The 57,671-nt window shown below is 43.1% G+C and carries 37 protein-coding genes (2 of these 37 running past the window's edge); 12 read left to right on the forward strand and 25 right to left on the reverse strand.

Going from position 1 to position 57,671, the window contains the following annotated elements; translation table 11 throughout:
* From iscB to ACZ5QV_RS13455, 7 genes are all read left to right on the forward strand, one after another.
* Positions 1 to 1,193: the 3' portion of an RNA-guided endonuclease IscB gene (gene iscB / locus ACZ5QV_RS13425; RefSeq protein ID WP_464600287.1), read on the forward strand. It extends 28 nt beyond the left edge of the window; 1,193 of the gene's 1,221 nt are visible here — the last part of the coding sequence; its start codon lies off the left edge, out of view; it ends in the stop codon at positions 1,191 to 1,193.
* 633 nt (positions 1,194 to 1,826) lie between these two features.
* Positions 1,827 to 2,018: a hypothetical protein gene (locus ACZ5QV_RS13430; RefSeq protein WP_464600288.1), complete on the forward strand. Its 192-nt coding sequence runs from the start codon at positions 1,827 to 1,829 to the stop codon at positions 2,016 to 2,018.
* A 179-nt stretch (positions 2,019 to 2,197) separates the two neighbouring features.
* Positions 2,198 to 5,380, forward strand: coding sequence for a DEAD/DEAH box helicase (locus tag ACZ5QV_RS13435; RefSeq protein WP_464600289.1), 3,183 nt, complete (start codon positions 2,198 to 2,200; stop codon positions 5,378 to 5,380).
* A 120-nt stretch (positions 5,381 to 5,500) separates the two neighbouring features.
* Positions 5,501 to 6,433, forward strand: a complete 933-nt coding sequence (locus ACZ5QV_RS13440) for an SWIM zinc finger family protein (protein ID WP_464600290.1) — start codon at positions 5,501 to 5,503, stop codon at positions 6,431 to 6,433.
* Between the two features lie 640 nt (positions 6,434 to 7,073).
* Positions 7,074 to 11,153: a DUF7286 family protein gene (locus tag ACZ5QV_RS13445; protein ID WP_464600291.1), complete on the forward strand. Its 4,080-nt coding sequence runs from the start codon at positions 7,074 to 7,076 to the stop codon at positions 11,151 to 11,153.
* Positions 11,150 to 11,746: a sarcinarray family MAST domain-containing protein gene (locus tag ACZ5QV_RS13450; RefSeq protein ID WP_464600292.1), complete on the forward strand. Its 597-nt coding sequence runs from the start codon at positions 11,150 to 11,152 to the stop codon at positions 11,744 to 11,746. The genes ACZ5QV_RS13445 and ACZ5QV_RS13450 overlap by 4 nt, the downstream gene beginning before the upstream one ends.
* 43 nt (positions 11,747 to 11,789) lie before the next feature.
* Complete coding sequence (locus ACZ5QV_RS13455; protein WP_464600293.1) at positions 11,790 to 12,842, forward strand: metal-dependent hydrolase; 1,053 nt, start codon at positions 11,790 to 11,792, stop codon at positions 12,840 to 12,842.
* 224 nt (positions 12,843 to 13,066) lie between these two features.
* Here ACZ5QV_RS13455 and ACZ5QV_RS13460 read toward each other — a convergent pair whose 3' ends face one another.
* From ACZ5QV_RS13460 to ACZ5QV_RS13530, 15 genes are all read right to left on the reverse strand, one after another.
* The gene (locus tag ACZ5QV_RS13460) at positions 13,067 to 13,939 is read right to left on the reverse strand and encodes a DUF4435 domain-containing protein (RefSeq protein WP_464600294.1); all 873 of its coding nucleotides are present in this window, start codon (positions 13,937 to 13,939) and stop codon (positions 13,067 to 13,069) included.
* Positions 13,936 to 15,327, reverse strand: a complete 1,392-nt coding sequence (locus ACZ5QV_RS13465; RefSeq protein WP_464600295.1) for an AAA family ATPase — start codon at positions 15,325 to 15,327, stop codon at positions 13,936 to 13,938. Before ACZ5QV_RS13465 ends, ACZ5QV_RS13460 begins: the two co-directional genes overlap by 4 nt.
* A 324-nt stretch (positions 15,328 to 15,651) precedes the next feature.
* A complete protein-coding gene (locus ACZ5QV_RS13470) occupies positions 15,652 to 15,882 on the reverse strand; it encodes a hypothetical protein (protein ID WP_464600296.1) in 231 nt (76 codons plus the stop codon).
* A gap of 628 nt (positions 15,883 to 16,510) precedes the next feature.
* Positions 16,511 to 17,557 (reverse strand): tetratricopeptide repeat protein, encoded by a 1,047-nt coding sequence (locus ACZ5QV_RS13475; RefSeq protein ID WP_464600297.1) that lies wholly within the window; start codon positions 17,555 to 17,557, stop codon positions 16,511 to 16,513.
* Positions 17,558 to 18,320: 763 nt separating this feature from the next.
* Positions 18,321 to 20,906, reverse strand: a complete 2,586-nt coding sequence (gene gyrA / locus ACZ5QV_RS13480; protein ID WP_464600298.1) for a DNA gyrase subunit A — start codon at positions 20,904 to 20,906, stop codon at positions 18,321 to 18,323.
* Positions 20,907 to 20,917: 11 nt separating this feature from the next.
* On the reverse strand, positions 20,918 to 22,825 hold the full coding sequence (gene gyrB, locus ACZ5QV_RS13485; protein ID WP_464600299.1) for a DNA topoisomerase (ATP-hydrolyzing) subunit B: 1,908 nt from the start codon (positions 22,823 to 22,825) through the stop codon (positions 20,918 to 20,920).
* 577 nt (positions 22,826 to 23,402) lie between these two features.
* On the reverse strand, positions 23,403 to 24,095 hold the full coding sequence (locus ACZ5QV_RS13490) for a TIGR00153 family protein (protein ID WP_464600300.1): 693 nt from the start codon (positions 24,093 to 24,095) through the stop codon (positions 23,403 to 23,405).
* Positions 24,096 to 24,443: 348 nt separating this feature from the next.
* A complete protein-coding gene (gene uppS / locus ACZ5QV_RS13495; RefSeq protein WP_464600301.1) occupies positions 24,444 to 25,343 on the reverse strand; it encodes a polyprenyl diphosphate synthase in 900 nt (299 codons plus the stop codon).
* Positions 25,344 to 25,676: 333 nt separating this feature from the next.
* Entirely contained in the window at positions 25,677 to 25,979 is a 303-nt protein-coding gene (locus ACZ5QV_RS13500) for a DUF2551 domain-containing protein (protein ID WP_464602109.1), read from the reverse strand.
* A gap of 503 nt (positions 25,980 to 26,482) precedes the next feature.
* On the reverse strand, positions 26,483 to 27,112 hold the full coding sequence (locus ACZ5QV_RS13505; protein ID WP_464600302.1) for a hypothetical protein: 630 nt from the start codon (positions 27,110 to 27,112) through the stop codon (positions 26,483 to 26,485).
* A 335-nt stretch (positions 27,113 to 27,447) separates the two neighbouring features.
* On the reverse strand, positions 27,448 to 28,827 hold the full coding sequence (locus ACZ5QV_RS13510) for a COG1361 family protein (protein WP_464600303.1): 1,380 nt from the start codon (positions 28,825 to 28,827) through the stop codon (positions 27,448 to 27,450).
* 65 nt (positions 28,828 to 28,892) lie between these two features.
* A complete protein-coding gene (locus ACZ5QV_RS13515; protein WP_464600304.1) occupies positions 28,893 to 29,480 on the reverse strand; it encodes a hypothetical protein in 588 nt (195 codons plus the stop codon).
* 184 nt (positions 29,481 to 29,664) lie between these two features.
* Positions 29,665 to 31,329 (reverse strand): IS1634 family transposase, encoded by a 1,665-nt coding sequence (locus ACZ5QV_RS13520; RefSeq protein ID WP_464599431.1) that lies wholly within the window; start codon positions 31,327 to 31,329, stop codon positions 29,665 to 29,667.
* 908 nt (positions 31,330 to 32,237) lie between these two features.
* Positions 32,238 to 33,293, reverse strand: coding sequence for a DUF8061 domain-containing protein (locus tag ACZ5QV_RS13525; RefSeq protein ID WP_464600305.1), 1,056 nt, complete (start codon positions 33,291 to 33,293; stop codon positions 32,238 to 32,240).
* 254 nt (positions 33,294 to 33,547) lie between these two features.
* Positions 33,548 to 34,780, reverse strand: a complete 1,233-nt coding sequence (locus ACZ5QV_RS13530; RefSeq protein ID WP_464600306.1) for an RNA-guided endonuclease InsQ/TnpB family protein — start codon at positions 34,778 to 34,780, stop codon at positions 33,548 to 33,550.
* Between the two features lie 285 nt (positions 34,781 to 35,065).
* Between ACZ5QV_RS13530 and ACZ5QV_RS13535 the strand changes: the two genes are divergently transcribed.
* Positions 35,066 to 35,770: a cyclase family protein gene (locus ACZ5QV_RS13535; protein WP_464600307.1), complete on the forward strand. Its 705-nt coding sequence runs from the start codon at positions 35,066 to 35,068 to the stop codon at positions 35,768 to 35,770.
* A gap of 15 nt (positions 35,771 to 35,785) precedes the next feature.
* On the opposite strand, the gene ACZ5QV_RS13540 is transcribed toward ACZ5QV_RS13535, so the two are convergent.
* On the reverse strand, positions 35,786 to 36,403 hold the full coding sequence (locus ACZ5QV_RS13540) for a hypothetical protein (RefSeq protein WP_464600308.1): 618 nt from the start codon (positions 36,401 to 36,403) through the stop codon (positions 35,786 to 35,788).
* Between the two features lie 282 nt (positions 36,404 to 36,685).
* On the opposite strand from ACZ5QV_RS13540, the gene ACZ5QV_RS13545 reads away from it, so the two are divergent.
* A complete protein-coding gene (locus ACZ5QV_RS13545; protein ID WP_464600309.1) occupies positions 36,686 to 36,994 on the forward strand; it encodes a hypothetical protein in 309 nt (102 codons plus the stop codon).
* Between the two features lie 146 nt (positions 36,995 to 37,140).
* Here the strand turns inward: ACZ5QV_RS13545 and ACZ5QV_RS13550 are convergent, their stop codons facing one another.
* From ACZ5QV_RS13550 to ACZ5QV_RS13580, 7 genes are all read right to left on the reverse strand, one after another.
* Positions 37,141 to 37,695 (reverse strand): XTP/dITP diphosphatase, encoded by a 555-nt coding sequence (locus tag ACZ5QV_RS13550; RefSeq protein ID WP_464602110.1) that lies wholly within the window; start codon positions 37,693 to 37,695, stop codon positions 37,141 to 37,143.
* Between the two features lie 20 nt (positions 37,696 to 37,715).
* Positions 37,716 to 39,356: a bifunctional N(6)-L-threonylcarbamoyladenine synthase/serine/threonine protein kinase gene (locus ACZ5QV_RS13555; protein WP_464600310.1), complete on the reverse strand. Its 1,641-nt coding sequence runs from the start codon at positions 39,354 to 39,356 to the stop codon at positions 37,716 to 37,718.
* Positions 39,357 to 40,385: 1,029 nt separating this feature from the next.
* Complete coding sequence (locus tag ACZ5QV_RS13560; RefSeq protein ID WP_464600311.1) at positions 40,386 to 41,864, reverse strand: aspartate aminotransferase family protein; 1,479 nt, start codon at positions 41,862 to 41,864, stop codon at positions 40,386 to 40,388.
* Positions 41,861 to 43,369, reverse strand: a complete 1,509-nt coding sequence (locus ACZ5QV_RS13565; RefSeq protein WP_464600312.1) for an aldehyde dehydrogenase family protein — start codon at positions 43,367 to 43,369, stop codon at positions 41,861 to 41,863. Before ACZ5QV_RS13565 ends, ACZ5QV_RS13560 begins: the two co-directional genes overlap by 4 nt.
* A 124-nt stretch (positions 43,370 to 43,493) precedes the next feature.
* On the reverse strand, positions 43,494 to 43,949 hold the full coding sequence (locus tag ACZ5QV_RS13570; protein WP_464600313.1) for a response regulator: 456 nt from the start codon (positions 43,947 to 43,949) through the stop codon (positions 43,494 to 43,496).
* A gap of 526 nt (positions 43,950 to 44,475) precedes the next feature.
* On the reverse strand, positions 44,476 to 46,377 hold the full coding sequence (gene gatE, locus ACZ5QV_RS13575; protein ID WP_464600314.1) for a Glu-tRNA(Gln) amidotransferase subunit GatE: 1,902 nt from the start codon (positions 46,375 to 46,377) through the stop codon (positions 44,476 to 44,478).
* 2,030 nt (positions 46,378 to 48,407) lie between these two features.
* Entirely contained in the window at positions 48,408 to 48,803 is a 396-nt protein-coding gene (locus ACZ5QV_RS13580; RefSeq protein ID WP_464600315.1) for a DUF3024 domain-containing protein, read from the reverse strand.
* Between the two features lie 815 nt (positions 48,804 to 49,618).
* Between ACZ5QV_RS13580 and ACZ5QV_RS13585 the strand changes: the two genes are divergently transcribed.
* Together ACZ5QV_RS13585 and ACZ5QV_RS13590 are read left to right on the forward strand one after the other, a co-directional pair.
* Positions 49,619 to 49,864 carry a hypothetical protein gene (locus tag ACZ5QV_RS13585; protein WP_464600228.1) on the forward strand — a complete coding sequence of 82 codons (246 nt, stop codon included), beginning with the start codon at positions 49,619 to 49,621 and terminating at the stop codon, positions 49,862 to 49,864.
* Between the two features lie 593 nt (positions 49,865 to 50,457).
* Positions 50,458 to 51,273, forward strand: a complete 816-nt coding sequence (locus ACZ5QV_RS13590) for an IS5 family transposase (RefSeq protein WP_464599682.1) — start codon at positions 50,458 to 50,460, stop codon at positions 51,271 to 51,273.
* A 190-nt stretch (positions 51,274 to 51,463) separates the two neighbouring features.
* On the opposite strand, the gene ACZ5QV_RS13595 is transcribed toward ACZ5QV_RS13590, so the two are convergent.
* Both ACZ5QV_RS13595 and ACZ5QV_RS13600 read right to left on the reverse strand, forming a co-directional pair.
* Positions 51,464 to 52,135, reverse strand: coding sequence for an RloB family protein (locus tag ACZ5QV_RS13595; RefSeq protein WP_464600316.1), 672 nt, complete (start codon positions 52,133 to 52,135; stop codon positions 51,464 to 51,466).
* Positions 52,132 to 53,442 (reverse strand): AAA family ATPase, encoded by a 1,311-nt coding sequence (locus tag ACZ5QV_RS13600; protein WP_464600317.1) that lies wholly within the window; start codon positions 53,440 to 53,442, stop codon positions 52,132 to 52,134. The genes ACZ5QV_RS13595 and ACZ5QV_RS13600 overlap by 4 nt, the downstream gene beginning before the upstream one ends.
* Before the next feature lie 776 nt (positions 53,443 to 54,218).
* On the opposite strand from ACZ5QV_RS13600, the gene ACZ5QV_RS13605 reads away from it, so the two are divergent.
* Positions 54,219 to 57,671 carry the 5' portion of a metallophosphoesterase gene (locus ACZ5QV_RS13605; protein ID WP_464600318.1) on the forward strand. 354 nt of this gene lie beyond the right edge of the window, so only the first 3,453 of its 3,807 coding nucleotides appear in the window; it begins with the start codon at positions 54,219 to 54,221; its stop codon lies off the right edge, out of view.

The following is a 57,671-nucleotide window of genomic DNA, read 5'->3' on the forward strand; positions in this document are numbered from 1 at the left end:
AAAAACCACTAATGCCCTGTAAACCTTCAAAGGCCAGAAAGCTTTTGAGGGAAGGCAAGGCCAGGGTTTTGAGAACTACACCATTTACAATTAAAATGATTTTCGGGAGTAGTGGGTACACTCAGCCCGTGATAGCAGGCATAGACTCAGGCTCGAAAGTTGTTGGCTGTACGGCTATTGCTAACGGAAAGGTAGTTTATCAGTCAGAAATTCAATTAAGGCAAGATGTTTCTAAAAAGATGGATCAACGGAGGATGTACCGAAGAAACCGGAGAGGCCGGAAAACAAGGTACAGGCCCGCAAGGTTCAATAATAGGGTAGCTTCAAGGAAAGAAGGAAGGCTGGCCCCTTCAATCAGGAGTAAGCTAGAGTCCCATATCAGAGAAAAGAACTTTGTGGAATCCATCTTACCGGTTACAAAGTGGAAGGTCGAAACGGCTTCCTTTGATATTCACAAAATAACGAATCCGGAAGTTTCAGGTATTGAGTATCAGGAAGGTCCACTGAAGGATTTCTACAACGCCAGGGCTTTCGTACTGGACCGGGACGGGTACACATGCCAGCACTGCAAAGGTAAATCAAAGGATAAGCATTTGCAGTGTCACCACATCATTTTCAGATCAGATGGTGGACCCGATACCCCGGAAAACCTGATTACCTTATGCAAAACCTGTCACCAGGCCCTCCATGCAGGAGAGTTTGAGCTAAAGAAAAAGCAATCAAAAACCAAACATGCAACCCACATGGGCATTATCAAAAGCCAGCTTAAAAAGTCAGACTGGGAGTTTGAAGAAACTTTTGGATATGAGACAAAGTTCAAAAGAGAGCAGTTTTTAAGGCTCCCTAAAACCCACTATAATGATGCTGTTGCCATCTGCTGCGAGGACGGACAAACGGTAAAGCTGGATAATACGGTTTACCATAAAAAACACATCCCTGCAGGCGATTACCAGCAAACAAGGGGTAAGCGATCAGAGAAAAAAATTCCTACTGGAAAAGTGTTTGGCCTTAGGAAGTTCGATCTTGTAATAACAGAAAAAGGGACCGGTTTTATCAGGGGCAAAAGATCAACTGGATATTTCACGTTGTGTGATATTTTCGGTAACATGATAACTACAAGTGTCAATATTAAGAAAAACTGCATCAGATTAAGAGCAAGCAGTACAACTTTAATTCAGGCTGTGAATGTTTGAACGCATTCCTCCCCCACCTGCCAGTTCCGCCAAAGCCGGAACTGTCGAGGATGGGGACCCCCCTGCTGCCTGAGCTGAAATTGTGGGGTTTTGCATTCTTTTTTTGGTTTATATAATAATGAATTTCCTGTTAACTTATCTAATGCAGGTCAAAAAGTTTATTTGGTTTTATCACTTCTTATCTATAATAGTATATTTCTGCTAAAATCACTTATAATTTTCATCAATAGTATGGCAAACTACTGATTATTTAATTACATTGACCAGTATTATCCGGGGGTAGGCCGCCTGACTGAAAAGCAAGAGAAATATGGAAAACAGGGAAGACTGGGAAAAGATAAAAAAAGGGGGATACTGGATATTGATACTGTACACCTGAAGCGGGCGGCCCTAATTATTCTCGCGGCCCTAATTTTCCTTTCACTTAAAATTTACATCTCCCCGGTCACTGAAGAAGCAGCAATAGAAGAGAAAACCATTACAGGAATAAAAGGGGATGAAAAATTTATACTGCTAAGGGAGAGTTATGAGGGAATCGAAGCTGGCCCGGGCTTTGAGAGTTTCTTTCCCTCAGTAATCGAAGGGGGGACCCTTCCCTCTTCCTTTTCCTCCGACTTTCTGGTAAATGAATCCATGGAAGCAAAAATAAAGGCCGTTTATCCTGAAATCGAATACACTGTCCGCACCCACCTCTGCGTGGAAAACGAAATAGTGGTCTATAGGCTTAGCAGGGAAGACTTCAACAGAATGAGGGTCGGAGCCGTGGCGAAATTCGAGGTGGACAGGACCGATCGGACCCTTATTAAAAAAATTAGGGAAATTTGAACTGACCGGGAATTTGAAGCAATTCTCAAAAAATTTCCTGAAAAATCTCTGAAAATCTTCTCCTAACATTCATCTTTTTTTTTGAAATTTCGAAATTTACCTGAAAACCTTTACGGAACCCATGATTTTTATATCTTTTGTGGTGAATTGAATGATATAAAGTAAAAAAGGTAATAATCATGATCATCCTGCACGCGGCCTGGCTTGAAAAGCAGTTATTTGTCTGGGGAGAAAGCCCTCTGGAAGATGAAAGTAAACTCCCTTCCGGAAGAGGCAGAATCCCGGAAATGCCGGAAGCAAAACCCTATCCTTACGACTCCGGGGCCGAAAAGCTGGGCGTGGCTCTGGCTTCCCTGGGTTTGTCGGTGAAGAAAAAAAGCCCGGTAAAGGTCAGTGCCTGGCTTCCTGGCCTGGGCCGCTATCCGCTTCCTTCAAGTTCCATGCTTGCAGAAATGCCGGTTTCAAAGGCCCGGCCTACCCTCCTGCCCTGGACCATATCCGCTTTTCCTCTCGATATGGGGGAAGCTTCCGACCTGCTCTGTTCCGTCATGGGTAAAAAAGTCCTGGCCCCCGGCTTAATTTCCGGAAACGACCTGCTCTGGTGGACTGAGGTTCTGAAGTTTGCCGGAAGCCTGGTCGCAGGACAGGCCTACCTACCCGGAATCCGGCTCGAAGCCGGGGAATTCAGGGCCCGCTGGGAGCCGGTTTATACCGGAACGCACGCTTCGGAACTGGCCGGACACGCAAAAACAATGCCTCCCGCGACCCGGGCCCTTTCCCCCGCGGATGCACACCTGCCTCCGGACACTCCGGCCACGCAGGTCCTGAAAGAGTTCCTTTCCGGGGCCCTGGACTACCTGGTGCGTTTCACAGTTTCAGGGAAGACCGGACCTGAGAAGAGAAAGCGGGGTAAAAAACCTTCTTTTGACAGCGTACACGACGCCTGGGTTTCGGCCCTCCGGGGAGGGCCCTCCTCTCCTGACAGTCTCATTTACGGGAAAAGTAATGAGATACTGCAGCTTTCCGGCCAGCTCATGGAGTGGAAGCGTCCCGTTGTTGTTATGACAACATCTCCTTTCAGGCTCTGTTTTCGCCTGGAAGAACCTGAAGAACTTGAGGGAAAAAATGGGCTGGAAGAAACAGAGGAAGAATATGAAGGTTTCGAAATCCCCAAAAGCATGTGGAATGTCCGCTATCTCCTCCAGGCCCACGATGACCCGAGTCTTCTGATTCCGGTAAAAGACGCCTGGAAACCCGGAAAAACCAGTCCCCTGCAAAAATATGACGTGAAAAACATCCGTCAGTTTCTCCTTTTTTCTCTGGGCCAGGCCGCAGGCATCATGTCCTGGATTGAGTCAAGCCTTGAAAATCCGGACCCTGAAGGCCACCCTCTGGACACAAAGGAAGCTTACGAGTTCCTTACAGAAAAGGCGATTTCCCTGAACCAGGCCGGGTTCGGGGTCATGCTCCCGGCCTGGTGGACCGGGAAGGGCACAAAAGCCAGACTGCAAAGCCGGGCAAAGGTTGAGAGCAAGCAACTGCAGATCGGAAGCGGGCTGGACCTTCAGAAGGTTATCAATTTCGATTGGGAAATGGCTCTCGGGGACAAAAAGCTCACAATCGAGGAACTTGAGGCCCTTGCGGAACTCAAAACCCCGCTTGTGAAAGTTCGGGGGCAGTGGGTCGAGGTAAACGACAGGGAAATCCGGGCCGCAATCGAGTTCTGGAAGCAAAACCCGACAGGCGAAGTCAGTGCCCTGGATATTGTGAAGATGGCCATCGGGGTCGAGGGCTCCGGGAAGGCAAAGGGTCTGGATTTCGAAGGCGTGGAAGCTTCCGGCTGGGTTGAGGACCTCCTTGGCCGCTTAAAGGAAAAAGCCGGGTTTGAAGAACTCCCGGCCCCTGCCACTTTTTCCGGCACGCTTCGGCCCTATCAGGTCCGGGGTTATTCCTGGCTGGCATTTCTCCGACAGTGGGGCCTGGGGGCCTGTCTTGCGGATGATATGGGACTTGGAAAAACCATTCAGACCCTGGCTCTGGTCCAGCAAGACCGGGAAGAGGGGGCAAACCGAAAATCTAAAAAACCCGTGCTCCTGGTCTGTCCGACCTCCGTTATTAACAACTGGAAAAAAGAAGCCGCCCGTTTCACTCCGGAACTGTCGGTTATGGTCCATCACGGAGTCAACCGGAAAAAGGAAAAGGAGTTTAAAGCGGAAGCAAAAAAGCACGCTCTGGTGGTTTCGAGCTACGGGCTGCTCCACCGGGACCTTGCTTTCCTTAAAGGGGTAAAATGGGCGGGTGTGGTCCTCGACGAGGCCCAGAACATCAAGAATTCCGTGACCAAACAGGCGGTGGCGGCCCGGAGCCTGAAAGCTGAATACCGGATTGCCCTTACCGGGACCCCGGTGGAAAACAACGTGGGAGACCTCTGGTCCATCATGGAATTTTTAAACCCGGGTTTCCTGGGGACTCAGGCCGGGTTCAAGCGGAATTTCTTCATCCCGATCCAGGCCGAGCATGACCAGGATGCGGCCCGAAGGTTAAAGGATATCACCGGCCCCTTCATTCTCCGCCGCCTGAAGACCGACAGGTCGATCATCACTGACCTTCCGGAGAAAATGGAAATGAAGACCTACTGCTCCCTCACAAAAGAGCAGGTTTCCCTTTATGCTGCTGTCCTGAAAGATATAGAAAAGGCCATGGAGGACTCCGAGGGTATCCAGAGGCGGGGCCTCATTCTCTCGGCCCTTGCCCGGCTCAAACAGGTCTGCAACCACCCGGCCCAGTTCCTGAAGGATAATTCGAGCATCCCGGAGAGGTCCGGAAAGCTTGCGAGACTTACGGAGATGCTGGAAGTTATTATAGAAAACGGGGAAAAGACTCTTGTTTTCACCCAGTTTGCGGAAATGGGCAAAATCCTCAAAGAGCACCTTCAGGCCACTTTCGGTTGCGAGGTCATTTTCCTGCACGGAGCGGTTTCCAGGAAACAGCGGGACCTCATGATCGAGCGTTTCCAGGCCGAAGAAGAGTTTTTGCCAATCTTTGTCCTCTCCCTCAAAGCCGGGGGAACAGGCCTGAACCTGACCGGGGCAAACCACGTCTTCCACTTTGACCGCTGGTGGAATCCGGCTGTGGAAAACCAGGCGACAGACAGGGTTTTCAGGATTGGACAGGAGAAAAACGTGGAGGTCCACAAGTTCATCTGTGCGGGCACCCTCGAAGAACGGATAGACGAGATTATCGAACGCAAGACGGAAGTTGCCGAAAACATCGTGGGCACAGGCGAGCAGTGGCTAACCGAAATGTCCAATGAGGAACTCAAAGACCTCTTTGCCCTGCGGGAAGAGGCCCTCGGAGAATAATTCAGCCGCAGGCAGGATACAGGCAAACGAACACAGGCAAACGAACACAGGCAAACGAACACAGGCAGACAAACACAGGCAGACAAACACAGGTAGACAAAAAAAGGAGAGAAAAAGACAATGGCAGCTTACTGGGAATACGGCTACGCGCCCTCAAAACCGAAAGCCGTTAAAGGAGGAATCAAGGCAAAATCGAAGCGGGGCAAATTTGGGGAGAACTGGTGGGCCAGGCGCTGGATTGAGGTTCTTGAGAGTTTCAATATCGGAGCCAGACTCACCCGTGGAAAAAGTTATGCCCGCAAGGGCCAGGTCATGTCCATAAAAATCGAGACCGGGCTTGTAAAGTCAAAGGTCCAGGGTTCGAGTTCCAAACCCTATGCCGTGACGATCAAGGTCAGGACCCTGACCGCCTCCGAATGGGACAGGCTTGCCGAAGAACTTGCCAGAAAACCCATATTTGCGGCAAAACTCCTGGCAGGGGAGATGCCCGAGGGCCTTGAGTCCGTTTTCGAGGAGGTCGGACTTTCCCTTTTCCCGAAGAAAATCGATGACCTTGATACTGACTGTTCCTGTCCGGACTGGTCGGTCCCCTGCAAGCACATTGCGGCCGTCTACTACCTGATGGCCGAGGAGTTTGACCGGGATCCTTTCCTGCTCTTCAAATTACGGGGGGTGGACCGGGACGATTTTCTGTCTGCGCTGGGTTCTTCTGCCGGCCCGGGGCCGGGAATGGAAATTGGAATGGGAGAAGAAGCAGGCCCTCTGCCTGTCCTTGAAGAAGAGGATAAGGGGCCTTTCCTTCCTCCCGAAGCACTTTCCCTGGACCCCGGAATTTTCTGGGGCCGGGCATTTGAAAAAACCGGACAGGAAGGAGCTGCGGGTGTTGTCCATATCCCTTCGGTTCCGGCGGCCCTTCCCCGGCGGCTCGGTAAATTCCCCTTCTGGCGCGGAGAAGATGAACTGCTTGAGGTGCTGGAGGGAATTTACGGGAAGGCTTCTCCTGTGGGTATGAAGGTTTTTCTTGGGGAGAATATAAAGACGGGAAAGGAATGAGAGGATAAGCCGGTCCGGTAAACCCGGGTCACGGTTTTTAAGATATAAGATATACTCACTCAGTTTTAAAATTCTGAATTTTTGCATCAAAATGCAAGGCAATACCCCAATATAATTCTGAAAACCAAACTTGTATGAATATACCTGCGTCGTTTGAAGTTCTCTATTCAAAATCAATGGCATGAGAGCTTTCAACCACGGAACACACGGAAAGACACGGAAACCGGCCTGATGGCCGGTGAGTATGCCGGGACTTTAAATACCCGAGTTCCGCTTCGGGATCACAGGAAATCAAAGATTTCCTGGGAGTTGCGATGAAATCGCAACAGCACGGGGTCCTTTTCGGGAGCTATGCTCCCTCAAGAGGACTGAAAAAAACCAGAGCAACCTTAAATGGCGTCTTCCTGCATTCTTTTTCCGTTATTTTCCGTTATTTTCCGTTATTTTCCGTTATTTTCCGTTTTTTTCGGTGTTTTGAGAATGTACACACCAAACGTTTCCATCAACAAAAACATAACCTGTATGAGTATAGAGCAATTTCCGAACTGAAACATACCCCAACAGGCAAAGAGTTAAATATTTTTTACTTCATTGATAAATTAATATTCCATGGTGTTTTGCCGGGGGGCCAGAGTTACAGATGGGGAAGATATCACCAGAAGAGAAGGCATCTTTTTTTCGTAACAGTGACGCCTATATCCCCTATACCGTAATAGGTATCTTCATCCTCCTGACCGCAACTTTCGCCTCGGCCTACCTCCTTAATATGGACTGCGAAATCGCCGAAACCATCTACACCACGGAAAAAAGTGACCCCAGGCAAACGGCCGTCAACCTTGCAGCTGCCGATCTTGCTCGCTGCCTGAACTACGCCGGGATGGAGGCCCTGGAGTGGCAGGGAGAACACCCGGTAATCCAGCCCGAGGGCACGCAGGTAGAAAAAATGGCCGAAGACGGTTTTTCCGTAACTCCCGGAACCCAGTGGCTTGAGAAAGGAGACTCCCTGCAAATCGAAATGAGTCTTCCAACCGACGTCTGGGGCCGGGTTGAAGTCCTCTGGAAAAACAAGGATGTCGTCCTTATTGTAAAAGATCCGGATGGAGTTGAAATAAAGAACATAAACTACGGCCAGGCAACGGGATTCCTGCACAATGTTTCCCTCAAAGAAACGGTCAACATCCCGGAAACCGCAGGAATCGGCTACGCTTCCCTTGAACTTTATTCCGGGGAAGAACTCAAAGCCTCGGACTGGTTTTCAATCGGGTCAAGTCCTATAAAAGACCTTACCGCTGACTGCCTGAACCGTTTACTTTACCAGAACTATCAGGACGAGATGCACACCTTCATGGACTACGCCATAAACGTGGAACCCGACATCAGACCTGAGCAGATCATCATCGAAAATGTAAACGGAAGCCTTGGGAGGGAAATCAACCCGACCGGCAAAACCTACACGATCTACTACGTCTTTAAAATCCCTAACCTGAACTACAGCTTCGTGGACCTGGAAACCGGCGAGACTCAAAACAGGAGCATGACCGTCTCAACTCTAATATGTTCCCGCGAACCTCTTTTGGAATCCCTCGTCAAGGAATATGAAAATGAACTCCAGGAAGGTTCAGGCCCGGATTCTGCTTCAAACATCGTGCTCGGAGCCATGAACCTGAGGACATTCACCTACGGCCCCTGGCAGCGCTATGCAAATGGCCCCCTGAACATTTTCACCAACCCGTCCCTCGCGAGCGCCGTAAACGGGGCCGCGCTTTACACTCAAAAGCGAGTTTTTGATTCCGTGGACCCGCTGGCTCTGACGTACACCACCTACTACAACGGGAAAGTGCTCTACGAGGATGTGGGGGCCGCCCGGGGGAAGGCGAGCAAGGTAAACTCTTCTTCTTTTGAAAGAGAGAATGGGAACATGTCAGTAACCTATGACTCGCTTGCCGCTAACAAGTCCTTTGAATTCGATCCGGAGGAAGGAATCGAGAAATCTCTGGAAGACGCCAATACTTCCCTGGACGACCTCTCTGAAAATTCAAAAATAACGGTTGCAGCCTCCGATTATACCGAAGGAGTACTCGATGACTGGGTCTTCAATAAACGGGCCTGGGACCAGGACTTTCCTGACCTGATTCATGATATTACTTACGATATCTACAGAGCTGACGTGGAGGGGCAGGTTGAGAGGGACGGCTTTAATCCTCCTGATCCTATCAGTAGTTCCATAGGTCAAAGTGTTTCTCCGAGGTCGGTGTCTCATGGAACTGATTCCGTTAGCTGGAGGGCTTCCTATGATACTGCTGGAGAGCATGAAGGGGCTCTTGTGCCGTCCTATTCATGGAGTGATCATCAGGACAATTCTTATTCAAAGACTGTCAGTCCTTCTATTACTCCTCCACAGGGGCGTGTGTACAGATGGTGGGTTTCATCTGCTTCAGTAAGTAGGTTTGATGATGTGGAAATCACCAATGTAAAGGTAACGCCCAGCTATGTATACAGAGGTAATGATCATCTTTTAGAGGATAGCAGGACAGAGGGTTATCTGGACTGGGAAAGACACTGTTTTGATTGGGACATAAAGTACACCATCTCTTACGAAATAAAAACAAAATGGAGAATTAACTATGGGTACGGATACAGGTACAAGTGGACAACTACAAGCGAAGGAGCAGATGGAAATACTACTACAACAGTGCATAGAAGAAGAAGCAGCGGTTCCGATTCGGAAACCACAAGCAAAACAGATAGTGAATCTCTTTCCCACACTGAAACGGAAACCGAAAACCTGACGATTATATACCACAAACGCCCGCCCACGGGAGGATATGCGGGCCTTGATACCTATTCTGACCTCATTGAAAGAGAATACCGGGAAACCAATGTCAGCGTTTCCGGAACCGAAAGATTCGACCCCTGCTGCTCCGACGCCGCCGACAAATACCGTGCCGAGTATGTCAACCTCATGGAAATTGAAATGGAGCACACACTTTTCCCGAATTTACAATCCCTGCACCAGCAAACAGTTCATTGCGACATTCCGCCCTGGCTTCATAAAGTAATGGGAGAAGAGGTTTTGGCGATGCTCGATTCAATTGAGTCAGATGACCCTTCTTTTGATTATTCGCTTCTCGAAAACCCGGGCCGGGATCCAACAGATCTTCAACTTGCCACGGCCGGAAAACTTGCCGCCGACCTCGAACAAAGCCGGGAAGCCTATGTGAATAAAAACATGCATCAAACCCCGGCCGGGAATATTTACACTTCAAATGATGCGGCCCGGTATATCGCAAGGAACGAAGCTTATAATAAACTTCATAATGAAATCCTCAAGAAAAACAGGGAACTGGATGAAGGCCTGGATAAACACGTCCTTGACGCTCTCGATAAAAAGGGAATGGATACTTCCCTGCTGGACAGTGTAACTTCAGGTTCCATGAGCCTTTTTAATAATCCGGCAATCGAGAAAGCTGCCTCGGCCCTCGGCCAGGATATGGGAATCATATCCACAATAACCGTAACCGGCTGGCCTGAGAGCAAATACAACTGGACCGAAAACATGACTCTGATCATCGATCAGAAACCTAATTATCTCTATCACGATCCGGATTTTGATTTGAGGGGAGAATACGAGTTAAAAGATCCCAGAGGAAGGACTATCTATCCTCTGGGTGTCCGGAACACCTGTGTCTTCACAACAGGAATTTCCGAAGAAATCGCAGATGCTCTTGGTTCAGGTACGGAATATGTGAAAACGGAGACTTCACAGCAAATCAGTCAGAGTATCCAGAGCCTGAGTGAAGAAGTGGCCCTGCTTGAGCAGAACCTGAGTGAACAGGGAATTTCGCTGGATACCGGAGAACTCGATCAGGAAGTCAATGATCTGAAGCGGGTTTATGTGGAAGAGATGAAACTCAGGATTACTGAAGAAATTGCATCTGAAGTGAGTGCAAATCCTGTTATTTTGGATTGTATAACGGAGCAAAAAGTTCAGATGCTTGTTTTCAATCATCTGGGCCGGCTTTCCTATGATGAAATTCTAAACAAGTCTTCCAGCAGTGAACTTGCGGAAGAACTTTCCTTTATAATCAAAGAAGAAATCAAGAATTCAAATCCTTCAGTAACCGGGGATGAACTCGATGCTGCATTGAACCGTGTAGACACTGACGTCCGAACAGGAATTTCCAATGGAATTTGTGCTGTCACGGTAAGCAGAGGGGGCATGATCGATGCCTGTTTTGAGCAAATCGATAGTGAACTGAATGGAATGGTAAACGAGAGCGTGGATAGGTTTGGTGAGGAGCTTGGGAATAAAGTTTCCAAAAAATTGCAGAAGACTATGAAAGCAGTTCCCTGTGGCTTGCCTGTACTTCCTCCTCACTGGGTTTTTACCATAAATGTATGGACTTATGAGATTGTTGGAATGTATGATAAGTTTGTTGTTACTGACAACGATAATGAAGTGATTCCCGTTCCTTATTTTGGGCATAAAGGGCAGAGGTATGTGAGGGAAAATTCACAAATAATACATCCATTTAAAAAAGATGAAAATGGAATTGCGTTAAAATTAGGGTATAACGAAGTAATTACTTTTCATCTCGCTGGTTATGCTACCACAATTGTAGGCCCAGGTCCAAAAGGTGTTGGAGATAAAGCGGGAGGTTCTACTGAAAATTCTACTTCATATGAAAATCTTTTATTCGATCTGGGGGAGCAAATATGAAAATAAAAATAATTTTAGTCGGATTATTGCTAATTTTAATGACAAATGTGGTATCTGCGTATAATCCATATGGGGATGTCTACACTTATGATGTCTACTTTAACGATAAACTTTTACCGGGAACAGAAGTGGCAAAACCGATTTTAAAAATAGGGGAACCATTTTATATAAAAATTAATTTAACAGTAAATCAAAAAAGTGATGTTTATGTGTCACTATTCTGCATGGAAAAGAGTTCTTTTGAAATTATAGATGGTCCAACTTCAAAAATCGGTGGCTACTCGAAAGCAAAAATATTAGAGGCGAACTCTACGATAGAGTATGAGTGGCTAGCAAAAACAACTGATAGATGGGCTGGAGGATCATTGCCCTTAGATATATATTATGCAATTTATGACCATGGGAGTCCAGAACCTCTAGTGGAAAGTGGTTTCACAGTTGCCTATTGTACTATTTCCAATGAATACTACGAAGGAAAAGTCCCATCACAAACTACATCACCTTCTTCAAGTTCAATTTCCTCTGAATCCATCCCAGCATTCACACTCCTCGCCGCCTTATTAGCCCTTACTCTCGTTTCATTCCGCCGCTGAAATCTGTCATTATCCGAAAGCCATAAAACCCGGAAAATAATTCATGGTAAACACAATCTCACACCTCGGATTCGGTCTCCTGATTGCCCTCGCTCTGAACCTCAAAGGAAAGCGCCTTAAAACAGTTGCCTTCCTCTCAATCCTTCCGGACCTGGACTTTATTCCCCACATTCTTTTTTTCCTGGTCAGTGACGGCCTGACCCATACAGCTCGAAACCAGCTTTTTTTCATCCTCGGCCACAGGGAGTTCATGCATTCTCTCCTTTTCATCCTCCTGATAACGCTTATTATCTGGCTAAAAACAAAAGACCGCCTTTTTACCATAGCCGGGTTTTCCTCAATTTTTCTTCATTGCTACCTCGATTACTCCACAAGCTGGAAAATGCGTCCCTTTTATCCATTCAGCACCGATTCTTTAATCATGGGATCCGTTTATTTTTTCGACCCCCTGATTAACCTCCTTCCCCTCCTGCCTCTCTTCGTTCTGGGGATAAAAGAACTGAAACGCAGGGGAAAATTAGAGGGCAGGTTCGAGAACTTCTGCACCTTCATGGGCGGAAAGGGAAAAAAAGTCTACACGGTCCTGCTTATTGTGCTCCTCGTCTGGCTTATGGTGGCCCCGTTTTCGAAATTACTGCTGGTCAAAAATGTGGCTGAGGTCGAAGGAGTCGATCTCAATTACTGGCATACCTATCCCGAATCCACCGGTGATTTCCTGAGCGCATATCCGTATAATGCCACTCACTATAAGGTCCTGGAATTCAGCTATTGGACAGGAATTGAGCGGAGCATGTTTATTGAAAAAGTGTCCGTGGTCGGGGACGTGCCGGAAGCTTCAGTTTATACAGCGAGGGCCGGGGAACTTTACAGGACAGGGGTTCCGCAGGAGGTTGATTATCCCGTCTATTCAGTTTATAAAGAAAACGGGGCGGTCAATGTTGTTTTGAGCGATGCAAGGAATGCTTATGTAAAACAGTGGGCCTATTTCCAGACGGTTTACAGGTTCGTTTTTGATGAGGAGAGTGGGGAGTATGAGGTTTATGCAAGTTTTCAGGGGGGAGAAGAGGAGAGGCTGGCAGATAATTGGTTTGAGTAGAAGTTCGTTGAGTTTCTTTCTTGAAATGTGTGTGAGGTTAGAGATTGTTTTTTGATGAGGAGAGTGGGGAGTTTGAGATGTACGCGAATGTGTACGGTGAAGAGGTTGGAGGAAAATTGTTTTGAGAAGGTCTGGGTTTTCACCTTAAATATATATTTATTCGTATACAATGAGTCTAAATATCGAAAAGCGTGTTTATTTAAGAAGTCACTGGATTTGAAATTTCATAAGCTTGGGTTTAATGTAACTTGATTATTTTCTATTTCCCATATTTTTATTGAATTATATAGTTCAGTCTCAATGAAATCTGATAGATCATAACCTTCTATTAATCTCGATTCAATAATATCATGAAGATCTTGTTCATTTAACTTTTTACAGTCACATATGCCAAATATATATTGAAGCCCCAAACTCAATATTTTTACCATGTCATGCCCTCTACAAACTTGCCATTTATCATGTGCTGGATCAGATACTTCTTTTAATTTATTTATCAAAGTTTGTGCATCATATTGACAATTTCCATTTTTGCCTAATATTTCAAAAATAAAGCACTCTAAATTAAACTTTAAGTTCTTATTGTCAATAAATTTTTTAAAATCTAAATCTTTGAAACTTAGTGGAAATCCTTTTTGAGATATCCATAATAAATATCCAATCCAAATAGAACTTTCTAATAATAGTTCTCTAATATTTTTATCATTCTTTTCAAAAAAATCTTTTAATTTTACTTCATTTGCATACTCTTTCACGACATTATCAAGAGCATTAGCCTTAATCATCATAGTTTCAATATCATGAGTGTCTGTAATCAAAATATCTCTATTAATATCTTTATCATCAAGTCGATAAAAATCGGAATCAACAATCCCAAAAATTTTTAAATTAGGTTTCCTTTCTTTAATGATTGGAATTGCTTTAATTACTTTTTGTTTTCCTGTAGCATCTTTTATATAACAACACTTATTCTCTACGAACTTGTTAAAAAGAGATTTGTCTGTGGGACCTTCCACCAAAACAATTGCGCCTTTATGATATTTTTTATTCATACATATTTCATTTGCAATTGCTTCAGCTTTTATTTTATTTCTCATTGACCTTCACCTTCTTCGAGGTCAACTGTTAAATCCCAACGATCATCAATAATTTGAGGTGAGTGTGTAGCGATAATAATGTTTAGTTTACTAAGTTCTGCTATCCTCAGTAAATTTTTGATTATTTCTTCTTGCCATGTTATATGTAATGAGATCTCAGGTTCGTCAATTAGAATTATAGAATTTTGTTCTGTTTTAAACAGTAATTCATAATTTATTACGACTTCGTGTTGCTCACCTGATGATAGTTTGTCTGGAGTTAAAATTTCGCCATTCTTGAGCTTAAAAATAAAACCTTTGCCTTTTTTCACTTCAATTGACTTATTTGAAAATTGTGTATCAATTATCTCTTCCAACAGACTTATTTTTCTTTCTAAGTCATCAAATACAGATAATTTAATGTCTGTGTCTTCAATATAAAGTGTAAGGACTCTTCTTCTTTCATCTGTCATCTTTTCTTGAGGTAAGTCATTGGATTCTCTAGACTCTAAAATACCCAACTCCATCAGATTCTGGTTTTTTACCTCTATCTCTCGAATCCTCTCATATATCGCTTCCTCATCGAGCATCTTGATATTAGATGAACCCACATTTTGGATTAATCTGTGGGGAAATGTACTATCGCGTTTCTGAGATACATTTGCATATTCAGAATTTTTGTCCTCTATAATTTTTGTAAGATCTCTACTATATTTGATAACAGCTGGAATTGGCTCTCTTTTTGCTCGACTAGAACGATATTCCTGAGGATCTTTTTTTTGGGAATCGTATCTCATTAGCCTTTGAACTTCTATCAAATGAATTTTTATATCTTTTAACTCATCTTTTAATTTATAATAATCAGTAAAGTAAGAATATTGAGGAGGAACTAAATATCCATAACTTTTAATCAAATCTGATATATCTAGTATCTTGTCTGTACTCAAATCTTTCCATTTATTGTGCTCTATTCTTTCAATTTCTTCTTGTCTTTCTATTCTTCTTATAGTTTTTCTAAATTCATAATCATTCCTCTCTTCTTCTATATCTCGCATCAGTTGATAATCATTAGAATCTCCGTTGGATTTAGTTATTTTATATACTATTAGTTCAACTGGAATTCTATCATTGCCTTGAATAACTCTTTGCTTTATAACTTTGAGACTACATATTTTTTCGATGTCTTTAGATGAAGTTTCTTTTTCAAATTCAATTTTAAACACGTTAAATGGTATTTTTTGCATATACGATACGTCAACATTGATTGCTGCTTCAATAAGTTTAAATATAGTAGTTTTTCCATAACCATTTGGAGCAATTATTACAGTTACTCTTTCATCTATATTTAAGGGAATTTTGTAATCGTATAAATTAAATAACCCTTCAACTGTAATTTGTTTTAATCTCATGATTCGCCTCTATATTTGTATACACCTTTATAATCTGAATATTTTTAATGAGATGGCGGTAACAACTATATAATTGTGTTTATTTGCCTTTACGTTTTTTGTATGAACTGGACATTTTCATCCATTGATATAAATAATATTTCAGCCGAATACCATCTTGCTGTGCTTATGGACTATTTTTCGAAAATCACCGGAATATTATTTGATATCTGTTCATTATTTTTTGTTCGTGAAGTTCTGCTGAATCTAATAATCAACCCCATCTCTTTTTTTATTGGGTTTAAGCGGTGGTGTAAACATATGCCTATGCTTTCAGTGGGGGCATCACCGCAATTTTGATTTCTTTAAAAGGAGTTCATAAGCAAATTTTTCCTTTTCGGATAATTTGTTCCAATCCGCAGCATGTGGTATTACAACAGTATCATAAATTGTTTTTTCATATTTTTTAGAGGAAATGAAAATACTTTTTCCCTGGTTCTCATACTGCTGGTTTATGATTTCCTTCATCTGTTCATTTTTACTTTCCGGATCTGATTCTGAAATATCTGTTTCCATCTTTTCACCTGTAATTTACGGTTTCATATTTCTTATGAAGCAACTAATTAATAATTTTGCATCATTTGATCTGTATTTTTTAAATTTTGGACTATGCCGCCTGCTTCGTAGACGTGTGATTGCCCCGTTTTTCTTAGAAATCTCAAAAATCAAACCCCACCCCCAAATTCTGAAAAAATCCTTCAAAAAAATCCGGCCCCCAACCTATCCAAAAAATCCAATCAAAAAAAATCCGGCCCCAAAAAAAGTAAACCCCCCGGCCTCCCCAGACCATCCACTTTAAACCCACCCCCGGAAATTTCCCTCAAAAAATCTCAATTCCGGCGGCGAGCCTATGGATTCTTTCAGTTTAGGACTGAGTCAAATATAATATCAAGTATTTTTGTCTACCATTCCTTAACCACCCGAATTCCGCTTCGGGAGCACGGGGTCCGTTTCGCTACGCTCAAGCGGACTAAAAAACAAACGCCAGAACAACCGTAATAGTCGTCTTCCTGCATTCTTTTTTCCGTGTTTTCCGTGTGTTCCGTGGTTTGAATGCACACACCAAACGTCTCCACCAACAAAAACACAAGCTGTATGAGTATAGAGCAATCCCCAAAATAAAATCTGAACTGATATCAATTCCTTAACTATCAACTTCCAGAGCAGACGCCCGCCTGTACATCTCCTCGGATCTTCCCTCAAACCCTTTTTCTTTCAGAAGATAAGCGTAGCCGTGCAGGGCCCTGATATTGTTCGGATCTAAATCGAGGGCTTTTTTGTACTGGACTTCGGCGGCGTGGCGGTGGCCGAAGTTTGTTAGGAGGAGGGCGTAGCCGGTCAGGGTCTCGACGTCTTCGGGGTCGAGGTCGAGGGCGTACAGGAAGTGTTTTCTGGCCCCGTCGATGTGGCCGCAGTCGGAGAGCATCCGGGCGTAGCTGCGGTGGACCGGGAGGTTGTTCGGGTCGAGCATGAGGGCGGTCAGGTAATGGGCCTCGGCGTCGATTGGTTTTCCGGCCCGGTCGAGGAAGAGGGCGTAGCGGTAGTTTGATTCTACGTGCATGTGGTCGAGGTCGAGGGCCCGTTTGTAGTGGTAGAGAGCACCTGTATTCTGGCCGAGTTCGGAGAGGAGGATCCCGTACCGGCAGTGGGTGTTTACGTGCATGGGGTTGAGGACCAGGGTTTTTCGGAAGGTTCTCTCGGCTTCGTTTAAGTGGCCCAGGCGGTGGAGGAGATAGCCGTAATTGCAGAGGGTATCCAGGTGGAAGGGATGCCGAGCAAGGGCTTTTTCAAGGACCTGGATGGCTTCTTCCGGCCGGTTGAGCTCTGTCAGAGTTAAACCGTGTCTGGCAAGGGCCTCGGGGCTTTCGGGGTTCAGGTCAAGTACTGCCAGATAGTCCTGTAAGGCCCGGTCTTTCTGCTTCAGGAAAAAAGCCGTATCACCTGCAAGCAGGTAGGCGTCTTCCCGCAGTTTTCCGTCTGAGCTATCGGCGCAGGCCCTGGCAAAAACATACTTTTCCCGGAACATTTCCTCCTTTTCACAGATTGGAGTAAGCTCAAACAGGATTTTCGGGGAAATTGAATGCCTGGCCGCAAAATCAACGGCGAAATCAATTGCACTGTCGGCGTCATCATTTGATGCAACGCACGCGATGAGGGTTGGTATAAATGAATCAATCGATTTGATTTCCATTCGCGAAACATCTCCGGAAATTTGTTTATCGATTCCAAAGCCGAGTTGCCCTTCCCGAGTTGCGATTTGAGAGCCCGATTTTCGTTTCAGCACCCGAGTTGCGATTCGGGAGCCCGCGGTCCGTTTCGCTCGCTGCGCTCACTCAAGCGGACTAAAAACCTGAAACTGGACTAAAAAACCCGAAACTGGACTAAAAACCCGAAACCGGACTAAGAACTCGAAACCGAACTAAAAACCCGAAACCAGACTAAAAACACCAGAGCAACCTTAAATGGCGTATCCCCATCGTTCTTTTTTCCGTGTCTTCCGTGGTTTAAATTTTCTTTTGAGATTAGTTTGAGGTTAATTCGAGGTTAATTCGAGGTTAATTCGAGGTTAGTTCGAGGTTAGTTCGAGAATTTTGGAATCTGACTATAATGGGTATTTTTTGATTAATGGGTGGATCTCAAAAAGTCTGGGTTTTTGAATGTAACTTGGAATCGAAGAATTGTTACGAATAATTCATTTTCCGGTTTTCTATATATATTTGCTTATATACTCTCAAAAAATCAGCATTTTCCTGAATATATTCCGGATTTTGGCTGGCAAATCCTCTCTGAAAAAAACCCTCTAAAAATGGCATCCCGTAATAATATTCAGGAAGCTGTATGGGAAAAACGCAGTTATTTCTAAAAATAAAAAAAGCTGCCACCGCCGGCTTCTGGTTTCAGAATCCTTATTCATTTCATGCCGGTGGTGGCTAGTAATTTTCTGAATGTTTTATTTATTCTTCTTCTTCAGTCACGGGTTGTTCTGCCCCGGCTTCTTCTGCTTCTTCTGTCGCTTCTTCTGTCGCTTCTTCTGTTGCTTCTCCGGCTTCGATCCTGGCCATGCTTACGACTTTGTCCCCGGAGTTCAGGTTCATGACCCGGACGCCCTGGGTGTTTCGGCCCTGGACCGAGATGCCGGTTGCAGGGATGCGGATGATGATTCCCTCGGCGCTTGTGAGTATGAGTTCGTCGCCATCGGCAACGGCCTTGACGTTGGCCACGTGGCCGTTTCTGAGGCTTGTGATGATGGTTATCACGCCTTTGCCGCCTCTGTGCCGGACCGGGTACTGGTCAAACTTCGTGCGTTTGCCGTAGCCGTTTTCGGTGACGGTGAGAAGGGTTGTGTTTTCATCCACCAGGTCCACGCTGACTACCTCGTCATCGGGGCCTTCAAGGGTCATGCCCCGGACGCCTCTTGCATTGCGGCCCATGGAGCGAATGGCGGTTTCGGAGAAACGGATGGCTTTTCCTTTCTTCGAGACCATCAGCACTTCCTTTGTGCCGTCGGTCAGGAGGACTTTCACAAGCTCGTCCCCCTCGTCCAGGCCCACGGCAATAATGCCGCCTTTCCTCGGGTTCTTGAAGTCCGAAAGCGGGGTCTTCTTGACTGTTCCCGCCTTTGTGGCCATGAGGAGGTAGCGGTCTTCAGAAAACTCCTTTACCGGAATCATGGCGTTGACCATTTCCCCGTCCTGGAGTTCCAGGAGGTTCACAATGGCCTTTCCTTTCGACTGGCGGCTGCTTTCGGGAATCCCGTAGACCTTCTGCCAGTGGAGCCTGCCCCGGTCCGTGAAGAAGAGGATGTAATTATGCGTGGACGAAATGAAAAGGTTCTCGACAACGTCTTCATCTTTCGTATCCATGCCGATAATGCCCTTTCCTCCCCGGTGCTGTTTGCTATAGGTATCCAAAGGAATCCGCTTGATATAGCCGCTGTCCGTGATGGTCACGACCACTTCCTCCTCCGGGATCAGGTCTTCATCCATAACATCTCCGGTTGCAGGCACGATTCTGGACCTTCTCGCGTCTCCGTACTTTTCCCGGATTTCCAGGAGTTCATCCCTGATAATCGTGTATTTCCGCTCGTCGCTGACAACGATTTCCATAAGGTCGATAATCAGCCCGGCGAGAGTTTCGAGTTCATCCAGGATCTTCTGCGTCTCAAGGCCCGTCAGGCGCTGCAAACGCATGTCCAGAATGGCTTTGGCCTGAAGCTCGTCAAATCCGAAGTTTGAGATAAGACCCTCTTTAGCCACATCCCCGGTTTTGGAACCGCGGATCAGTTTTACGACCTCATCCACATTGTCCAGGGCAGTCTTTAACCCCCGCAGGATATGGGCTCGTTCCTCGCTTTTCCGGAGGTCAAAAAGTGTCCTTTTCTGGACAACTTCCATCCTGTAATCCAGATAGATAGTCAGGAGCTGTTTAAGGTCCAGGACTCTCGGCTGCCCGTCCACAAGGGCCAGGTTGATTATCCCGAAACTGGTCTGGAGCTGGGTGTGCTTGTGGAGCTGGTTCAGGACAACGCCTGCGTTTACGCCCCTGGAAAATTCGATTACTACCCTGATCCCATCCCGGTCGGACTCATCTCTTAAATCGGAGATCCCGACAACGGTCTTTTCCCGGACGAGCTGAGCGATGTTCTCGATCAGTCTGGCCTTGTTCACCTGATAGGGAAGTTCCGTGACAATAATCCTGGCCCTGTCCTTCTTGAACTCATCAATCTCGGAAACCGCCTGAATTCTCACCGGCCCCCGGCCTGTGGTATAGGCTGACTTGATCCCGGCTGTTCCCAGGATATGGGCCCCTGTCGGAAAGTCCGGGCCTTTGATAACGGTCATCAGGTCGGAGATTTCCGTCTCCGGGTTATCTATCAGCATGAGGGCCCCGTCAATGATTTCCCTAAGGTTGTGCGGGGGCATGTTCGTTGCCATCCCGACGGCGATTCCCGTGGACCCGTTGATCAGGAGGTTCGGAAGTTTTGCCGGCAGGACCACGGGCTCTTCCATGGACCCGTCGTAGTTGGGCCTGAAAGGCACGGTCTCCTTATCAATATCGGCCAACATCTCCTGAGAGATTTTGTCCATACGGACCTCAGTGTAACGCATGGCCGCAGCGGAATCCCCATCAATGGACCCGAAGTTTCCCTGCCCGTCGATAAGCGGGTAGCGGAGAGCAAAGTCTTGGACCATGCGCACGATGGAATCGTACACGGCAGTGTCCCCGTGGGGGTGGTACTTACCGAGCACATCTCCGACCACACGGGCGGACTTTTTGTAAGCTTTCTCATGAGTGATCCCGGCCTCTTTCATGGCGAAGAGGATTCTCCGGTGGACTGGCTTCAAGCCGTCTCTCGCATCAGGAAGAGCTCTGCCCGCAATCACGCTCATGGCGTAGTTGATGTAGGACTTCTTCATCTCGTCGTCGATCAGGACCCGCACGATTCCTTTTACTTCAGGCCTGTCTCCTTCTTCCGCAGCGTCGGGGGTCCGGGTTGCAGGGTCCTGGTATTCAGCATTTTCTTCTTCGTATTCTGCCATTTTTTCACCCCTCAAATATCCAGTTCCTCAACCTCTTTAGCGTGCTTTTCAATGAAATTCCGGCGTGGTTCGACCTCGTCGCCCATCAGGATCCGGAAGATCTCATCGGCCCGGAGAGCGTCTTCCAGAGTTACCTGGAGAAGTGTCCGGGAATCAGGGTTCATGGTGGTCCCCCAGAGCTGGTCCGGGTTCATTTCTCCAAGCCCCTTGTAGCGCTGGACCGTGACACCTTTTTCTCCGATCTCCTCGATGATCCTGTCTTTTTCCCTGTCCGTATACACGTAGTGTTCTTCCTTCTTGCCTTTCTTTATGCGATAAAGGGGCGGCTGGGCGATGTAAATATAACCGGCATCGATCAGAGGTCTCATGTAGCGGAAGAAAAAGGTCAGTATGAGGGTCCTTATGTGAGCCCCGTCAACATCGGCATCCGTCATGATTATGACCTTGTGGTAGCGGGCGCTTTCAAGGGTAAAGTCCTCACTGATCCCTGTCCCGAGGGCGGTTACCAGGGAAACGATCTCGTTGTTTTTGATGATCTTTGCAAACCTGGCTTTCTCCACGTTCAGGATTTTCCCCCTGAAAGGCAGTATGGCCTGAAAAGCCCTGTCTCGTCCCTGTTTGGCCGATCCGCCTGCGGAATCTCCTTCTACCAGGTAGATCTCACAGCGCGTAGGGTCCTTTTCCGAACAGTCCGCAAGTTTGCCCGGAAGCGTACTGACCTCAAGGGCGTTCTTTCTCCGGGTAAGTTCCCTTGCATTTTTCGCAGCGTCCCTGGCCTTTTTCGCAAGCAGGGCTTTTTCAATGATAATGCTCGCGACCTTCGGGTTTTCTTCAAAATACTCGGAAAGCCCGTCCGTTACCATGGAGTCCACAATTCCCTTGACATCGCTGTTTCCCAGTTTGGTCTTGGTCTGCCCCTCGAATTGAGGTTCCATGAGTTTCACGCTGATAATGGCGGCGAGCCCTTCCCTTATATCGTCTCCCGAAAGTTTCGTGTCATCCTTTGTAAGTTTGTTGGTTTTTATGTAGTCGTTTGCCACACGGGTAAGGGCAGTTTTGAACCCGATGATATGGGTCCCGCCTTCGTGGGTGTTGATGTTGTTTGCAAAGGAGTAGACGTTTTCCGCATAACCGCCTGTGTACTGCATCGCTATTTCCACGGTCATTTCATCCTTTTGCCGCTCGAAATAAATCGGTTTCTCATGCAGGACAGGCTTTTTGTTATTAAGGTACTCCACAAAGGCAACGATTCCGCCATCGTAGGATAAGATATTTTCCTGACCTTCGGGCCCCCTCAGGTCTTTAAAGTGAATCGTGATTCCCCGGTTCAGGAAAGCAAGTTCCCGGAGCCGGCTCAGGAGAAGATCGTACTCAAACTCCGTGGTCTCGAAAATCGTCGCGTCAGGCATGAAAGTGGTCTTTGTCCCGGCTTCATCCGAGATTCCGATTTCCTTTACCGGCTCCGTAGGCTTCCCCCTGCCATAGCGCTGGAAATAAAGTTTACCATCTCTTCTGACTTCTACTTCAAGCCATTCCGAAAGCCCGTTTACCACGGAAACTCCCACTCCGTGCAGCCCTCCGGATACTTTGTAAGAATCCTTGTCGAACTTTCCCCCTGCATGTAAAACAGTCATCACGATTTCCAGAGCGGATTTTTTGTGCACCGGGTGTGAATCCACGGGAATTCCTCTCCCGTTATCCAGGACCGTAATGCTCCCGTTGGGGTTAAGCGTGACGTCTATCCTGGTACAGAAGCCCGCAAGGGCCTCGTCAATACTGTTATCAACAACTTCATAGACCAGGTGGTGCAATCCCCGGCTGTCCGTGCTCCCTATGTACATACTGGGCCGCTTTCTGACAGCCTCCAAGCCTTCAAGCACCTGAATGCGTGTAGCGTCATAAACCTGTTTATCACTCATCTGGGTTTATTCTCCATCAAAATTATATTGTTAATGTGTACTATCGGGCAGCTTTTAACTTATTATTATATTTTTCAAAATTCGCCAGAAAACTCTGCCCAAAATAAGCTTCCAAAAAAACCCTTCAATTCGGTAAGTCCTCGATTTAATACGGCGATTTTTATATTAATAATTTTCATCTCTGCCTGAAGTCAAATTCAATATGCGTTCATCATATTAAGCCTTTAGCTTATCCTAGTTTTAAGCCTCAATTAGCCCTGAAATATCTCCCCTCAATAAGGGTATTTTTGCGTAAAATTACCCTGATTTCCACATACTCCCTATGTTTCCATGAATTCAATATTATGTTCAAGAAGATTTGTGTCAAAAAACATGCAATGTTTTCAAAACTTCCCACTCCGGGCCCTGAGAATAGACAAATTCAGATCCTCGAACCCGGGCGGTTTTTCTGGATTAGCAAAAAAGGAAGGGGAGCCTGCCAGTCTGGCATCAGCAACGTTTTTCTACATTCCATAATTCCATATCCGGTTAATCAGTCGATTTTCAAAAGTCCGGGGTTCGGAATGTTGAACTCAATTCACCTTCTGAGGAGCATTGTCCTCAGGCTGTCTGCGGCAATTGCGGCCCTGTCGGCAACATCACCGATTTTTTCCACAAGGTCGGTGAGGTGGCAGACCCCGGCTCCTCCAAAAATCTTTTCGTTTGCAAAGATCTTTTTCAAAAGTTCGCTTTCAATGATGTCCACTTCATGTTCCAGTTTTTCGACCTGAGGGACGAGAGCGAGGGTCTGTCTGAGATTCTCTTTTACCCAGGGAGCTTCAAGGAATTCATAAAAACCGGAGACGAGGGTTAAATACACCTTCACGGTTTCAAGGGTTGTTGCTGCAAGTCTCAGAAAGCCTCGTTTAATATCTTCCGGAAGGGGGCCAGGACGCAGGGTCATCCAGTAAGCCGCACTCTGGGCGACATTGTGGATTGAGTCCTGCTGATTTAAGAAAAACAGAATATCCTTTGCATCAACAGGGAGAAGAAGAGAAGAGGGCAGGTTTTTTCGAATATCCTGCTTAATAGCGTCAGCTTCGGTTTCAAGCAAATCGACTTCAGTACTCCGGAGTTCCACCATTTTCATGTCATCCGCACAGTAAGCTTCCACAGCTTCCTGTAGCTTTCCTGCTGCAAGTACCCCTTTTTCCGCATGTTCCCTGAAAGGAAGATGCGGAAAGCTGAAAAAAGGTCTCAGTAGGAAACTAACAAAAATTCTGAACCTCATACCCTCCGGCCCCCCGGTTCCTGAAGATGAAAATTAGCAAATACAGCAGTAAATTAAATTACGGGCCTGAAGGATATTAACGTTCTCTTTTTCCGAAAATATGCGCAACACAGGAAATTAAGGAATAGTGAAAATATAACTTCAGATTTTCAGTTAGGGAATTGCTCTATACTCACACAGATTGTGTTTTTGTGTGAGGAGGTGTTTGGTATGGGCATTCAAACCACGGAACACACGGAACACACGGAAAAAAAGATAGGAGTTAAGGTTTATAGTCCGCTTGAGCGGAGCGAAACGGGGGTCCCCGTGCTGTTGCACTTGCAGTGCAACTCCCAGTAAATCTTTGATTTACTGCGATCCCGAAGCGGAACTCGGGTGTCTGAGCATATAAGTGACCTTTGCAAAGCGGTTCAGATGGTCCTGTCTCTTTTCGGCTCTCCGGGCCTGATAAACCCTGACAGAGCGCAGGAGGTCGATTTTCCTGAACTCGGGCCAGTAAGGGGCACAGAAATAGGTTGCACATTCACTTCCATTTGCCTGCCAGGGCAGGAAGTTGGAGACCCGCTCATCTCCGCCTGTTCGTATAATCAGGTCAACGTTGGGAACCGCGAGGTCCGGAGAAGGATAAAGGTGCTTTGAGATCAGGCCCTCACTCACGTCTTCGAGGGCCAGCTCTTCCCGCTCGACCCGGACCGCAATTTCACGTACGGCCTGGATGATATCCTGTCTTCCCCCGTAAGCGATTGCCACGTTAAGGATGAATTTCTCATAGTGTCCGGTCACCTCTTCGAGCCGTTCGATGGACTCCAGCAGGTAGGCTGGCAGACTGGACCTGTCCCCTATAACCCGGACTCGCATCCTCTTTTCATGGGTCCTCGGGTCTTTCTCGATTTTATGGAACTTTCTGTTTATGAGCTCAAAGAGCCCGTCCACTTCTTCCTTGGAACGCTGGAAGTTTTCCGTGGAAAATGCATAGAGTGTAAGCTGCTTGACTCCGATTTCATGGCACCACTCAATTACTTTTTCCGTGGTCTCAGCTCCCATGGAATGCCCGAAACTTCTCGCCTTCCCGAATTTTCCTGCATACCTCCGGTTTCCGTCCATGATTACAGCAACATGAGAGGGAATTTCGGAATTCCCTATCTCCTTCGTGAGCTTATGCTCATACTGCTTGTAAAAGACCCTGAATACGCGATTTTTCAGAACAATGATAGGAACTTTAAGAAGCCTGAACGCCCTTGACCCCATTTTAAAACCCGTGCACACACTTCCTTCAAGCTATATAGTTATGAAAAAAAATCGGGAGATTAAACTTTAATACTCAATTAAATTTCATTCGGATTCAAAGTATTTAAATATACTTTTTAAAATTAATTAAAGATCATTCCTTAGCATCACTCTCCAGAAAAGGAACTGCTCCGGCTCAGGGCTTAAACCACGAAGTTGCAGATAACTGGGCAATGTTGGCCTGAATGGTTTGCACGGAAAATACACAGGAAAACGTCGACAGGCCCCATTTTTCAAAAGCAGTAATGTTTAAAGTTTTACATGAACTCGAGAGAAGAATTTAAGGCACAGGCCTTAATAGTTCTCCAGGACAGACCCTACAATACTTTTGTAGGTATCTTTCAGGGAATACACATTGTGGTCCCCTGTAACGTTGATACTCAAAATCCCAAGTCGGGTATTCATCAACCCGACCATGGCTGACACTCCCCGGTAGCTGACCTCAAAGTTTCCTTTGTCAAGGAACTCAAAAACTTCACCGGTCGTGAACTTGCCTCCGGTCAGGAAGAGATTGAGCACAACCTTCCGTATCCCGTTTTCATCCCTGCCGAGATACTTAATTAATCTCGCTCTAACTCTTTCTTCCGCAGTTTGCAGTCTCGGACACCTCAGTCAATGATAATTTAAATTATATCGATTTCAGATTATATTATTACTATTATGAGCTATAAAGCTATGTGAAATGGAACATTTCAAGTTAAGTAAAAGCGATTCCCCTATATCCTTATCGTTTATATATTTTAGGATTGCCTTTTTGTTTTGGCTATTTTGAGTCGGTTCTTAAATATAGAAATAATAGGATTGAAAGATAATCTGCCTATAATCACGAGCGTAAATAATGCGACAAAAAACGATGTGTAATCAAGCAATTTATGTCGCATCAAATGCAGGCGTTACTATAAGTCCCTGAGATCCGACCTTCATTAAAAGTAAAAACCGGTATCATAATTCATAAAAAAATAGAAATGTAAAAATCATTTCCTTTATAGTAAAAAAGTATACAAAATCTACAAAATTTAAGCACCTTATGGTAATGTCCCAAAATCTCGAGCACCAGTACATTATAAAAAATTATATATATTCAAATTTTCTGAAAAAGGTTATAATTCATCCCAAAAAACATCAAGTTTTCCTGCAATATACTGAAACAAACTAAATTCATCTGAACTACAATCCTCATATTTTATCTCATAATCAATCTCCTCTTCGTTTTCAACCTCCTTGTAATTAGAAAATACATAGAACATATTGGATTTTTTTCTTTGTATTAGATATTCACAGCCGCAACAACAGCACCATGATTCACTGCAATTATCGTAATTTCGGTATTTGCCATAAGGACTGAAAGTTTTTTTATCACCATATGTATACAGGCAACCTGGACCGGACGAACAGCGAGGACTCAGGGTTTCTTCAACACTGCATGCAAATGGAAGAATATCCTCTTCGCCACTTTTTGTTATTACATATACGAATACATAGTAAGCCCCAGGCTGCATATTTGTAAGTTTTTCCGGTTTATCAGCAACCAGGTGTCCCTCTTTTTTTTTCGGAATGGTTGTTACCAGATCGAGAGGAATAGTGGACATAAACTCATTTTTTTCATTAAATATTTTCGCAACATAAGTATTTCCATCAATATGTTCCACGCCATCAAAATCTCGGAGAAAAACTGTGTTAACCGGATTTGTAATTTCTGAATTTGAGATCTTTTGCGAGGCAAGTGTCATATCGTACACACAGGTTGGACGATCCAGGGTTAATACTACGGATAATGACTGTGAACTGGAAGCCTCACAGTACCCTGGTATAGTTGTAAATAGAATTAAGAAAAATAAGAAACACGGTAGAATACATCTTAAATAGTTTAAGTTCAATTCCCTCAGTCCCAAAAGATTTTAATGGATTATTTAAATTTAATTTATCTACAATTGGTCAATATCTCATTTCAATTTCGGCGTAATTTTATAACTATAATATTATAAAAAGATACTAAATTATAATATTCTGAATTAAAAAAGATATTTGGGGAAATATTCCCAATTAATACTCTCCAATTAATTAATTATTTACGTTTTTTTACAAACGAGCACAAAATCACACTTCCGATCAACGCAATCAGGGGGATAATCCCACCAAGAGCTGCCTGATTGTTTTCGCCTTTAATAGGCTGACTTTTCGTGCTTGCCGTTGAGGACGCCACTACAGCCCAGGTTCCAAGCCTGTTTGTAGAAGCTGAAAGGATCATCTCATCCTCATTTACTTTTGTTGGAAGAACCACCCAGTTTCTTTCAACCTCGTCATAATAGGCAAGTTTCAACATTGAAAGACTGCCCCCGGCAATTTCCAGATCGTCATTTGAGTAAACAACTTTCACTTCAGCGTCTTTATTCAACAGGCCCTGGACCCCTTCAAGCCGGAAACAACTGGCACCCAGCTTTTCATCTCCATAAGGCATGGGGAGCTGGCTCTTAAAAGCGGGTTTAAGGAACACATCAACATCACTTAAAACTGAACCTTGCGGAAAAGATACCGTGTAACGGCTGTTAGAGTCTTTGAGGATAGCAGGGCTTCCCGGAGTGAGTGTGATACTTGTTTCTTCAAACGGAGGGAAATATTGTTCAGTAATTTCAAAACTAGCGGTTTTTTCATCAAGAACAGTGCCGTCTTCCAGCATCATTGTTGAATGGGCGGTATATTCTCCTATCGAAAATTCCTCTTCAAAGCTCGTTTCAAACCTGACTGAATAGGTGGGGATCATAGCAGATGGAGCCGGATCAGTCGAGGAAGAAGCCACTTCATTTCCTTCTTCGTCCAGGATTTTTACCTGGTTTATTACATGATAATAATGATGGTTTCCGGTGTTTTTCAGAACTGTGGATACTGCAAGAGGTTGACCACCTACAATTTCCCCCATCTTCACATCGGTAATTTCACCTGTTTTGATAATATCCGACTTAGAGATGGTGAGCATAATCGGTACATTAATAATAGTACCAATTCCCAAATTGCCATTTCCCTCCGATGAACTTTGTACTTTGATTATAGCGTATCTTCCACCAAAACCAGCGTCTTTTGGGACATTTATCGTTGCTAAAATGCTTCCTGAACTTTCAGGTTCCAGATGCACTTTATCTTTATCCAGTTCAAGAAAAGATAATGCTGAATAAGGGCTGACATCTTCAGAAGGTTCTAGCGTGTAATAAGTACTTTCTAAAGTTTGCCCAAATCCGTTTATACTTATCGAATAATCAGCAGACTGATCCACATTATTATATAATATGATTTCGTGTGTAACGGATTCTCCGGCTAAAACTTCACCCATATATTTAATGCCAGAAATTTTAACACCTGCTGAGGCAGGAACTGATAGAGAATTAATAACTAGTATGGTGATCATAAATAAACAGGAAAATGTGTATAATTTTTGGAGAAAATATTTCATATATTACACCCCAATGGAAAAAAAGTAAAAAAATAGAACTGGTAATCCAGCTCTAAACATTCTATTTAATTTGGTGTCAGGACGAAATTAAGTTTTATATAGTAATCTCCTGCAGCGTCACAATAATCAACACCCTCTACTATTTCCTGTCTCATATAAAGGTGCTTCTTCTCGCTGCTGGCCTTAATACTGCTGGCCAAAAGTTTAGGAGTTGTAGCGTCTTCTCCAGTGCCGAAATTATCATCAAGTGAATCGCCACCATTCAAGGTTTCATAATTATTGCCGTTGTACCTCACCTCAAACTGCTCTCTGAGATAAATGGACTCATTTACATCGTGCATGTGGCCACAAGGATTTCCTTCTCTTGTTTCTCCGCTTACTTCGAATTTCCACCCATTAACGTCGTTACATTTGATTATTGCATATGCATCAGGTGGAGTATACATAAGGGTCGAGGAATTCATAGTCTGGTTGCTAGTTATTGCATTATCAAACTCGTCAACGATGGCCAGTTCTGCTACAGCCACATTTTCAAGACCCAATGCAACAGCAGCATCATCTGCATCACCATCGGCTAACGCTGTCGTGGTGCAAAGTGGAATTGCTAATGCAACAAGCATAGCAATTCCCAATATCATTGATAATTTTCTCATATATATCACCTTTTCATTTCATTCTCGATCACCACCACTTTTATATACATCAACGACAAATATACAAAGTGTCCACTACGAGTATCGCTTTTTTAACTTTACTTTCAAAGATGCATGTTTTTCCGTTATCAAGCGGCTTTGTTTGTGTGGGCCTAAGGAATGAATAATCCTACTGATGACGTTTTTATTGGGGTGGCAGGTAATTACCCAAGTTCAAGAAAGAAAATAATGATGCTTGCTTTGTACTCATCTCTTCCAGAATAATATTACACTTATTTGATTCTTTATCCTGGATAACTGCCAGCCTAATTTCGGACAAATTTTCAATTAGTCTTCTCATAGAAAGACCATATCTCTTTGTCTCCCAGGCTAAATATCTGTAGAAAAGTAAGCCAATTATAGACAGAAATACGTGAACTTTGATATTTTCATCTTTGTGGTGGTACACCGGTCCCACAGGGACAAGCAGGTGATCATTCAATAGCTTAAAATCATCCTCTATAGCGCCTTTATTGTTGTATGTTTGCACAATTTTTTTAGTGTGCCAACGGTGCTTATCTGTAAATAGTATATTTTTTCCTAATGAATTTTCGCGCTTATTTTTATTCTCTTCGTCAATCCAGAACTTTAACTGAGGTTTTTTCTTACCTTCAGGAGCATCAGTAATTTCATATTTCACCATACTTCTGTATTTTTTGATAATAATGTCTGCAACCTCTTTTTCTACACTGCTCCTGTTTCTTGCTTTTCCTCTGTTGCTTTCCAGTCTCCTCTGTAGGTCTTCCAGATTCTCAGTTATTTTTGACATATTTGACTCACAAGTTCTTTTTTGAAGTTTGTGAGTTCCTTCATTGAAAGTAATTACTGTTGTAAATTCTGTCCCGTAAAACTGATGCTTTGTCCGATAGCCATAAATTTTGTGGCCTTCTGAGCTTTCATATAAAAATTGATATTTAGATAATGGCACTTCAAGAAGATCATCTGCCTGATTTGCTTTTACAGCCCCTACAAAATTCATCTTTGAAGTTGCTTTTTCAATGTTGTCCTTTGAATTGTTTCCCTTATCAAAAACAAGAACAAGGTCTTCCGAACAAATATTCAATTCGGTTAGACGGTTTACTATTTTGTCAACCAGACCTGAAAATTCCTCTGAATCATGCACATTTCCTGGATATGTCTCGTGAATAAAAGGTAAGTTGTAATCATTAGCAGCCAGCGCTACAGATACCTGATTTTTGTCTTTACGATGCTTTTTGTTATACCCTTTATGAAGCAATTCACTTTTTTCATCATAATTGGTAGCATAAGTGAACCAGTTTGATTCATCCACAAACAGTACTGAAGGGGTTAGTCCTTTTTCGATGAGAACTCGGCACAAATCGTCTTCAATATTTTTCATTGTGTCGGAATCAATGTAATTCATATGATTCAAAAAATTCTGACAATTTAATTTATGAGGGAATTTCCACTTAAAAGATAAGGCCGATTTTTTGAACCATTCCCCAATACCGTTTTCACTTAAAACTCCATGAGATTTCCCCACTATATCAAGTAAAAGATACTCTCCGACACTTAAACCATCGATTGATTTTTTCATAGTGTGCTTGTTCACTATGTCAACGAATCCAAGCTCTTCATTCACATGAAGAAGTGCGGCAAGTTTGCCGTACTCAAAAGATTTCAGTTTCATGTAGGGCAATGATTCACTCTGTTTTTTCATTTCAAATATTTTTTCGGCATTGCCTAAATATATCTGAAATATAGTTTTCACTTTTCCATCAATTCTGCCAGTTTTAATAATATACCAGTATTTTTTACCGTTGATTATTTTCTGTTTTAAAAAAACCATGATATAAATTTAGGTTCTACGTATATAAAGATATTTCTTCAAAAAACAGATACAATAGGCTTTTTAAATGTAATTTAGAACTTAGGCCTTACAAATATTTTTTTTAACGGATCTTCCTTGCCACTGATTTTTGTGGCAAATCAAGGCAAAAATAGCTCTTCTTTGAAAGCTGAGTTTAAGCGGGCACTCATTAACCGTCGTGTCTGTACGTGGTGGTTTTCGTTACAGCAAATTCCGCGAGGGCCTTCATCCCTCGTGTTATTTGTTTGCTCAAGTACTCAAAATATGCCGGAAGCATGATGTGGACTTTTTTAAAGGATTTTCCAATTTATTCCGAAACCGGGCCTCATACAAATTGTGATATTTTTCAGAGCTAAACCTCATACTGATTGTAATTTTTCGAAGGTTTTAGCCCGGATACAATTTTAGAAGCCTTGAGTTCTGGTCCCCACCATTCCCAAATATCTATGAGTACTTTAACAAAAAGATCTATGATTCATTCACTATAAAGTACTTTGGATTAAATATACAATTATTATGAATGTTGTCTCTAAATCTTGTTTTTTAAGGAACTAACATAACTATATTAATCGGGTTTATGAAAAACGTCGTATAATAGTTATTATAAAAATTTAGAATTAGGGATTGAAAAAAATAAAACAGAGAATTCCCTCTTAGCGTTTAACAGATGAATTGAAGAGAGAATAACAAATCAAACAAATTTATGGACATTTATAAAGTTCAATTTTAAAATAAATATAGAGACCTGATTCATAAAAATCTAACATATTTTAAAAAGAGATGTTAGTTCCTTATCAAGAATTTGAGCCGGATTGCCGCAACTGAGCTTCTGCTCCTTACCCGACCCCCGGCTTCCAGAATGAAATTTTAAATTTTTAATGGGGGGCTCAGAGGGGGATAACCTCAACCACCAGGCCGTCTTCAAAGGGGTAGCGTTCTATTATGGAGAGGGCCGTGCCGGAGAGCTTGAGAGCCTCTTTGAGGTCTTCGAGGACCCACCAGGCAAGTTCGAGCCTGTCTTCTTTTGTTTCGAAGAGTTCGGCCGGGACGTCCTGTTCCTTCAGGACCGTTTTTGCAAGCTCCAGTTCCCGGACTCCACCCTCGATCAGGCCGTACATAATAGTGCCGTCCTCCGTGACCTCATCAAACTCCCGGGCCGTGTTCCCGGCAATCCGCAGGAGGCGTTTTCGGAGCTGGACAGCGTCTTTATAATTTGAGGAGCAGAAATGGACCATATCCCCGACTTTGCAGGCAGCTTCTGCTATTTCACGGGACCCGGCCGCCGCGTTGGAATTATCGGACTCCAGAGCAAAATCGTGCTCAATCAAGCCCTCAAAATTGGTTTCGGAAAATTCAAGTTCGTTTAGGTTCAGGAATATCCCGACTTTGGCCGCAAAGAGAGCAAGCTTTTCCACACCCGGAAGGACCGGGACCTCTATTCCGGTTGTGATTCCCAGTTCGACAGCCGTTTGAATGGACGCCGCATAGGGACTGTTTTCCAGGTCCTCCCATAAATCCTGAGGAGGGTGGAAGCGGATCTCATCAAGCCCGGCTTCGGCCAGAGCAGAGAGGGTATCTCTCTCCGGGGCCTGGGATGTATAAAGGTGGATGTGGTGCTCCTTTCCGAAAGTGGACTTCAGGAGTCTTATGTAATGAAGGACCCGTTCGACCTTCAGGAGAGGCTCCCCACCCGTGATGCCTGTCCCAAGGGCGTCCATAATCTTTGCTTCCTCAATAACATCCAGGTCGGTCTTTACGGGCCGTTCATTTGCAAAGATCCCGTCCTTTCCGCCTCGTTCATTGGAGAGAGGGCAGTAGAAACAGTGTCGAGGACAGAGGCCTGTTACGAAGAGCACCATCTTCGCACCCTGCTGGCAGAGTACACAGCCTTCTGAGAGGTAACTTTGAAAAGAGCCGGTTTCATCTTCAATGAGTTTTTTCATGTCTGAGGCCTGCAAGGGGTTTTTTGTATATAAGGGTTCTTTTTTGCAGGGCCTGCCGGATTTTTATGACTGATTTTTTTTCGTATCCGGAACAGTCTTATTTTATGCCATTCAAGCCCACCTGCGCATTCGCGCGTGAAACTGCCGGAATATGGTAATTAAGACAGCCCCGGTTTCTGAGAAATTGTTCTCAAAAGACGGCCCTGCAACACAAATGAGAAACTGATATATGCTATGAAAAGTCCTAATTAGTATCACAAACTATTATGAATTTGTGATATAAACTGTTCTTTGTATAGTGGATTAACACTAACAGGGTGAAGCACAACACCCTCTATCCCCTCTGCAAAGGCATTAGGGATTGCTTTTCTAATCATATTATATGCTGCATTGACATCAGCGTTAAGAAGAACTCCCGTGGCACTTCGGAAAAGCCCTCTTTTGACCCGTTTTCCGAGATATTCTTCATGGTGTTCCATTAGCTCATTATCAAGGAAAGAGCATTTGCTTGTATAGGACTCTTCGATCCGTTCAACCGAAATTCCAACCTCTCCAGCCTTGTATTCGACCATTGAAATAAGGGTACTGTGAGGTATCTGAGCAAAATTCTGATTATTTTTCTTGCCCATGTTGGTTTTCTGTTTCCAGAAAGGGTTGCTTCCGATAATGATATTCTCCACGTTCATTTCCAGAGCATAGTTGATTATTGCCCTGCTCAGTTTGTGGAGTACGTCTTTAATCCGTGAGTTTCGTTTATGGGTAAGTACTTCTATACTCTTTCCGGTCTTGATCCCATGCTTCTCATAAGTGCTCTGGAGCTTTGCTTTCTGCTTGTTGTAAAACTGGTTTACTGACTTGGCAACCCCGCCCTTAACAATAATTGGATTTTCTCCAAAATTGTTTCCAATGGTTGCAAGGTTGACAACTCCAAGATCAATTCCCAGGACTCGACCGGAATTGAGAGGTATGGGGTCTTCGATTTCCTTTTCAAAAACAATTTCACAGGTGTATCCTGCGTGTTTTGGAATGATCCTGACTTCTTTCAAATTAGTATCATCAGGAAGTCTTGTCTGAATGGATAACGGAACTACTTTGGGAAACTTGAGCACTCCGTCTTTGATACTGACCTGCTGATTTGTAAAAATTAACAGGTATTCCCCGTTTTTTTCCAGGTACTTTGGAGGCTTTGGTTTGCCTGTGAAAAGTTCTGGATTCTTTTTGTAAGATTTTAAAGCTTCGAAAAAAGATTTCCAGTTACGGTCAAGTACTTTTAGAGTCTGTTGAGCAGATTTAGCAGGAAGCTCTTTGTAAGGCTCAGAGGACTTCACAAGCCCATAAAGTTTATTGTACCTGATCCATTTTCCGTTATTGAAGAACTCCTGTCTGATAATATAATCAGAGAAGTTATACAGGTTTTTGGATTTATGGCACAAATCCCCTATTTCCCTGGAATGAAACTGGATTTGCTCAACACGTTTAATTATCAATTTGGCTCGACCTCGATTTCTAACCTTTCTTCTTTTCTTTTACTTTAATGCTTCATGGAATAGCAATGGAGCATTGAAATTATTTCGTCAAATATTTCTGATGCTTAATGTATTTCTTGATACCTTTAGCAGATTGAGCACTTCTTTTGCTTTTATAGTGGATACAATATAATATATTATGAATACTAATTATATCTATTGGGTACTTTTACGTACTATACCGCAGGCCCGGTAGAAGCTCTGATGCCAGAAAAAAATTGAATAAAGAGACGGAAAAGAAACCTTATGCCGGAAAATCAAAATCAAAATCATTTCCTGAAAGAAGCTATCCCTCAGGGAAAGCTAATTGACATCACAGTCCCGATATCCCCCTCCACTCCGGTTTATCCCGGAGACCCGAAACCGTCCCTGAAAAAAGCCTGCACGCTCGAAAAGGACGGTTTTGAGCTTATGGAGCTGAGCTTCGGGAGCCATACGGGCACGCACGTTGACGCCCCGGCCCATATCCTTGAAAAGGGAAAAACCTCGGATCAGCTGGACCTTTCAGACCTGATGGGAAAAGCCCTGCTGCTTGACTTTTCTTCCGGGACAGGAGGAATTTCGGGCAAGGCTCTCGAAACTGCCTTCAAAAATGCAGGAGATTTTAGTGAAGTTTCAGTCCTGCTCCTGAAAACGAAAAATTCGATAAAAAGCACGGAAAAAGCAAATTTTGAAACCCCTCCGGATTCCCGCTGGCTCGAAGAAGATGCCGCGGTCTGGATTGTCGAAAATGGGTTCAAAACCGTTGGAGTGGATGGGTTCTCGGTTGACAGCGTAGCTTCCGAAAGCCTGCCGGTTCACCACATCTTACTTTCAAACTCCGTAAATATCGTGGAATGCCTTGACCTCCGGGCCGTGGAGGAAGGGTTCTATTACTTCCTCTGCCTGCCCCTGAAAATCAAGGGGTGTGACGGGGCCCCTGCCCGCGTTCTTTTGATTGCTGATTCCTGATGCATGTAGGGAGATTCAGAAACGGGACATCGTGTACCGGGTCCCGTTTTCAGAAACCAGCTCGAAAACAAAGTTGCCCGAGCCCGGGACTTCGATCACGACCCCGGCCTGCCGGAGCCCGGCCTGAGAGCTGGTATTTTCCGTATTTTCGGGACCATATGGGAGTAGGGTTGGCTCCCACCGTCCTTTTTCGTTTATCTCCCCCCGGCAAAAAAAGACCTGAGGGCCTTCCATTAACACTCTTTTTCTAACTCCACCAGCATACTGATAGATGATGGTATTATTTGCGAAGAGCCATTCCGAATCGCTCAGGTTCCCGGAAAGGTCGGGGTCAGGGTCCACCCCAAAACTCACAAAACTGACCGAAGCAGGCAGGGAAAAGCTAAGAGAACACATGGTTCCGTCGGGGCTGTGGCTGTCCGAAAGCTCCCTTGCGTACCCGGTCTGGATTGAGCGGAGGGAAAGGGCAGCCTCATCAAGCTGATTTTCCGTTTTTGCAGCCTCCAGGACAGGAGCGGTATTTTCCCAGGCCCGGGCAGAGAGCAGGAGGACGACTGCAAGCAGGCCCAGGTAGACCACAAGCTTGAGCGGGATTGTGTCTGAAGCTTCCTTATTGGAGAAGAAAGGTTTCATACTCAAAATAATGGAGCACATTTCATAAAAAAATTTAGATCGGTGGGTAAATAAATAAAGAAGGTGTGTTAAAAAGTAAGCAAAAAAATGAATAATTGATAGAATAATTGAAATAAATGAGAACTGTGGGGAATTTCTATTAAAGAAAAAGATGAGGAAAACCTGTTATGTATTTCTTTTTCTGATGAGCAGCTTTCCAAAATAAATCATTATGCGGACCTGAACGGGATGGAGGTGGAAGAATTTTTAAAAAACGTCTGTTTAACTGCCTGTTTACAGCAAATGGAAGAACATGAAAGAAAAAAGATGATTGATGAAGAAGCTTCCATGCGGGAAAAAGAGCAGGTTGAGGGGATAATTAAGGAGATTGAAAACAGGAACGGGGGTAAAGGGAGCCACCCAACTGAACAGGTTCCGGAACAGCTCCTGGAAGGTCCGCTGGTTCTGGACCAGCAGTGCATAGACGACCTCTGTTCTATAAAGAGAGATAACACCCGTATTCCGAACAACCAGGTCATCCTGATAGCCCTGAAACTGGGCTTAAACCAGCTCAATGTAGCTATGTGTATCGCGAAAAACAAAATCTGGTAACGGCCGAAGGAATCTTTCTCAAAAATTTGAGCATTACGGAGAAGGTTTTAGGGAGGGGTAGTTTACCACCCTGCTTCAACTTTCATAAAACCTCAGCAGGAAACCCCTGAATCTTATCTCAGGGGTAGTTGACCTCCTTCCTTATTTCAGGCCTGCCTGTCCAGCCACTCAAGGAACTTATCAATAGCTCTGCGGCGGTGGGAAAGGGTGTTCTTTATTTCGTCTCCGAGTTCCCCGAAGGTCTTTCCCTCGTACTCGAAGATGGGATCGTAGCCAAAACCTCCGGTCCCGCGTTCCTCATAGGCGATTTTTCCATCCACCACTCCCGGAAAGACCAGGGGCTCTTTTTCGGGGCCACAGTAGCCTATAACCGTTTTGAAATAAGCGGACCTATCCTCTTCATCTTCCATAAGTTTGAGAACCTTCCGGTTTCCAAGATTATCCTCGACAAAACGAGAATATGGGCCCGGAAACCCGTTCAGGGCCTTTATGAAAATCCCGGAATCGTCCACCATCACGGGCATGTTCAGTTTTTCGGCCATGTAGATGGCCCCGTAAGCGGCTATGGCTTCGAGTTCATCTTCCTGAAGTTCGGGATAACCATTTTTATTCTGAATTACTTCGATTCCGCGACTGGCAAGGATATCCCGGACTTCGGCAAACTTGCCCTTGTTACCGGTTACAAATACGATTTTTTTCACAGTTTTGTCAGTTTCGACAGTCATGAGTAGCGTCCCCGCTTTTTAATCTCTTCAACGCGCTTCAGTACTTCATCCGCCTCTATAAAAGTACTTTCATATCCTTTTTTGAAAGCTTCGATCAGGGCTTCAGGCTCCCGGTGTGTGCTCTCAAGGGTCTGGAAGAGTACGTGGACATCCACGCCCCGGGCTTCCAGGCCTTTATCGAAATGGGCCAGTCCGAAATCAAGCAGGTAGAGCCTGTCCTCCGCAAGCACCAGATTCGAGGTTGTCAGGTCCCCGTGGGCGATTCCTCCACTGTGCAGTTTTCCTACAAGTTCCCCAACCCTTTCACAGAGTTCCGGGTTTATCAGGTACTTAATGGGCCTTCCCTCGAGATACTGCATTTTGATCAGGAAGTCTTCAACATCATAGACAATGGGAGTGGGAACTCCTGCCCTCCGGGCCTCTGAGAGCATCCGGGCTTCGGTCCGGTTCCGCTCTTTCCGGATCCGTTCATCGATTTCTTTTAGCCTGTAAGGCTTCGGGACCCTTTCTTTCACAAGTACTTTTTCACCCGCGGCCCCGTCTTCCAGGAAAACTATAGCTTCGGCCCCGCTTTTCAGCAGGTCCGCGGGAGTTTTTCCAGGCTCTAAAGCTTCAGGGGAAATCTCCGCTTTTTCGGCTTCTTCGGAAATCCAGGTAACTTCCACCTCATCGGGCCTGAACCCGGGGTCTACCCCAGACTCTTCAAGGCTTATGGTGTCACCTGCCTTATACATCAAAAGCCCGGTATAGGCTATCATGACCCCGTTGTCTCCCATGAAGCGCTTTTCGGGCACGTAGAACTTTGCTCCTCTCTCCTCGCACATGGAAGCCAGCATTTCCCTGAGCCTCCCGTTTGCTCCTACTCCGCCTGCAAGGAGGACTTCTTCCTTCCCGGTATGGGCAAGGGCCCTTTCCGTAACCTCCACGACCATGGCAAAGGCGGTTTCCTGGTAGGAGTAGCAGACGTCTTCAAGGCTGCCCCGTTTCAGGGCCTCTGTGGAGGCCGTGGAGAGTCCTGAGAAGGAAAGGTCCATGCCTTTGACAACATAGGGAAGGGGCAGGTATTTCTTTGCCTCTCTCGCGTACATTTCGATTTTCGGACCTCCGGGATGGGCAAGCCCGGCGTTGCGTGCGAATTTGTCGAGGGCATTTCCAAGCCCAATATCAAGGGTCTCTCCAAAGATCCTGTACTTTCCGGTCCTGTGAGCCAGGACCTGGGAATTGGCTCCGCTCACGTAGAGGACGACCGGGTCTTTTGCCGGGGTCTTCCAGATCCCTATCTCTATATGTGCGATGCAGTGGTTCACTCCCACAAGCGGGACCCCGAGGGAGATAGAAAGCATCCGGGCTGCGGTTGCAACGGTTCTAAGACAGGGCCCGAGCCCCGGCCCCAGAGAAAAGGCGATGGCATCGATTTCAGACGGCTCCACACCCTCTTTTTGGGCTTCATCGAGGAGGCGGCGGATCACGCTTGCCGCGTACTTTGCGTGGTGCTGGGCAGCTTCCCTGGGATGAATCCCTCCGGTCTCAGGCCTGTAGGTCTCCGTAACCTCGGCAATTATGTCAGTCTCGGTCACGATTGCGGCACTCAGGTTCCAGGCAGTGCCCTCGATTCCAAGGATGGTGGTTTTTTTCAATGGACTTTGTCTCCTTAAAAGTATGACCTAAGCTTTCGTTCCTGCATAGAAAAGCTTTCTCCGGAATATACAGGGGCCGGGTTATAAGTTTTACTTTCGAGAAAAAAACGGCCGGGAAAAGAGGTGGAGAAATTATTCAAAAACAGACAAAAAAAGACAAAACCTTGTCATATTTTTAAGTTATTAAATATTTCAATGTATCCAAAATATTGGGTGCGATGCAGTATTTTAAAATATATGTAAAATTTAATGCAATCAAATATTATTATAATAATAAAGATTTCACGGCGTTTATGTTAAGTATCGAGAAGTCGTAAAAAAGATTGTAGGTTGAAAGTTAATGGGTTTTCTTTCAATCTCGGGGTTGGATCATCGATAGGAACTGATGGCGCGAAACAAAGGTTCCTATCATTCTCTTCTTAGTTATGTTTTGCCAACTATTCTTCTACACCGTTTTACACCTATATAACCGTTTTGAAATTTTTTATAGATTTATAAAATTATTTGTATTACTGTTGATAATTTTTTGTTCTGCGTGGATTTTTCGAAAAGGCCACACTGCGTACGTAAAAGCTCAGTCTGGAGCGAAAACAATTCCAGAATATCATTCCATGTTTTTAAGCTATCGAATATTTTGATACACTTAAAATATTGGATGCTACGTCGTATTTTAAGAAATGTGTAAAATTTAATGCAATCGAATATTATTATAATAATAGAGATTTCACGGCAATTATGTTAAGTATCGAGAAGTCGTAAAAATGGTTGTAGGTTGAAAGTTAATGGGTTTTCTTTCAATCTCGGGGTTGGATCATCGATAGGAACTGATGGCGCGAAACAAAGGTTCCTATCATTCTCTTCTTAGTTATGTTTTGCCAACTATTCTTCTACACCGTTTTGCACCTATAATAACGTTTTTGAAATTTTTTATAAATTTATAAACTTTTTTGTATTATTGTTGATAATTTTTTGTTCTGCGAGGATTTTTCGAAAAGGCCTCACTTAGTACGTACAGGCTCGGCCTTGATTTCACCTCACCACCCTCTTCAACGCCTCCTCAAATTTCTCCAGCCCCGTATCAGCCTCTTCATCCGTCATAACCAGCGGAGGAGAAAACCTTATCACGGATTCCCCGCAGCCCAGGAGCATTATCCCCTCTTTGTAGCCTTCCCTTACAATCCGATCCCGCAGGCCTGGATCAATTGACTTATCAGGTTTTACGATTTCAGCCCCGATCATGAGCCCTAAACCTCGAACATCTCCAATACACGGATAGCTTTCCTGAAGTTCCCGGAGACGCTTCTGGATGCGGTCCCCCAGAACCTTTGCCCTTTGCCCAATTTTTTCTTTTTCCATGAATTCGAGGGCCGCAAGGGAGCCTGCTGAGACCAACAGGTTTCCTCCGAAGGTGTTTGAGTGAACGCCCGGGGGCCAGTCCATCAAGGAAGAGTCGGCAAGCATTGCGCCCATGGGAAGGCCTGCACCAAGGGCTTTTGCAAGGCAGGAGATATCCGGTTTGACCCCGAAGTTTTCCATGGCAAGGAAGGGGCCGGTCCGGAAGCAGCCTGCCTGTACTTCGTCGGCTACCAGGAGGACGTCATTATCGGTGCAGATTTTCCGGAGTTCTTTGTGGAACTCGGGGGGAGGGACGATGTAGCCGCCTTCCCCCTGGATGGGTTCTACGAAAACGGCTGCGGTGTCTTCGGGGTTCAGTTCTTTCCTGAAGATCAGGTTTTCGATCTGCTTTACGCACTCGACCCCGCAGCCGGGGTATTCCAGATTCATGGGGCAGCGGTAGCAGTAGGCATAGTGGGTGTGGACGGTACGGATACCGGGGAAGTGCTCTTTTTGGCGGGCTTTGGAGGCGGTCAGGGAAAGAGAACCCAGGGTCCTGCCGTGGAAGGAGTTGTAAAAACCGATAAGGTTTTGCCGACCGGTTTTCCAGATGGCAAGCTTGATTGCGGCTTCCACGGCCTCAGTCCCGCTGTTGCAGTAAAAGACCTTCGAGTAGCCGGAAAGTGCCTGGAGTTTTTGGGCAAGTTTCAGGGGAGGTTCGGCAAAAAAATCCGCAGAACAGCAGTGTGTCATTTTTTCGAGCTGAGCGGAGATGGCGGCAGAAACAGCCGGGTTCGAGTGGCCTGCATTCAGGACCGCAATTCCGGCAACGAAATCGATATATTCCCTGCCGTCAAGGTCCGTTACTATGGAGCCTTTCGCCCTGTCCACCACCAGAGGATAGGGTCTGGTCTCGCAGGCGGACATTATCTTGCAGTCCTGTTCGATAAGCCCTCTCGATTTCAGGCCCACCATTTCAAGCAGGGACGGAACTTCGCTTTTGAGATGCCCCTCTTCCTCAACCTCAACATAATCTTTCTTTTCTGTTTTAAAGTCCGACTCCTCAACCTCAACATAATCTTTCGTTTCAGTTTTGAAATCCGACTCCTCGACCTCAATAAAATATTCAGGATTTTCTCCTGCCGTTTCTTTTTTTTCCAGTCTTGCTTTCATTTCCCTCCCTCCCTTTCCCGGACCAAAGGACCGGAAGTGTCGATCTGGGCCTTCTGAAGTCTCCCGCTGTAATCAATGTACACGACCTTAACTTCCGTAAACTCCCTTATGGCCTCGGTCCCGGCTTCCCGGAACCCGTTTCCTGTCCCCTTCACGCCCCCGAAGGGTAGGTGCACCTCGGCCCCTATGGTGGGGGCGTTTACGTAAGTGATTCCGCACTCAAGCTTTTCGACCGCCTGGAAGGCTTTTGACATGTCCTTTGTGTAGATTGCCGAGGAAAGCCCGTATTCCGTATTATTGGCAACTTCCAGGGCTTCCTCAAAGCCCGAGACCGGAATTATGCTCAGGACAGGCCCGAAGATTTCTTCCTGCGCGATCCTCATATCGGGCTTAACGTCCGTAAAAATGGTGGGCTCAAAGAAATAGCCGGGAAGCCCGGGATTGGTCCGCTTTCCCCCGGTGAGGAGTTTTGCCCCTTCCTCCTGCCCTATCCGGACGTAGCTTTCTATCTTTTCGAGCTGGGATTTGTTAATCACGGGGCCAACATCCGTTTCCGGCAAAAGCCCGTCCCCGACTTTCAGTTTTTCAGTCCTCTCAAGGAGCTTTGAACTGAATTCTTCTTTGACTTTCTCGTGCAGGATAAGCCTGCTTGTTGCGGTGCAGCGCTGGCCCGTTGTCCCGAATGCCCCCCAGAGCACGCCATCAAGAGCAAGTTCGAGGTCGGCGTCGTCCATAACAATGACCGGGTTTTTGCCTCCGAGCTCCAGAGAGACCCGTTTCATTGACTTTGCGCATTCTCCCATGATCCATTTCCCGGTCTCCAGGCTGCCGGTAAAGGAAATTGCCCGGATGTCGGGGTGCCGGACAAGGGCCACCCCCACGGTCGAACCAGCCCCGGTTACAAGGTTCATGGTCCCGGGAGGAAGCCCGGCTTCTTCGAGGATTTCCACAAACCCGATGGCTGAGAGTGGGGTGTCGCTTGCCGGCTTGAGGACCACCGCATTTCCGGCCACAAGGGCAGGCAGGACTTTCCAGCTCGGAATCGCTACCGGAAAATTCCAGGGGCATATAAGCCCCACAACCCCGAGAGGTCTCAGGAGGGTCATGCAGAACTTGTCCCGGAGTTCAGAGGTACTTGACTCCCCGAACATCCTCCTCCCTTCCCCGGCCGCATAATAAGCAATATCAATGGCCTCCTGGACGTCCCCCCTGGCCTCGGACAGGACTTTTCCCATTTCTTTCGTCATGAGGACGGCCATTTCTTCCTTTCTTTCCTCCAGGATGCGGGCGGCTTTGAAGAGCACTTCAGCCCTTTTAGGTGGAGGTGTCTCACTCCATACTTTAAAACCTTTCCGGGCGGCCTCAACCGCCAGGTCCACATCCTCTTCTCCTGCAAGTTGCAGGTAAGCCAGTGTCTCAAGAGTCGCCGGATTTATGTCCGCAAAAGTATCAGCCGTTGATGAATTTATCCATTCTCCCCCAATAAGCAGTCCATACTTCTTCATAGTACTCCCCCACAGAAGCATTGAGGATTATGGGATAAATATCTTCCCGGAAAGCTTTTTCGGGGGGCGGCAGGTGAAGAAAAGTCATTAGAAAATAGTCGTAAGAAAAAAAGGCGTAAAAAAGTCAACCTTTACTTTTTATCGGGTTCCGGGGGGAAAACCGGGGACAAGGCCTGCACAAAGTGTTTGTATTCAATTTATTCAAACTTTTTTTTTTACTAATTTCCTGAATATGTTTTGACAATTTAGAGTACTGGCTCTTCGGGTCTCCCCCTTTCTGAAGATAATAACTGACCCCTTTTTCTTGGTTTTCGAATGCTATGCTTTCCTGGCCTCTGCCGGTAAACAGGATAAATGGAACATTTTTCTTTTTATCACGCAGGGCCTTCAAAAAGGCGATCCCGTTCATTAACGGCATCTCATAGTCGGAGACCACAACATCATAGGTTTCGTTCTCCAGTTTTTGAAGGGCATCGAGAGGAGACTCCACTACATCGGATGAAATGTCATAGAACACCTCCAGGTACGTTTGTGAAATCTCCAGAAACATGGGGTCGTCATCTACAAGTAAGATTTTCATGGGGTGGTCTCCATTTTCAGGGTTAAATTCAGGAAGTAAAAACATACGTGATTCCCGGATAAGCATCATTTTTCAAAAAATTATTATGAGAATTAATACATGATTTACATTTTAGAATTCATGGTTTATTACGAATTGGAACCTGTTGAAATTGTTGATGTGTATAATATACATAACAGGCTCTTTTTTAGATTGTTCTGCAAATATTGCTTATTAAATATAAAACAAAGAGATATTATAAAAAAGTAACATGATACTATATTTGAACAAAAAAATAACAATATAACAATCGAATAATAAAAGTTCAATGATATAAAATCGATGTTCATAACACATTGTCATTTTTAACAAAGGAACTAAAAGGGTCCTTGAGACCTTTAAATCTGTAAAAAAAAATTAGAAAATATTGATGAGAAAACAGGAAAACAGAAAGAAAATAACAGAAAAGAACAGAAAAGAACAGAAACGAACAGAAACGAACAGAAAAGAAAAGAAAAGAAAAGAAAAGAAAAGAAAAGGCCAGAGTTTAGCTCTGGCTAATGAACCTGTTAATTTCTGTTTTCAAGAGCTGGCTCAGGATTTTCCCGTCAACCTTGCCCCTGTATTCCTTCATCACCATTCCCATGAGGGGACCGAGAGCCGCAGGGCCTTTATCCAGGATAAATTCTCCTTTTCCCCTGACAAGTTCCGCGATAAAGTTTTCGATATCAGCGGGGTCAAAGGCTGAAAGTCCCAGGCTTGAAATCACCTCGGGCACAGGCATGTCCGGCTCCTTTGCAAGGGCGGTCAGGAGTTCCTGAATGGCTTCTTTTGCGATTTCTCCGGCTGATATGGCGGCAAAAACGCCTGCGAAGTGCTCTTCTTTCAGGACCTCGACATCCACCCCACTTCTCCTGAGTTCGGGAATGATCCCCACCAGGGTGCGGACGATCAGAGTGGCGCCTACTAGTTCATCTTTCCTGTAGATCTCGATCAGGTTTTCAAAGAGGGGGAGGTCTTTTGAGTAAGCAATTTTTTCGGCAAGCTCCCGGTTCAGCTCGTAATCGGTAGTAAAGCGTTTTGCCCTCTCGGTCAGAAGTTCGGGGGTCTCGATGGACTCATAGTATTCCCTGGAAATCTCGACCGGTGGGACATCGGTTTCAGGATACATACGGGCAGCTCCCGGAAGCGGCCTCATGTAGGAGGAGTTTCCATCTGGAAGGGTTTTTCGGGTTTCTTCCGGAATTCCTACAAGGACTTCCTGTGCTCTTTTAATGACGGCCTCGATTGCGAGACTGGCTTTTTCAGGCTCGGCCGCGACCATGACAACAGCGCTGCCTTCTTTTGCCCCGATGCCGTCTTTGAGGGCCTGGACTTCCTTTTCGGTGATCCCGTAGTTGGGAAGCTCGTCGGTGTGGAAGATCCCACCCACACCCGCGGTCTTCGCCCGGTCTGAAAACTCGGTCCCGAGCCTTCTTCCGGGCTGGACCTCTCTCCCCACGAAGCCATCAAAGCCCTTCAGGTGAGCGGCCAGGATGACCCCGTTTTTCATGCCCTGAAGGAGTACCTGGGACCTGGTATCCTGGAAAAGCCCGGTTGCGTCGTAGACCTCTTCGCAGACAAAAGCTCCTCTGGAGAGGAGTTCTTCCCTTATTTCAAGGAGCCTGACCTGCCGCTCGACTTCTCTTGCCACGATTTCTTCGATCATGTCCAGGGCCTGCACTCCCTTGATCTCGACCCTTGCACCCTTTGCAATTGAGATGTTAATGTCCTGCCTGATGGTCCCGAGCCCCCGTTTGACCTTTCCGGTGGAGCGGAGCACCATCCCGATGTATTCCGCAACTTCCCTGGCCTGCTTCGGAGATTTGATGTCCGGGGCCGTTGCGATTTCCACGAGTGGGATCCCGAGTCTGTCGAGAGAATAGGTTATAGTGTCCCCGACTTCCTCGATTTTCTGGGCGGCTTCCTCTTCCACGCAGAGACTGTCCATGCCGCAGTGCCCGTGGGAGGTCTCGATGTAGCCGTCACTTGCCAGTAAGGCTGTCCTCTGGAAGCCGCTGGTGTTCGACCCGTCCACCACGATCTTTCTCATGATGTTCATTCTGTCAACGGGCTTCATGTTGAATAGATTTGAGACCCCAAGGGAGATTTCAAGGGCCTCCTGGTTAATTTCCCGTGGTGGCTCCTCGTCGTTTTCTATGAGACAGGTGCTGTCGTAGGCCTTGTAGATGTACTTTCTTCTGACCTTCGTCTGCTCGACCGCGGCCCTGTCTTTCTCTCCCATCTCACTTTCCGTGGCCCTGAGGTATCGGAAGAATTCAAAGTTCGATTCCGCCGTATCCCGGATCGAAGTCGGGCATTTGCAGAATAGTTTTTCTTTGGAGTCCAGCTGCTGGTGGATCTCAAGCCCCGCTTTCAGTCCGAGTTCCTTATAATCGTATTGACTCATGCTTTCACCTTAATTATCTATGGAAAGTTCCCATAGCTCTAATAATCGTAAATTTTTATCAGGGCCTCGCTTTTTAAGGCCGCTCAATCCCCTGTACTTTAAATATCTCTGTCTTCGAATGGTTCTCAAATCGTAACTATTCAGCCTAGGCAAAACAACATCAATAGCCATCTTTAGTAAGATTCAATGGGCAAATTTCAGCATATGCCTTTTCTTTAATTGTTGGCGGCTGATTGTGTTATTTCATTTTATCTCAGTTAGTAATAAGACATATCTAATGCGTCAAAATCAATATCAATAGCCTTATTTTGGTAGGCTGAATAGTTACCTCAAATCTTAAATAATTAGCTGGAAACTTAACGTAAAAAGTAGGCCTGAATGTATAAATGTATCTGTTAAGAATAATGAACTGCTATTTTTAAACAAGCTTTTTGGCTGCGGTTCATCCGTTGCCATATGAGCTGATTTCCATTTATGCCGTGCTCGGGGGTTACGCCTGCTTACCTGCTGAAGTACAAGAGCAAGATTTTTCGGATGAGAGAGAGCAGGATTTTAAAAATAGAAGAGTTTCTCTGATTGACAGACCGTACTTGAACGAAAAGTGGTTCGGGTGAGAAAGGCCAGAATCATTTGGGAAAAACGATAACAACCCGATTTTAGTGGTCAATTTCACCTAAAAAACAACGACCATATCGTCAGTTATTTATACAACTACGTACATATATATAATTGGTCCATAGGTTTAATCCCGGATGTATACGTACAAAGAAGGTATGTAACTTAAGTAAGTAGTAACTTGAGTAAGTAGTAACTTAACTGAGTAACAACTTAAATAAGTATTAACTAACTGAGTACAGAACCAAACTGCATTAAATTAGGACCTTGAATGAATAAGTAAATTGAATAAGTAAATTGAATAAGTAAATTGAATAAGTAAATTGAATAAGTAAATTGAATAAGTAAATTGAATAAGTAAATTGAATAAGTAAATTGAATAAGTAAATTGAATAAGTAAATTGAATAAGTAAATTGAATAAGTCAGTTGAATAAGTCAGTTGAATAAGTCAGTTGAATAAGTCAGTTGAATAAGTCAGTTGAATAAGTAAATTGAATAAGTCAGTTGAATAAGTAAATTGAATAAGTCAGTTGAATAAGTAAATTGAATAAGTCAGTTGAATAAGTAAATTGAATAAGTCAGTTGAATAAGTAAATTGAATAAGTCAGTTGAATAAGTAAATTGAATAAGTCAGTTGAATAAGTAAATTGAATAAGCCAGTTGAATAAGTAAATTGAATAAGTCAGTTGAATAAGTAAATTGAATAAGTCAGTTGAATAAGTAAATTGAATAAGTCAGTTGAATAAGTCAGTTGAATAAGTCAGTTGAATAAGTCAGTTGAATAAGTAAATTGAATAAGTCAGTTGAATAAGTAAATTGAATAAGTCAGTTGAATAAGTCAGTTGAAGAATAATGAGTACAGAACTAAACGACATTAAATTTAGATTAAACCTTATGGACCTCCATAATTTTTTTATATCTTTTTTATTAGTGCATTGATTCTTGTTAACTTTTTTTGTTTTTAGACTGTAATTTCTTAACTGTAATTTCTGCCAATTTTTCCTGTTGTTTCAAGCGCCATTTTTCAAATATTGTTATTTATTTTTTGTCTGTCCAGGCCAGTTTCGCGCACTTCGCCAGAGCTCTTTTTGATTTAGAAGTTTTTCAGGAAAAGGCCCGAAACATCCTTTTTCCTTTTCCTTTTTTTAAATCCGATGCAGGGTTTGTGAGAACTAAAGATTCAAAAGGTGTGGCCTTCTTTTTTTAATCATTTTTTGATCTCGGCGCTCTCAAAGGCCAGCGGAGGAGCCTGGCCTTTTCAAAATAAAATTTTCTTGACGTTACCGACCTGACAGCCGCGTTTCTGAATGCTGCAAAATCCTGATCCGTATCGGCAGGTGGTCAGGGAAGTAATTGGGGATGATGATTGCTGAGTTTATTGATCTGCCACAAAAAATTAGAAAACGATATCAATTCAGGGCATGAAGTGGGGAAAATCCTTGATTGTTTCTAAACATTCATCTACGGATAAGTCTTGAAAAATTTCAAACCATTTCTCCGTGTGTCTCATATATGAAAGATTGAAAAGACCATCCCCTACATATTCCATGCGGGCAAACTTTGTTTCAAAAAATGGGGATATAGCATTTGGGCTAGGGGATGCGTACTTTGCACCGAAGTAAAAGTAGTTGCGATACCATTTCGTATAAATGTCCACCACATAGTTAAATTGCATGTCTTCAGGCGGGGCCTTGATGTGTTCAGGCTTTAGAAACGATTCAACAAGCTCCTTTGCTTTCGTTTCTACCTCCTTTTTCAGATCTTCTGGCACTTTAGGTTTGGGAAGTTTCTGTGGACTAGAAGTCCACATTTTTTGTCCTCTTTTCATGGTATTATATAATATCTGTTATCCCCTAAAATAGTTTCACTTCCCGAGTTGCACTTCCCGAGTTGCGCTTCGGGAGCACGCGGTCCTTTTGGCTCGCCCGAGTTCCGCTTCGGGAGCACGGGGTCCTTTTCGCTCGCTGCGCGAGCTCAAGAGGACTATAAAACGTGGTTTCAACTCTCTTTTTTTATTTTATAGCTGTCTTGGCCAGCTTCGTGCACTTTTCCGGCGCTCTTTTTGTTATGGAATTTCAAAAAAAGATCCGGGGCAGGGCCGGTGAAAAGAAATTTTTAAGAAGGCGGCCCGTAGAGTTCGGAAGTTTCTATTTCCGGGCCTTTTGCGTTTTAAAATTCGTATTCACTTTGTCATCTTCTTTTTAACCACGGAACACACGGAAAGACACGGAGTGCGACAAGAAGTTATATCATGAATTGCGGAAACGCTATCCCCTCCATTCGGGGTAACCCTACCAGGATGTGCGTCGCTAGTAATGGTGGGGTGCAAAGCTCCTGGGACAATGTGAAGACCTCTGAAAGTCCAATTTGGAATATTTGCTAGGGTAAGGATTCTATGGAGAATGTAATGTGAATCATTGTAAGAGTCGTGATTTCCGACAAGCGAAAATGGACTGCGCTTGAACCAAAAGGTACAGAATCAGACTGTGGTGGCTTCCGTGACGCTACAGGGAATGGACAAACGGTTCTCGGCTTATAGATGGCTCCTAAGGAATCCATAATTATTTAGGATATAGAACTTGGTAAGCCCTATATGTTCCCTTAATGGGTAGGAAATCCGTAAGGATGTACGATGACATAGAGGGTAAAGGAATCAGTATAAAGCGAATGTCAATCTGTAATGGATTGAATAGAGGTTCAAACTTTGCCTTTATCCGAAAGGATGCAAACTTACTGAAGGTGTTTTCTTGTGAAAACGGAAACAAACTCACTAATGTAAGATACTCAAAGACACCAACCGGTGAGAGGCTTACAGACAGCAATGTTAAGGGGCTGTTATCCGAAATCACAAAATCAGTTATGGATAAATAACTGATGCCCGATACAGAAAGGGTTTGAAAACGCTTGAGCCGTATGAAGGGAGACTTTCACGTACGGTTCTTAGGGGAGAAAGGAGGAGCAATCCTCCCAACTTACCTGACAACCGGCCTAGCGGCCGGTGAGTACGCTGGAACCTTTGTTTACAGGATTTAAAAAAGGGGCCTGACTTCCTGAAAGGAGATTCAACGGGGCGGCCTGCTTCTCCAAATCTTCCTTTTTATTTTTATGTTATCCCGGCCAGCTTCGTGCACTTCGCCGGAGCGATTTTTTATAGAGTTCTCAGGAAAAAGCTCGAAACAGCCTTTTTTTTGTTAATCCGAGGAAAGGGATGTGAAAAGTAAAGTTTCAAAAGAAACAGCCTTTTTTTGAATCTATTTCTGATACCGTTTCTCTTAGAGGCTGTCTGAATATTCAAACCATTTCTACATTTGGGTAATAGGCATTGTTGATCTTCAGCTAACACAGCAAATTAATTTAGTCATACTTATCTACTCGATGTTTAAAATCAAATTCATTGGACATCATAATTAAAATTGAGTGGGTGTAATATAATTAAATAATACTTGCACCCAAATCATTTGTTGATGCCAGAACAAAATGAAAGACTGCCTTACCCGAGTGATTTATCTGATGAAGAATGGGAACTACTTAAGCCGCATATCCCAAATTCCAGAAATAATCGAGGTCGAAAGCGTGTTCATTCTTATCGGAAAATATTGAATGCCATATTCTATTTGCTACGTTCTGGTTGTGCATGGAGAATGTTACCACACGAGTTTCCACCGTGGAAAACTGTTTACCACTATTTCCGTCTTTGGAGGATCAAAGGAATTTGGGAGCGCATAAATGCTGCGCTGAGAACTAAACTGAGAGTTGCAAATGGCAGAGAACCAGAACCAAGTGCAGCGATTATAGATAGTCAATCAGTCAAAACCACAGAAACACCTGGAGTGCGCGGCTATGATGCTGGCAAGAAAGTCAAAGGGCGAAAACGCCACATTCTGGTGGATACAACAGGGTTACTATTGACGGTTGTAGTTCATGCAGCGAATATTCAGGATCGAGATGGAGCTAAACTTGTTCTGGAACGAGTTAATGGGACATTCTCTCGATTGCAGCTTATTTGGGCTGATGCTGCTTATGCTGGTAAACTGATTGATTGGGTCAATATTACGTGCAGTTGGGTTTTGGAAATCATAAGGCGTAAGGATGATGTCAAAGGTTTTCAAGTACTTCCTCGCAGATGGGTAGTAGAACGTACATTTGGATGGCTGGGTCGATATCGGCGTTTGAGCAAAGATTATGAAGGATTGACAGAGTCCAGTCAAGCCTTCATCTATGCTGCTATGATCCGTGTAATGAGCAAACGACTGGCTAAGATAGAACATTTAGAAAACTGAAATGTGAATATTTAGACAGCCTCTTAGACTTTAGACATTTGACGGTTTAATGTTACCGTTTTTTGGTCCAAATACGTGAGTACTATCCCAATTGTATAATCAAATTGAATTTTAAGACACGCTCTTAACAGCCGATAGGGAAGGCCAACCTTGCAAAAATAAAGTACTTATTATTAAATATTAGAATGGGTCATGTTTCAAATATAATATTTTTGATGTGTTTTAAGAAATAAGGAACCATGGTCGAAGGATTACTTTTAACCGATAATAATTTAATCCCCTTTTCAGAATGATGTTTTTTTAAGTATTCTGCACGCTCCACAGCTATTTCAAGATCTTTTTCTAAGGCGTTATAATAATTCTCCTCTTTCCTATAATGCTTGATATGTTGTTTCAACCTCATTTCAAGGTTTTCTTGATTAAGTGGCTTATTATAAAGTTCGAAATGCAAAAGATACCAGATTTCAAAAGAGGGATTCGAAAGGCATATATTTACTTTGATTTCACTACCATCTTTTTTACCTTCTGCCATTTTTATAGCTTTATTAATATCCTCATCTTTGTTTGCGTCACAATCTATTACACAGACTACATAGTCTCCATCTTTTTCGGAGACTGCTTTGTTTCTCGCATAACTATTTATGAATTCGATATTAGCAGGTGCACCACAGTTTTTAGAGGGAATTATTTTAATTTCCGGAAGTTTTCTCCTCCGGCACCTCCCATTGCATATCTTTGATTTGTAACTTTCAAAATATCCCTTTTCTGTCCTCAATCCCTCACAAAAAATATAAACATTCCCACGGATAGACCTTGTATTTTCTATTCTTCTAAGTGTCTTTCCTTTTTTAGGACCTTTCATTCAAATACATCCATAAAATCTTTGATATAAGGGATTGCTCCGTATTTTCCATTCAGATACCCTTTTTCAAAGTTTGTACCCTGTCTCTGCTTGAACTCAAGTAATGAATAAATTTCAGTATTGCCGGTATCGATATTTTTTTCAGTGAACCATATTTGATCTCTTCTTAATGATTCTGAATTAATTAGAAAGGTATTGTGTGCAGAAAAGATAAGTTGAGCGTTGGATGTATTAGATTTCGGACTATTAAACATACGAATTAAATAATCACATAGAATGGGGTGTAGTCTACAATCCAATTCATCAATTACTAATACTAACCCATTTTTCAATGAATCAAGCCAAGGCCCCAGCAATGTAAACATTTTTTGTGTACCGTCTGATTCCTCGGTAAATTCAAACGGGATTTTAATATCATTATTTTCTTCATCAAGTCCTTTGTGAAACACTTTTATTTCTAGATGATCCAAACTATCAAGTTTTTTTTCCGAACTGTCTATCCATTTTTTCAGTGATTCTGGAAGCTCCTCATAAGGTACGTTTTCAATCTTTGACTCAAAATCAATAATACCCAAATCGGCGTAATTTAGTGCTTTTTTTATATTCTGTTTTAGAGCTTCGTTTTTATCAACTAATTCTACTGTGAAACCTATGGATATTTTTTCAGAAGGAACAATTAGAGCAAGTATTTCTTTAAACCATTTAAAGGCATTAATTGTTTTATTATAATTTCTTTGTGAAGAACTCGCTAAATAGAACACATTCTCATTAGTATCATCTGCAATTCTATTTTGCTTAACTTTATCGACAGTAAATTTATAATCGCTGGTATCATTTCTTTCAAATATTCTTGCAGCAGATCCTTTCGGATAATAATAAAGATATTCATTAATTACTTTTTTAGCTGTAAAAGAAGCCCCATAGTCGTACCTTATACCTTCATAAATAAACTCAATATCAAACGTGCAAGGTTCATTTAAGTATTTTTTTTCAAGTTTAAATGGATAGAAAGGAATCTGGTCTCCTGGCATAGTTTTAATTGAATTTGTAATAATGTGTTTCAAATAACCAAGAGCCTTTAAAGAATTACTTTTTCCTGAAGCATTTGCCCCATATATTGCAGCACTCCTGAGCAGATTATTACCTTTTCCCAGTGAATTTCTTGTGACATCACCATCCATATTTATGGCTTTTTCTCCCAAAATTAGATTTGTTTCAAGAGAGTGATCACTTTTTGAAGCCAGCAGGCTAAAAGAAAAACCTTCTTTTAAAGAAAGATAATTCTCGATATTAAATTCAATAAGCATATTTTCAACTCCCTCTTCGAATGAATGAACCTTGAGATGGAACTGCAATATTTTGTAAATAATTGCAAAATAGGCGTTTCCTTAGTAAATATCTCTTATGTAAGAGGCCGTATAAATAAATATAGTACACCCAGAGTACGATATCGGGTTGCGTTTCCCGAGTTGCACTTCCCGAGTTGCGCTTCCCGAGTTGCGCTTCCCGAGTTGCGCTTCGGGAGCACGCGGTCCGTTTCGCTACGCTCAAGCGGACGAAAACCGTAATATAAAATCTTATTTTTTATTTTTTTGCGGTCCCGGGCCGCTTCGTGCACTTTTCCGGCGCTCTTTTTTGTTCTGGATTTCAGGAAAATATCCGGGGCAGGGTTTGTGAGAAGGAATTTCGAAAAAATCGGCCTTTCGTCCGGTGAGTGCGCCGGAATCTTTGTTTATAGGATTCAAAAAAGAGGCCTGGTTTTTTTTGAAAGGAGATTCAAGGGGGCGGCCGGTTTCCAAATCTCTTTTTTTATTTTTAGGTTGTTCTTTCCGGCACGAGAACCCCACATTTCCCACTGGTTATACAAATAACGGTGAAAATGAACCTGAACGATATAATTCCAAAAAATGAAAAACTATAGAATTTCTTAAATCATCGATTTGACAATCTAAATAAATAAAATTTATAAAGGAGATGATTAATATGTTATACCCTCTGAATTTGTTTTTTTGGTCATCTTTAGGTATCAATCCTCATTTTCAGGGCAAAAAAATTCCAGATTATAAAGCAAGAAGGATATGCCATGCCAAAATTAAACATATTACACATCTCCGATACTCATATAGGAAATACACTTCCGAATGAATCAGTTGAAGATATTGCAAGTAGAACAGTTAATGATATTGCAGAACACTCTACTAAAATTAATTGTGTAATTGTTACTGGCGATATTTTTGATGGGCAATCCGACTATGATATTGAAAAAGCTGTATCATTTTTCCAGACGTTAAAAGAAAGGTTAAACAAAAAGGTTGAAGCTACTCATCTAAAAGAAGAAGACTTTGTTTTCGTCCCTGGTAACCATGATTTAATTAGAACCGATGACGGCAAGGGGAATTTTGATAAATATAAATCTTTTTTGAAAAAATTCCATTCAGAAGATTACTTTGATCGTAATTATAATAATGATGAGTTATTTATAATTAAGATTTTTGAGATGCAAAAAATTGTGATTGTAGGTTTGAATTCTTGCATGCTAAAATTTTGCGATGTTAAAGATATTGGATGGATAAATGATATTGAATGGGATGATAAGACTTTTACTGAAAAAGAACAAAAAATCATAAGGAATAAAATAGAGAAATGTTACCAGAGCAAATGGGACGATTATGGAAAAATAGAGCGTGCTCAACTAACTCATGCCTTTGATGAATTCGACGAGAAGATTTCGAATATTGAAGATTACACGGTAGTTGCATGCTTTCATCATCATTTTTACCCATTTCCTGAAATTTATGATAGAACCGGTGATTGTAGTTTAATTCGCAACTTTGATGATGTAATAAAAGTATTACAAAAGTACAATGTAAAAATAGTATTGCATGGGCATAAGCATTTACCGATAATAAGGCCTATTGCTAACAAAGCGTATCTTTCCAATCCTGATTCACTAATATACGTTTTTTCTGCAGGTAGTTTTTCTAAGAACGGTGAAGAACAATCTTTTCAAGTTATCGATGTTTATGGTCCAAAAGAAAATAAGATTGCAAATGTGAAAAGGTTCAATTATAAAAAAAGAGATTTTACTACAGAAGATATTTCTATCCCTCCTAAAAAAATATATGAGAAAGATGCAAGCATTGAGATTTTAGAAGTATTTTCTAGCGAATTCCCCGATGAATATAAAATGTATAAGAATTGTATAAAGGATACTGATAATGTTTCATCGAATTCAGGAATCGATGAAATCATAATGAATATAGGGAAAGCAATTACACCGTTTGAAACGGTAAAAAAAGATTTGCAAACGAATCATGAAAAAAATTTAATTTTGTTGCTTTCTATTCACTATAGGATTAATATCTTAAATCAAATAAGAAAGAATTCCCCTGATAGTGAAATGATTCTAAATGATATTAGAGAACATTTTTCAAATATTGATATGTCTGAAGGTTATAAAGAAAAACTTTTTGAAATGATTGAAGCAGATGATAACTCTAAATTTGAAAGTTGCTATTCTATAATAGAAAGGGAATCAAATCCACGAGATCGAGCCTTTACAGCTTATGCAACTATTGCCATCTTTTTTACTGATTTATATTTAACCCTTCGTCAATATGGAGATTTTTATTACAAACACGAAGGAATAAATGTAAACATTAGATTACCTGAAAATACTTTTCATAGGAATATTCCATCTTCAACCATCAAAATTTATAGTGATGAAGAAAAAAGATCTTCAATCATTAAGTTCAAGTGTAAAGATCCAACCGTTCATAAAATTGCAGTACTAATTATTAAAGATTTTGAGAAAAGATTGGATAAATTTGATGAATGTCTTAGAGAGTTAGGACTGAAAATATATTACCTTACTCCTAAGGTCGAAAAAAACAATTATGATCTAGAAAACTTTAATTTTGAAGCGTATATACCAACACTTTTACCTTTATTAACAGGAGATAATTTATACAACCAAAAAGAGGTTTTTATACGGGAATTGATTCAAAACTCTTTGGATGCAATCCTTCTAAGAGAAAAACTGGATTCAAGAGATTTTGATAAGACTATCAAAATAGAGTTAGGCAAAGAAGAAAAACCTAATAATGGAGCATCCAGAAAATATCTTCGTATTATTGATGAAGGTATTGGTATGGACACTTTTAGAATTGAAAGATATTTTACAAGTATTGGAAGAAGTTTCTATGTTTCTGAAGAATTTTCAGAATTACAAAAAACAAAGGAAATAAAATATGAGCCAATTAGCAATTTTGGTATAGGTTTCCTCTCAGCTTTCATGGTATGTAAAGAAATGAGCGTTATAACTAAAAGTTATGACAATGATGGTGTGGCTCTTGACATTCATATTCCGAATTATGATGGGTGTTTTTTCATAAATAAAATAGATGGAAATAAAGAAAATACAGGCACGTCTATCACTTTATATGAAGATGAACGATTGAGGCTTGATTTTGATGAGATTAAAAAATATATAAAAGAAACTTTTTTGGATTTTCAACTCAAAATTAAAATAATTGATAAGGAATCCAAATATACAGAAGAAATACTACCTTACAATCTAAAAAGTGGAAAAGAGCTTGCTTTATTTGTACCCATGACTGAAGATGGTTTAAAAAAAATCTCATGGGATGCTGAAATAAAAACAGGTAAACATATCAAAAATTATAGTTGTGGGTTACTTGTTGATTTTGATCTAGAAGAAGCTAGACATTACATGCATTATAATGGTGCAAATAGATATTATAAAACAAGTAATAATATTGCGTATCTAAACTCGGGAATAAAATTGTCAGAAGGTGCAAATTCAAAAAATAATATGTTTAGTTTTAATTGCATTCTATATTATAATTTTCCGGCTTCATATATTCAATTAGATGTTGCTCGTGAATATATAAATTCATTTAAAAAGAATTATTGGAATGGCGATGAAATAATTATACTATTAGCAAAACAAGCAAATGAGTTAATCGTTTACATTAAAAAAGAAAGAGAAGAACTGCCATTGCTTGTTTGTAATAACATTTACCTGTTTTTAAAGATTAACGATTTGCCAAAAGATAAGCTTGATCAAGTTAAAAATAAACTATATCACTTGAGTGTTAGTAGAGATAAATCAATTTCAATAACATTAAAACCAAATAATACGTATTCCATAGGCAAAAAAAGCTCTGTTGATAACGAGCTAAATATGTCATTTAACATTATCGATTTATTATTATTAAAATGTTATTTATTGCAAATGCAATTTGGACATAAATATAATTCCAATGAGGATATAAAAATCAAAAACATTGTCGAAGAATTGTTGAAAGTGGAATATATACCTTTGTCACATTTTCTAAATAGCCATGAACGGTATAACTATTTAAAAATCACCATCGCAAAAATACAACAGTTTGAACAGGAATTATATTACAACTCCAGAGAAAAATATCAAAGTTCGTTTAAAAATATTCATTTGGTAGAGCTTGATGAAAGGTTGTTGAATCAATTGACAGAAATGCTTAAAAATGGATTT

The organism is Methanosarcina baltica (assembly GCF_055394095.1).

Bases quoted from the DNA above. Each gene is read 5' to 3' on its own strand.
- ACZ5QV_RS13535 (WP_464600307.1), top strand. From the start codon at position 35,066: ATGCCGGAAAATCAAAATCAAAATCATTTCCTGAAAGAAGCTATCCCT.
- ACZ5QV_RS13515 (WP_464600304.1), bottom strand. From the start codon at position 29,480: ATGAGAAAATTATCAATGATATTGGGAATTGCTATGCTTGTTGCATTA.
- uppS (WP_464600301.1), bottom strand. From the start codon at position 25,343: ATGGGGTCAAGGGCGTTCAGGCTTCTTAAAGTTCCTATCATTGTTCTG.
- ACZ5QV_RS13455 (WP_464600293.1), top strand. From the start codon at position 11,790: ATGGTAAACACAATCTCACACCTCGGATTCGGTCTCCTGATTGCCCTC.
- ACZ5QV_RS13440 (WP_464600290.1), top strand. From the start codon at position 5,501: ATGGCAGCTTACTGGGAATACGGCTACGCGCCCTCAAAACCGAAAGCC.
- gyrB (WP_464600299.1), bottom strand. From the start codon at position 22,825: ATGAGTGATAAACAGGTTTATGACGCTACACGCATTCAGGTGCTTGAA.
- ACZ5QV_RS13590 (WP_464599682.1), top strand. From the start codon at position 50,458: ATGCCAGAACAAAATGAAAGACTGCCTTACCCGAGTGATTTATCTGAT.
- ACZ5QV_RS13545 (WP_464600309.1), top strand. From the start codon at position 36,686: ATGGAAGAACATGAAAGAAAAAAGATGATTGATGAAGAAGCTTCCATG.
- ACZ5QV_RS13435 (WP_464600289.1), top strand. From the start codon at position 2,198: ATGATCATCCTGCACGCGGCCTGGCTTGAAAAGCAGTTATTTGTCTGG.
- ACZ5QV_RS13570 (WP_464600313.1), bottom strand. From the start codon at position 43,949: ATGAAAATCTTACTTGTAGATGACGACCCCATGTTTCTGGAGATTTCA.
- ACZ5QV_RS13450 (WP_464600292.1), top strand. From the start codon at position 11,150: ATGAAAATAAAAATAATTTTAGTCGGATTATTGCTAATTTTAATGACA.
- ACZ5QV_RS13465 (WP_464600295.1), bottom strand. From the start codon at position 15,327: ATGAGATTAAAACAAATTACAGTTGAAGGGTTATTTAATTTATACGAT.
- gatE (WP_464600314.1), bottom strand. From the start codon at position 46,377: ATGAGTCAATACGATTATAAGGAACTCGGACTGAAAGCGGGGCTTGAG.
- ACZ5QV_RS13510 (WP_464600303.1), bottom strand. From the start codon at position 28,827: ATGAAATATTTTCTCCAAAAATTATACACATTTTCCTGTTTATTTATG.
- ACZ5QV_RS13520 (WP_464599431.1), bottom strand. From the start codon at position 31,329: ATGGTTTTTTTAAAACAGAAAATAATCAACGGTAAAAAATACTGGTAT.
- ACZ5QV_RS13595 (WP_464600316.1), bottom strand. From the start codon at position 52,135: ATGAAAGGTCCTAAAAAAGGAAAGACACTTAGAAGAATAGAAAATACA.
- ACZ5QV_RS13525 (WP_464600305.1), bottom strand. From the start codon at position 33,293: ATGAAAAAACTCATTGAAGATGAAACCGGCTCTTTTCAAAGTTACCTC.
- ACZ5QV_RS13565 (WP_464600312.1), bottom strand. From the start codon at position 43,369: ATGAAGAAGTATGGACTGCTTATTGGGGGAGAATGGATAAATTCATCA.
- ACZ5QV_RS13475 (WP_464600297.1), bottom strand. From the start codon at position 17,557: ATGGAAATCAAATCGATTGATTCATTTATACCAACCCTCATCGCGTGC.
- ACZ5QV_RS13445 (WP_464600291.1), top strand. From the start codon at position 7,074: ATGGGGAAGATATCACCAGAAGAGAAGGCATCTTTTTTTCGTAACAGT.
- ACZ5QV_RS13490 (WP_464600300.1), bottom strand. From the start codon at position 24,095: ATGAGGTTCAGAATTTTTGTTAGTTTCCTACTGAGACCTTTTTTCAGC.
- ACZ5QV_RS13540 (WP_464600308.1), bottom strand. From the start codon at position 36,403: ATGAAACCTTTCTTCTCCAATAAGGAAGCTTCAGACACAATCCCGCTC.
- ACZ5QV_RS13600 (WP_464600317.1), bottom strand. From the start codon at position 53,442: ATGCTTATTGAATTTAATATCGAGAATTATCTTTCTTTAAAAGAAGGT.
- ACZ5QV_RS13430 (WP_464600288.1), top strand. From the start codon at position 1,827: ATGGAAGCAAAAATAAAGGCCGTTTATCCTGAAATCGAATACACTGTC.
- ACZ5QV_RS13470 (WP_464600296.1), bottom strand. From the start codon at position 15,882: ATGGAAACAGATATTTCAGAATCAGATCCGGAAAGTAAAAATGAACAG.
- ACZ5QV_RS13460 (WP_464600294.1), bottom strand. From the start codon at position 13,939: ATGAGAAATAAAATAAAAGCTGAAGCAATTGCAAATGAAATATGTATG.
- ACZ5QV_RS13560 (WP_464600311.1), bottom strand. From the start codon at position 41,864: ATGAAAGCAAGACTGGAAAAAAAAGAAACGGCAGGAGAAAATCCTGAA.
- ACZ5QV_RS13580 (WP_464600315.1), bottom strand. From the start codon at position 48,803: ATGTGGACTTCTAGTCCACAGAAACTTCCCAAACCTAAAGTGCCAGAA.
- ACZ5QV_RS13505 (WP_464600302.1), bottom strand. From the start codon at position 27,112: ATGACACTTGCCTCGCAAAAGATCTCAAATTCAGAAATTACAAATCCG.
- ACZ5QV_RS13585 (WP_464600228.1), top strand. From the start codon at position 49,619: ATGTACGATGACATAGAGGGTAAAGGAATCAGTATAAAGCGAATGTCA.
- gyrA (WP_464600298.1), bottom strand. From the start codon at position 20,906: ATGGCAGAATACGAAGAAGAAAATGCTGAATACCAGGACCCTGCAACC.